At 39.6% G+C, this 57,671-nt stretch carries 42 protein-coding genes and 2 tRNA genes; 18 read left to right on the top strand and 26 right to left on the bottom strand.

What is annotated here, in order from left to right:
• The first annotated feature begins 24 nt into the window (after nt 1-24).
• Both CS842_RS01615 and clpB read left to right on the top strand, forming a co-directional pair.
• Nucleotides 25-1,650, top strand: a complete 1,626-nt coding sequence (locus CS842_RS01615; protein ID WP_103327148.1) for an acyl-CoA carboxylase subunit beta — start codon at nt 25-27, stop codon at nt 1,648-1,650.
• Nucleotides 1,651-1,782: 132 nt separating this feature from the next.
• Nucleotides 1,783-4,386, top strand: coding sequence for an ATP-dependent chaperone ClpB (clpB, locus tag CS842_RS01620; protein ID WP_103327150.1), 2,604 nt, complete (start codon nt 1,783-1,785; stop codon nt 4,384-4,386).
• Between the two features lie 838 nt (nt 4,387-5,224).
• Here the strand turns inward: clpB and CS842_RS01625 are convergent.
• The 16 genes from CS842_RS01625 to holA all read right to left on the bottom strand — a co-directional run bounded on the left by CS842_RS01625 (nt 5,225) and on the right by holA (nt 27,787).
• Nucleotides 5,225-5,298: transfer RNA gene (locus CS842_RS01625), tRNA-Asp, on the bottom strand.
• Between the two features lie 69 nt (nt 5,299-5,367).
• Complete coding sequence (trxA, locus tag CS842_RS01630; RefSeq protein ID WP_322746656.1) at nt 5,368-5,733, bottom strand: thioredoxin; 366 nt, start codon at nt 5,731-5,733, stop codon at nt 5,368-5,370.
• Between the two features lie 26 nt (nt 5,734-5,759).
• A complete protein-coding gene (locus tag CS842_RS01635; RefSeq protein WP_103327154.1) occupies nt 5,760-6,830 on the bottom strand; it encodes a M20 family metallo-hydrolase in 1,071 nt (356 codons plus the stop codon).
• Nucleotides 6,821-7,594, bottom strand: a complete 774-nt coding sequence (argB, locus tag CS842_RS01640) for an acetylglutamate kinase (protein WP_103327156.1) — start codon at nt 7,592-7,594, stop codon at nt 6,821-6,823. Before argB ends, CS842_RS01635 begins: the two co-directional genes overlap by 10 nt.
• Nucleotides 7,578-8,543: an N-acetylornithine carbamoyltransferase gene (locus CS842_RS01645; RefSeq protein ID WP_103327158.1), complete on the bottom strand. Its 966-nt coding sequence runs from the start codon at nt 8,541-8,543 to the stop codon at nt 7,578-7,580. The genes argB and CS842_RS01645 overlap by 17 nt, the downstream gene beginning before the upstream one ends.
• Nucleotides 8,540-11,773, bottom strand: a complete 3,234-nt coding sequence (gene carB, locus CS842_RS01650; RefSeq protein ID WP_103327159.1) for a carbamoyl-phosphate synthase (glutamine-hydrolyzing) large subunit — start codon at nt 11,771-11,773, stop codon at nt 8,540-8,542. The genes CS842_RS01645 and carB overlap by 4 nt, the downstream gene beginning before the upstream one ends.
• On the bottom strand, nt 11,773-12,861 hold the full coding sequence (carA, locus tag CS842_RS01655) for a glutamine-hydrolyzing carbamoyl-phosphate synthase small subunit (protein ID WP_103327161.1): 1,089 nt from the start codon (nt 12,859-12,861) through the stop codon (nt 11,773-11,775). The genes carB and carA overlap by 1 nt, the downstream gene beginning before the upstream one ends.
• Complete coding sequence (locus tag CS842_RS01660; RefSeq protein ID WP_103328002.1) at nt 12,854-13,996, bottom strand: aspartate aminotransferase family protein; 1,143 nt, start codon at nt 13,994-13,996, stop codon at nt 12,854-12,856. The genes carA and CS842_RS01660 overlap by 8 nt, the downstream gene beginning before the upstream one ends.
• 10 nt (nt 13,997-14,006) lie before the next feature.
• Nucleotides 14,007-14,978 (bottom strand): N-acetyl-gamma-glutamyl-phosphate reductase, encoded by a 972-nt coding sequence (argC, locus tag CS842_RS01665; protein WP_103327163.1) that lies wholly within the window; start codon nt 14,976-14,978, stop codon nt 14,007-14,009.
• Nucleotides 14,971-16,716, bottom strand: a complete 1,746-nt coding sequence (locus CS842_RS01670) for an argininosuccinate synthase domain-containing protein (RefSeq protein ID WP_103327165.1) — start codon at nt 16,714-16,716, stop codon at nt 14,971-14,973. Before CS842_RS01670 ends, argC begins: the two co-directional genes overlap by 8 nt.
• Nucleotides 16,717-16,843: 127 nt before the next feature.
• The gene (dnaE, locus tag CS842_RS01675; RefSeq protein ID WP_103327167.1) at nt 16,844-21,190 is read right to left on the bottom strand and encodes a DNA polymerase III subunit alpha; all 4,347 of its coding nucleotides are present in this window, start codon (nt 21,188-21,190) and stop codon (nt 16,844-16,846) included.
• A gap of 18 nt (nt 21,191-21,208) precedes the next feature.
• Nucleotides 21,209-22,402, bottom strand: coding sequence for an acetate/propionate family kinase (locus tag CS842_RS01680; protein ID WP_103327169.1), 1,194 nt, complete (start codon nt 22,400-22,402; stop codon nt 21,209-21,211).
• Nucleotides 22,399-24,483 (bottom strand): phosphate acetyltransferase, encoded by a 2,085-nt coding sequence (gene pta / locus CS842_RS01685; RefSeq protein WP_103327171.1) that lies wholly within the window; start codon nt 24,481-24,483, stop codon nt 22,399-22,401. Before pta ends, CS842_RS01680 begins: the two co-directional genes overlap by 4 nt.
• A gap of 30 nt (nt 24,484-24,513) precedes the next feature.
• The gene (gene rocD / locus CS842_RS01690) at nt 24,514-25,755 is read right to left on the bottom strand and encodes an ornithine--oxo-acid transaminase (protein ID WP_103327173.1); all 1,242 of its coding nucleotides are present in this window, start codon (nt 25,753-25,755) and stop codon (nt 24,514-24,516) included.
• Nucleotides 25,756-25,769: 14 nt separating this feature from the next.
• On the bottom strand, nt 25,770-26,714 hold the full coding sequence (trxB, locus tag CS842_RS01695; protein ID WP_103327175.1) for a thioredoxin-disulfide reductase: 945 nt from the start codon (nt 26,712-26,714) through the stop codon (nt 25,770-25,772).
• 68 nt (nt 26,715-26,782) lie between these two features.
• Nucleotides 26,783-27,787 (bottom strand): DNA polymerase III subunit delta, encoded by a 1,005-nt coding sequence (holA, locus tag CS842_RS01700; protein ID WP_103327178.1) that lies wholly within the window; start codon nt 27,785-27,787, stop codon nt 26,783-26,785.
• 22 nt (nt 27,788-27,809) lie between these two features.
• Here holA and CS842_RS01705 point away from each other — a divergent pair, with 22 nt between their 5' ends.
• Nucleotides 27,810-28,265 carry a type I restriction enzyme HsdR N-terminal domain-containing protein gene (locus CS842_RS01705; protein ID WP_103327180.1) on the top strand — a complete coding sequence of 152 codons (456 nt, stop codon included), beginning with the start codon at nt 27,810-27,812 and terminating at the stop codon, nt 28,263-28,265.
• Here the strand turns inward: CS842_RS01705 and CS842_RS01710 are convergent.
• The 6 genes from CS842_RS01710 to CS842_RS01735 form a co-directional block, all read right to left on the bottom strand.
• Nucleotides 28,204-29,121: an ATPase gene (locus CS842_RS01710; RefSeq protein WP_195909826.1), complete on the bottom strand. Its 918-nt coding sequence runs from the start codon at nt 29,119-29,121 to the stop codon at nt 28,204-28,206. The genes CS842_RS01705 and CS842_RS01710 overlap by 62 nt on opposite strands.
• Before the next feature lie 76 nt (nt 29,122-29,197).
• Nucleotides 29,198-30,202, bottom strand: coding sequence for a type I glyceraldehyde-3-phosphate dehydrogenase (gap, locus tag CS842_RS01715; RefSeq protein ID WP_103327183.1), 1,005 nt, complete (start codon nt 30,200-30,202; stop codon nt 29,198-29,200).
• 22 nt (nt 30,203-30,224) lie between these two features.
• Nucleotides 30,225-31,202, bottom strand: coding sequence for a 6-phosphofructokinase (pfkA, locus tag CS842_RS01720; protein WP_103328003.1), 978 nt, complete (start codon nt 31,200-31,202; stop codon nt 30,225-30,227).
• Between the two features lie 88 nt (nt 31,203-31,290).
• Complete coding sequence (gene cydB / locus CS842_RS01725; protein WP_103327186.1) at nt 31,291-32,334, bottom strand: cytochrome d ubiquinol oxidase subunit II; 1,044 nt, start codon at nt 32,332-32,334, stop codon at nt 31,291-31,293.
• Nucleotides 32,335-32,341: 7 nt separating this feature from the next.
• A complete protein-coding gene (locus tag CS842_RS01730) occupies nt 32,342-33,718 on the bottom strand; it encodes a cytochrome ubiquinol oxidase subunit I (RefSeq protein ID WP_103327187.1) in 1,377 nt (458 codons plus the stop codon).
• A 157-nt stretch (nt 33,719-33,875) separates the two neighbouring features.
• On the bottom strand, nt 33,876-34,079 hold the full coding sequence (locus CS842_RS01735) for a Rha family transcriptional regulator (protein ID WP_103327190.1): 204 nt from the start codon (nt 34,077-34,079) through the stop codon (nt 33,876-33,878).
• Nucleotides 34,080-34,990: 911 nt separating this feature from the next.
• On the opposite strand from CS842_RS01735, the gene CS842_RS01740 reads away from it, so the two are divergent.
• A complete protein-coding gene (locus CS842_RS01740; protein ID WP_103328004.1) occupies nt 34,991-36,148 on the top strand; it encodes an acyl-CoA dehydrogenase family protein in 1,158 nt (385 codons plus the stop codon).
• Between the two features lie 8 nt (nt 36,149-36,156).
• Here the strand turns inward: CS842_RS01740 and prfA are convergent, their stop codons facing one another.
• The 3 genes from prfA to CS842_RS07765 form a co-directional block, all read right to left on the bottom strand.
• The gene (gene prfA / locus CS842_RS01745) at nt 36,157-37,245 is read right to left on the bottom strand and encodes a peptide chain release factor 1 (protein ID WP_103327193.1); all 1,089 of its coding nucleotides are present in this window, start codon (nt 37,243-37,245) and stop codon (nt 36,157-36,159) included.
• Between the two features lie 115 nt (nt 37,246-37,360).
• On the bottom strand, nt 37,361-39,547 hold the full coding sequence (locus CS842_RS01750; RefSeq protein ID WP_103327195.1) for a glutamine synthetase III family protein: 2,187 nt from the start codon (nt 39,545-39,547) through the stop codon (nt 37,361-37,363).
• A 132-nt stretch (nt 39,548-39,679) separates the two neighbouring features.
• Nucleotides 39,680-40,093, bottom strand: a complete 414-nt coding sequence (locus CS842_RS07765) for a DUF4293 family protein (protein WP_103327198.1) — start codon at nt 40,091-40,093, stop codon at nt 39,680-39,682.
• A gap of 163 nt (nt 40,094-40,256) precedes the next feature.
• Here CS842_RS07765 and rho point away from each other — a divergent pair, with 163 nt between their 5' ends.
• From rho to trpA, 9 genes are all read left to right on the top strand, one after another.
• A complete protein-coding gene (gene rho, locus CS842_RS01760) occupies nt 40,257-41,855 on the top strand; it encodes a transcription termination factor Rho (RefSeq protein ID WP_103327200.1) in 1,599 nt (532 codons plus the stop codon).
• Nucleotides 41,856-42,046: 191 nt separating this feature from the next.
• A complete protein-coding gene (locus tag CS842_RS01765) occupies nt 42,047-43,414 on the top strand; it encodes an anthranilate synthase component I family protein (protein WP_241518415.1) in 1,368 nt (455 codons plus the stop codon).
• A gap of 5 nt (nt 43,415-43,419) precedes the next feature.
• Nucleotides 43,420-43,998 (top strand): anthranilate synthase component II, encoded by a 579-nt coding sequence (locus CS842_RS01770; RefSeq protein ID WP_103327202.1) that lies wholly within the window; start codon nt 43,420-43,422, stop codon nt 43,996-43,998.
• Between the two features lie 3 nt (nt 43,999-44,001).
• Nucleotides 44,002-44,988: an anthranilate phosphoribosyltransferase gene (gene trpD / locus CS842_RS01775; protein ID WP_103327203.1), complete on the top strand. Its 987-nt coding sequence runs from the start codon at nt 44,002-44,004 to the stop codon at nt 44,986-44,988.
• Nucleotides 44,989-45,007: 19 nt separating this feature from the next.
• Nucleotides 45,008-45,796, top strand: a complete 789-nt coding sequence (trpC, locus tag CS842_RS01780; protein ID WP_103327204.1) for an indole-3-glycerol phosphate synthase TrpC — start codon at nt 45,008-45,010, stop codon at nt 45,794-45,796.
• On the top strand, nt 45,793-46,224 hold the full coding sequence (locus CS842_RS01785) for an META domain-containing protein (protein ID WP_103327205.1): 432 nt from the start codon (nt 45,793-45,795) through the stop codon (nt 46,222-46,224). The genes trpC and CS842_RS01785 overlap by 4 nt, the downstream gene beginning before the upstream one ends.
• Nucleotides 46,199-46,825 carry a phosphoribosylanthranilate isomerase gene (trpF, locus tag CS842_RS01790; protein ID WP_103327206.1) on the top strand — a complete coding sequence of 209 codons (627 nt, stop codon included), beginning with the start codon at nt 46,199-46,201 and terminating at the stop codon, nt 46,823-46,825. Before CS842_RS01785 ends, trpF begins: the two co-directional genes overlap by 26 nt.
• Nucleotides 46,822-48,027, top strand: coding sequence for a tryptophan synthase subunit beta (trpB, locus tag CS842_RS01795; protein ID WP_103327207.1), 1,206 nt, complete (start codon nt 46,822-46,824; stop codon nt 48,025-48,027). The genes trpF and trpB overlap by 4 nt, the downstream gene beginning before the upstream one ends.
• Nucleotides 48,011-48,775 (top strand): tryptophan synthase subunit alpha, encoded by a 765-nt coding sequence (gene trpA, locus CS842_RS01800; protein WP_103327208.1) that lies wholly within the window; start codon nt 48,011-48,013, stop codon nt 48,773-48,775. The genes trpB and trpA overlap by 17 nt, the downstream gene beginning before the upstream one ends.
• Nucleotides 48,776-50,577: 1,802 nt before the next feature.
• Here the strand turns inward: trpA and CS842_RS01805 are convergent.
• A tRNA-Lys gene (locus CS842_RS01805) sits at nt 50,578-50,650 on the bottom strand.
• Nucleotides 50,651-50,755: 105 nt separating this feature from the next.
• Here CS842_RS01805 and CS842_RS01810 point away from each other — a divergent pair.
• The 5 genes from CS842_RS01810 to CS842_RS01830 all read left to right on the top strand — a co-directional run bounded on the left by CS842_RS01810 (nt 50,756) and on the right by CS842_RS01830 (nt 56,728).
• On the top strand, nt 50,756-51,280 hold the full coding sequence (locus CS842_RS01810; RefSeq protein ID WP_146037425.1) for a shikimate kinase: 525 nt from the start codon (nt 50,756-50,758) through the stop codon (nt 51,278-51,280).
• Nucleotides 51,281-51,295: 15 nt separating this feature from the next.
• Nucleotides 51,296-52,609, top strand: coding sequence for a tRNA lysidine(34) synthetase TilS (tilS, locus tag CS842_RS01815; RefSeq protein ID WP_103327210.1), 1,314 nt, complete (start codon nt 51,296-51,298; stop codon nt 52,607-52,609).
• A 32-nt stretch (nt 52,610-52,641) separates the two neighbouring features.
• Nucleotides 52,642-54,573 carry a protein-disulfide reductase DsbD family protein gene (locus tag CS842_RS01820; protein WP_195909827.1) on the top strand — a complete coding sequence of 644 codons (1,932 nt, stop codon included), beginning with the start codon at nt 52,642-52,644 and terminating at the stop codon, nt 54,571-54,573.
• Nucleotides 54,574-54,662: 89 nt separating this feature from the next.
• Nucleotides 54,663-55,736 (top strand): 3-phosphoserine/phosphohydroxythreonine transaminase, encoded by a 1,074-nt coding sequence (serC, locus tag CS842_RS01825; RefSeq protein WP_103327212.1) that lies wholly within the window; start codon nt 54,663-54,665, stop codon nt 55,734-55,736.
• Nucleotides 55,737-55,774: 38 nt separating this feature from the next.
• The gene (locus tag CS842_RS01830) at nt 55,775-56,728 is read left to right on the top strand and encodes a D-2-hydroxyacid dehydrogenase (protein ID WP_103328005.1); all 954 of its coding nucleotides are present in this window, start codon (nt 55,775-55,777) and stop codon (nt 56,726-56,728) included.
• Nucleotides 56,729-57,671: the final 943 nt, after the last annotated feature.

Below are 57,671 nucleotides of genomic sequence, written 5' to 3' on the forward strand. Positions count from 1 at the left end.
TAAAACATATATTTAAGATTATTAATGAATTCATTATTTAGAGAAAGAAAAACCAATTATAAATCCCTTATTTTAGAACTTAACAATCGTCTTAAAAAGGTTTATGAGGGCGGAGGGCAGGAGAAAGCTCAAAAGCAGCGAGCCAAAGGAAAGATGTCCGCCCGAGCTCGTACTGATTATTTGCTCGATAACAATAAACCTTCTATAGAAATAGGAGCCCTGTGCGCTTATGAAATGTATGCTCAACAAGGAGGTTGCCCCTCAGGGGGCGTTATTGTAAAGATGGGCTATGTAAGCGGGCGCCTTTGTCTGGTAGTAGCTAATGACGCTACCGTAAAAGCCGGTGCTTGGTTTCCTATGACCGCAAAAAAAAATCTGCGCGCACAGGAAATCGCTATGGAAAATCTATTACCCATCATCTATCTGGTGGACAGCGCCGGAGTTTACCTGCCCTTACAGGCAGATATCTTTGCCGATAAAGAACATTTCGGACGCATTTTTCGCAATAACGCCCGTATGAGCGCTCTTGGAATCTTGCAAATCGCAGCGGTTATGGGAAGCTGTGTCGCCGGCGGCGCTTATCTGCCTGTGATGAGCGATGAGTTGATTATCGTTGATAAGACGGCTAATATCTTTCTGGCAGGTTCTTACCTGGTTAAAGCCGCTATAGGGGAAACCATAGACAATGAAAGCCTTGGAGGCGCTACTACCCATTGTGAAATATCGGGAGTAGCCGACTATAAGACCAAAGATGACAAAGAGGCTCTTGATAAGATTAGAAATCTTATGGAAAAAACAGGAGCCCGAGAAAAAGCGGGCTTTGACAGAGCAGTTCCCTTGCCTCCGCTTAAACCTGCAGAAGAGATCTACGGTATCTTGCCTGAAAGTCGTGTAGAACCTTATGATATGCGTGAAATTATTGAACGTTTGGTGGATAATAGCGCATATGAAGAATATAAGGCCTTGTATGGTAAAACTCTCATCTGCTCTTATGCGCGTATAGAGGGATGGGCTGTAGGTATTATAGCTAATCAGCGCAAACTGGTCAAAAATAAAAAAGGAGAAATACAATTTGGCGGAGTGATCTATTCCGATTCAGCTGACAAAGCAGCACGCTTTATTGCCAATTGCAATCAGAAAAAAATTCCCCTTGTTTTTTTACAAGATGTTACGGGTTTTATGGTAGGTTCACGTGCTGAACAAGGCGGTATTATTAAAGACGGCGCTAAAATGGTCAACGCTGTAGCCAATTCGGTAGTTCCTAAGTTTACAATAATGATAGGAAATTCCTATGGAGCAGGTAATTACGCTATGTGCGGAAAAGCCTATGATCCACGTTTGATCTTTTCATGGCCTTCTTCGAAACTGGCTGTTATGGGAGAAGCGCAAGCTACTCAGGTGCTTTTACAAATGCAAAACGCTCATGGAAAATCAAGGTCTTTTAATAACAAAATATCTGATGAAAAACAATTGAAGGATATTCAACAGGCTTATCAAAAGCAAACTTCTCCTTACTACGCCGCTGCCCGATTGTGGAGCGATGCCATCATTGACCCTCTGCAAACACGCCTATGGATTAGCATAGGCATTGAAGCAGCTCAACATTCACCCATTACAGAGCGCTTTACTATGGGAGTGGTTCAAACTTAGTGATAAGATATTTTATAAGCACTTTTGATCTATTATGACATTTTGTCATATTATTTTCTCAAATACACCTCTGGAATTGGTTTTGACTGTTTTTTATCGCAATATGTTGATTAACAAAAACAGATAATTCTTATGAATCTCAATAAACTCACGATAAAATCGCAAGAAGCCTTGCAAAGAGCTCAGAGCATTGCCCAGCGGCTAAGTCATCAAACGATTGAAAATGCGCATCTCTTTAAAGGCATTTTAGATACAGATAATAATCTGACTCCTTTTTTATTAAAAAAACTTCAGGTAAATCCTAAAAATATCGAGCAAGGGCTTGATCGCTTGCTAAATAGTCTTCCCCGTGTAAGCGGAGATATCAGTCAGCATTTAAGCTCAAAAAGCCTGCAGACACTGAACCAGGCTCAGGTCTTATCGGAAAAAACCAAAGACGATTTCATCTCTGTGGAACATCTTTTGTGTGCGATTTTTCAGGCCGGCGATAACGTAGCTCAGCTCTTGAAAGATCAAGGCGTTACCGAGAAAAATTTTGAAAAACTTATAAAAGAGATCCGTCAAAAAAACGGTCCAATTCAATCACAAACTTCAGAGTTCACTTACAATGCCTTGGAAAAATATGCTAAAAATCTGAACAAATCAGCTCGGGAAAGCAAACTTGATCCAGTGATCGGACGCGATGAGGAGATTCGTCGTGTGTTACAAATCCTCTCGCGTCGCACTAAAAACAATCCCATTCTTATCGGAGAGCCCGGGGTTGGAAAAACTGCTATCGCTGAAGGTTTAGCCCATCGCATTATCAATGGAGATATACCTGAAAATCTGAAAGACAAACAGGTTTTTTCCCTGGATATGGGGGCTTTGATCGCGGGCGCGAAATATAAAGGAGAATTTGAGGAACGTTTAAAATCTGTAATCAAGGAAGTTACTCAGTCTGTAGGTAATGTCATACTTTTCATTGATGAGATTCATACTTTGGTAGGCGCCGGCTCAGGGGAAGGCGCCATGGACGCGGCTAATATTCTTAAGCCCGCTCTGGCTCGTGGAGAATTGCGTGCTATAGGAGCCACTACTTTGAGTGAATATCAGAAATATTTTGAAAAAGATAAAGCTTTAGAACGTAGATTCCAGCAAGTATATGTAGATGAGCCGGACGCCGAATCAGCCATTTCTATTCTCAGAGGGATTCGGGAAAGATATGAAACACATCATAAAGTACGTATTAAAGACGAGGCGATCATTGCTGCCGTGGAGCTCTCGCAACGTTATATCAGCGATCGTTTTCTTCCTGATAAAGCTATAGATCTTATGGATGAGGCTGCTTCTAAACTTCGTATGGAAATCAACTCTAAACCTGAAATCCTTGATATCCTGGATCGTAAAATCATGCAACTCGAGATTCAAATAGAGGCGATTAAACGTGAAAATGACGAAAAGCAGATGGTTTTTCTTAAGGAAGACTTAGCGCAACTCAATGAAGAACGCAAAGAGCTCAATGCGCAATGGCAACATGAAAAAGAGCTTGTAGAGGGTATTCAGAAGACCAAAGAAACAATCGAAGGTTTTAAAATAGAGGCCGAGCAAGCCGAACGCTCCGGAGATTATGGAAAAGTGGCTGAGCTAAGGTATGGTAGAATAAAAGAAGAAGAAAAAAGAGTAAATAACCTTGAAGAGCAGTTGCGTCAAAAAAATCAGGGGAAAAAGATGATTCAAGAAGAAGTTACACGTGAAGAAATCGCTGAAGTCGTCTCTCATTGGACTGGTATCCCTGTAAGCAGTATGCTGCAGAGCGAGCGAGAAAAGCTCCTGAATTTAGAGGACGAATTGCATAAAAGAGTAATAGGTCAGCAAACGGCTATAGAAGCCGTTTGCGATGCTATTCGACGCGCACGCGCAGGACTTCAGGATAAAAAACGCCCTATAGGTTCTTTTCTTTTTTTGGGCACCACCGGTGTGGGAAAAACAGAGCTTGCCAAAGCTCTGGCGGAATATCTTTTTGATGATGAAAATAATATGATACGCATCGATATGAGTGAGTATCAAGAGCGTCACACGGTGAGTCGTCTCATCGGCGCACCTCCAGGTTATGTAGGTTACGAGGAGGGTGGGCAACTTACCGAGGCCGTGCGACGTCGACCCTATTGCGTAATTTTGCTCGATGAAATTGAAAAAGCGCATGGCGATGCTTTCAATATACTTTTACAAGTGCTCGATGATGGACGGCTCACAGATAACAAAGGAAGAAGAGTAAATTTTAAGAATTCTATCATTATTATGACCTCTAATATAGGGTCTGAAATGATCCATGAGCACTTTGAGAGTATAGATTATCAAAAGGATGATAAAAAATTAGAAGTAATAAAGAAAGATCTTTTAGCACTGCTTAAGAAAACCATACGTCCGGAATTTATTAACCGTATAGATGAAATCATTCTTTTCAGTCCGCTCACTAAAGAAGAAATTTCTGATATCGTGCGCTTGCAACTCAAATCACTTACGAAACTTCTAGCGCAAAAAGACATCACAATGGAAACGAGTGTAGAAGCTATAAAATATCTGAGTGAAAAAGGTTACGATCCTTATTTTGGCGCACGTCCTCTTAAGCGTGTTATTCAACATAAGGTACTTAATGAACTCTCTAAAGAAATGCTGGCCGGGAAGATTTCCGACGGAAGCGTTTTATTAACCGATTATTTTAAAGAAAAAGGAATTGTCTTTCGAAAGCCTTCCTGATATTTAAAGCGAAGTAAAAATCCCTGATATGGGATTTTTACTAAAAACTATCCGATTAAGTAATTTCACTTAAAAGAAAGGATATTTTGTGAAATATTATACTTTCGTTAATTATAATTGTATTTTTAATATGATTCTATTTATAAACATTATGACGAATATGATGAAAAGGTTTTTAAAAAGTGTTAAATTACTTAACGACGGGATTTTCGTAAGAAGAGATCCCAAATATAGATTTGTTACCACCTATCCCGTAGGATAGATACGGGTATATAATCGTCAAAGATTAAATAAATAAAGAAGTCCGAAAACTGAAATAACAGAGGTTCGTAAGGATTAAAACTCATCGTTTTAGGATTACATAAACATTTTAAAAAAATTATAAAATATATTTTATAATAATCATAAAGATTATTATTTTCTATCGAATTTATATAAAATTTAATTTTTTCATTAAAAAAGTAGCGCTCTTATTTTTACCTATTTCTTCTCTATTCCTCGGCAAGACTACAAATCTCTATATCGTGATTTGAAGCATTCTTTTAATAATTCCAACAATTCCTAAACGCTTGTCTTCTAATTATATTTCTAAGGTTTTGAGAAAAGTACTTGTCCCTGACAATATTCGATCCGGTAAGGATAACAAAAGTATGTCTGTAAAATCTATATCATTGATTTGATCGAAAGTACTGTGCTTTTCCTTCCATTTTAAATTTTCTTTAGTATATGCAAACGGCAAAGCAGCAGTGCGTTGATAATAGCCATTCTTGTGAAAATCACTTGATTTGAATAAAAGAGTTTTACATCTGTCTAAACAATAAAAGGATACTATCTATAGCGGTCCGGACGGGACTCGAACCCGCGACCCCGTGCGTGACAGGCACGTATTCTAACCAGCTGAACTACCGGACCTTTTTGAGGGTGCGAATATACAATGTTTCGCTAAATTTTCAAGAGAAAATAAAAGTTTTTTGAAAATATCTAGACCATCAGCTTATCAAGCTGCTTTTTTAGATCCTTTTTTGAAGCCGCGCCCACCTTTCGATCTTTTTCTTCTCCGCCTTTGAAAAAAATCAAAGTAGGAATGCTTCGGATGCCATAGGTGGAAGATGTTTCGGGATTGTCATCTACATTTACCTTAACTATCAAAGCTTTTCCATCATATTCTTTTGAAATTTCGTCTATAACAGGCGACAAAGCTCTGCATGGACCACACCAAGGCGCCCAAAAATCAACCAAAACGGGTTTATCTGATTTAAGAACAAGTGATTCAAAGTCTTTATCTGTTACTTCTTTTGCCATAATTATTGATTTAATTCTTTGCCGTTCAGATTTAAGACAAAACACGTGCCATTAAAAAGAAGATGAAATCTTTAAAAGGAAAAATATTTCAATAAGTTTATGTAAATATCTATACCGCTCATGATTTCCGAGTATAATACAAATTCATTAGGGGTATGAGAGCGCGAACTCTCCCCCACTCCCATTTTAATGGTGTCAAAGCTCATGAGACTTTGATCAGAGAGCGTCGGAGAGCCATAAGTTTTTCTTCCTATCGACAGGGCTTTTTGCACAATAGGATGCGCTTTAGAAATTCTCGAGGAATTTAAGTGATAAGAGCGCGGCATAATTTCAGATTGTATATTCTTTCGAATATAATCCACTACTTCTTCATTGCGATATAACTCATTAGTTCGAATGTCCACTACATACCTACACGTATCAGGCACTACATTGTGCTGAATGCCTGCCTGTATTTGAGTGACGGTGAGTTTCATGGGACCCAATAGTTCAGATATCTTCTCAAAGCGAGAGTTCCGTATCCAGGCGATATCTTCCAAGGCGATATAGAGCGCATTCAGACCCTCTTCTCTGGCGGCATGACCTGTTTTTCCATAAGCGTAACAATCCAATACGATAACGCCTTTTTCAGCTATGGCCACATGCATGCCCGTAGGTTCCCCTACGATACCTAAATCAATTTTTCCAAGTTCAGAAAACAGGGATTTGATTCCCCTTTCCCCTGATATTTCTTCTTCAGCCGTGAGGGAAAGAATCAACTTATAAGACAATTCAGGCAATTGCTGCAGGTAAATAAAAGCGACCATAAGGGCTACAACAGAAGCACCTGCATCGTTAGATCCCAGTCCTGTAATACGATCTTCTTCAATCAAAGCTTTAAAAGGATCATTTAGCCAATTCTCACCCGGCTTAACCGTATCATGATGGGAGTTCAGCAGAATCTTTCGAGCTCCTTTGGGATGATTATAGCTCTCGGTCCATATGTTATTGTATTTGCGCTTAACCTGAATATTGTATTCAGATAAAAAGCTCATTAAAAGCTCGGCGGTTTTGTGCTCTTCTCTGGATAAGGAAGGTGTTTGAATGAGTTGTTTCAGCCACTCTATCGAGCGAGTTTTGAGTTGCGATAGATCTACAGGCATAAGATAGTTTTCTCTTTCGGGTGATTTAGAAAAGTCGGATGACCTATACTTACTTGATAAACTCCTTTATTTAAGGCCTCAAAAGCGTTTTGCAATTTTGGAATCATCCCCTGGCTGATAACTTTCCCTTGCTTGAGTCTTTGAAATTCTGAAAAAACTATTTTTTTAAAATAAGAATTTTCCTCCTTAGGATTTTTTAATACTCCTTTTTTCTCAAAACAATAATGCAGACACACTTTCTCTTTTTCAGCTAAGGCAATTGCCAGAGTGCAAGCGACAGTATCGGCGTTGGTATTTAACAAAGTGCCCTTTCCATCATGAGTGATAGCGCAAAACACCGGTATGAAGTCTGAGTTTGTGAGCTCTTTAAGAGCCGCTTTGTTAACGCTGTTCTCATTAAGATCACCTACGCATCCGTAATTTATAACTTTCGATACTCTTTGGGTAGCGCATATCAAATTAGCATCAGCTCCGGAAAGACCCAGGGCATTACAGCCCATCGCTTGTAGCTTTGCCACTAGGGTCTTATTGATAAGACCTGCGTAGGTCATCACTACAATATCAAGGGTCTGGGCATCGGTAATACGACGCCCTTCTATTATTTTCGGCTGTATTCCTATCTTTTCCGAGAGTCTGCTCGCAGCGCTCCCTCCACCGTGTATGAGAATTTTATTACCCTTTAAAGCGTAAAAACTCTCAAGGGCTACGCTCAATAGATGACTATCATCGATAATTTGACCACCTATCTTAACGATATGCAGCATGGCATTTATTAATTAGCATCCTTTTAAAAACTGCCTGAGCGGCGAATATACGATTCTGAGCCTGTTGCAAAACTACAGAAGTGTCAGCATCCAAAACTGCATCTTCCACCACTATATTTCTCCTTACAGGAAGGCAATGCATAAATTTGGCATGATTTGTAAGCGCCATTTTTTTAGAGGTGATCATCCAGCGACTATCTTTGCAGAGGATTTGCCCATAATCGTTATAAGCGCTCCAGTTTTTCGCGTAAATAAAATCCGCCTCTCTGAAAGCTTCCTCTTGATCATAAGTAATGTGAAGATCTTTAGCGAATTCTTTATCCAGTTCATAACCCTTGGGATGAGTTATGATAAGATCCGTATTTCTGAGCTTAGAAATCCATTCCAAAAAAGAATTGGGAACCGAATGCGGCAAAGCCTTTGGATGAGGCGCCCAACTCAATACTACTTTGATTGGCTTTTGAGAAGGACGCAACTCTTCAATAGTCATGGCATCGGCCAAAGATTGCAAAGGATGGCGAGTAGCGCTCTCTAAACTTACCACGGGCACGCGAGAGTAACGCTCTATTTTTTTAAACAAGACCTCCTGGTAATCGTTCTGCTTGTTTTTAAGTCCGGGAAAGGTGCGCACGCCCAAAATATCGCAATAAAGACCTATCACTTCGATAGCTTCTTTGATATGCTCCTGGGTATTTTCCATCATCGTACCGTCGCTCATCTCAATTTTCCAGGAATCATGATCGATATTTAAAACCCAAAGATCACAGCCTAAATGAAAAGCAGCTTTCTGACTGCTCAGGCGCGTGCGCAAGCTCGGATTAAAAAATACCAGACCGATCGTTTTATTATTTCCAATAAACTGACCATAGGGATCTTTTTTAAGCAAAAGGGCTTCTTTTACCAAATCAGGCACATCGGGTACATCCGCTACGCTAAAGAATCGTTTCATTCGTTTAAATTTTCTAAAAAATAATCTTTCCACTCCGTTATGGCCAAATTCTCAGAAGCCCCCTCGCAAAAAGCGCGTACAAAAGCGCGAGCCAAACGCGCATTGGTTAAAAGCGGTATATTAAAATCCACCGCCGCTCGCCGAATGGTGTAATCGTTATCCAGTTCAGACTTGCTCAGATTTTTCGGAATATTGATGATCAAATCTAATTTCCTCTGACGGATATAATCCAACACATTCGGAGAACATTCTCTATCGGGCCAATTTAAATAAACAGAAGGCACATTATGCTTCTTAAGAAACTCATGAGTGCCTTCTGTAGCAAAGAGACAATAATCTTTAGCAGATAAAAGTTTAACTGCTTCTAAAAGATCGAGTTTCGAAGATAAAGGTCCGCCTGAGATTAATATATTTTTCTCAGGTAGGACATAACCCACTGCTAACATGGATTTGATAAGGGCTTCGTCGAAGTTTTTTCCCATGGTACCTACCTCACCGGTAGAGGCCATATCCACACCAAGAACCGGATCGGCGCCTTGAAGTCTTGAAAAAGAAAATTGTGAGGCTTTAATACCTATATGATTTAAGGTAAAAAAATCCGATTCACGTTGTTCATAGGGTATTTTTCCTAACATTACCTCAGTGGCGAGTTGAATCATATTAAATCCCGATACCTTAGAAACAAAAGGAAAACTTCTTGAGGCTCGAAGATTGCATTCAATTACCTGAAGGCGGTTGTTTTTTGAAAGAAATTGAATGTTAAAAGGACCTGAGATTTCAAAATGTTTGGCGATCTTACGCGCGGTGCGCTCTACTTGCTTTAAAGTAGAGAGATAAATATTTTGGGGAGGATATACTAAAGTGGCATCCCCTGAATGCACACCAGCAAACTCCACATGTTCCGAGATCGCGTGATAGAGAATCTCTCCCTGATAAGCTACAGCATCGAGTTCGATTTCCTTGGCATTTTCAATAAATTCACTCACCACTACCGGATGCTCTAGAGAAAGCGCCACTGCTTCTTTCAGATAGTGCGCCAGCTCTTCCGAATGAGACACTACATTCATAGCTGCGCCTGATAAGACATAAGAGGGTCGAATCAATACAGGATAACCTACTTGATCTATAAAATCACAGATGGCATCTATTGTTGAGAGCTCTCTCCAGCGCGGCTGTCGTATTCTAAGCTCATCTAATACTTTAGAAAACTTATAACGATCCTCCACGCCATCTATGGAAAGCGCTGAGCTTCCCAGGAGCCTTTGGTCATTTTTATGCAATTTCAGCGCTAAACTATTAGGAATCTGCCCTCCCATAGACACAATGGTTCCCTTGGGATCTTCGAGCTCGAGAATATCCAAAACGCGCTCCAAGCTGATTTCCTCAAAATACAGGCGATCGCATTCATCAAAGTCCGTACTGACGGTTTCAGGATTGCAATTGATCATTACCGATCGATAATCTTCTTTGCGTAGCGTTTTTAAAGCATTTACGCAACACCAGTCAAACTCTACGCTGCTTCCTATCCGGTATACCCCTGACCCTAAAACCACTACTGACTGACCATCCTTCTCATAGTTAATATCATGACGTGAGGCGTGATAAGTCATATATAAATAATTGGTTTTCGCTGGATATTCAGCAGCCAGAGTATCGATCTGACGAACGTACGGGAGTATACCCAGGGCCTTTCTTTGTAGACGAAGAAGATGGGCCATGGATTTTGAATTATCTTGGGAATTAAGGATTTGGGCGATCTGCAGATCTGAGAAACCTTGCTTTTTGGCCAGATACAATAGTTCTCTGGGTATTTGAGCGGAAGTTGTGTATTGACTTAAAAGCTCTTTGGTTTGATGAATATTGCGCAATTTGCAAAGAAACCAGGGATCGATTCGGGTTAATTCATAGAGCTTTTCTACCGTATAATGCTCATCAAAAGCTTCCTCTAAGGCTTCTATTCGCCGATCGGTAGGTTTTTGCAACCTCTCTTCTAGCATTTCTTTCTCTAAAGATTTCCTTCCTTTGAGATGCGTAAAGCCTTCCAGGCCGATATCGAGCATACGCAGACCTTTCTGAAGAGCTTCTTCAAAAGATCCTCCGATGGCCATGACCTCTCCTACGCTTTTCATGCTGCTGCCGATCTTATTCGATACTCCGTAGAATTTCTTCAGATCCCAACGCGGTAATTTGCAAACAACATAATCGAGTGCGGGTTCAAAAAAAGCCGAAGTAGTTTGATTAACAGTATTTTTCAACTCATGCAAGCCATAGCCAAGGGCCAACTTCGCCGCTATGAAGGCTAAAGGATAACCTGTGGCTTTCGAGGCCAGGGCGCTAGAGCGCGAAAGCCTCGCATTGATTTCAATCACCCGGTAATCTTCTGAATCTGTAGATAAGGCAAACTGCACATTGCACTCTCCCGTGATGCTGAAGCTTCTCGCAATGGCCATAGAAAGCCCGCGAAGCTTCTGATATTCGCTATTGGTAAGGGTTTGCGAGGGAGCTACTACTATACTCTCTCCGGTGTGTATGCCTATGGGATCGAAATTTTCCATATTGCAAACCGTAATACAGTTATCATAACAATCGCGCACTACCTCATATTCGATCTCTTTCCAGCCTTTTAAGGATTCTTCGATAAGAATTTGAGAAGAATGTACCAGGGCTTTTTCCGCCAGTTCTTTGAGTTCCTTTTGATTACCAGCAAATCCACTTCCGAGTCCCCCCAGGGCATAAGCGGCGCGGATAATTAAGGGAAATCCGATTTCTTGAGCTGCGACAAAAGCGTCTTGAATTGATCTTACCGCTCTGCTACGCGCGGTTTTTATCTGTAAACTATCGAGTCTGGCACGAAAAATATCACGGTCTTCACTAGCAATAATCGACTCTACAGAGGTGCCTAATACCTTAAGGCCATACTTTTTAAAAACGCCACTTTTAAAGAGTGCCACACCGCAGTTGAGCGCGCTCTGGCCACCAAAGGCAAGTAGTATGCCTTGAGGTTTTTCTTTTTGGATGACTTTCTCTATAAATTCAGGGAGAATAGGCAAAAAATAGATTTTATCAGCTACTCCCTCAGAGGTTTGCACCGTTGCGATATTGGGGTTCACTAAAACAGTTTCTATACCCTCCTCTTTGAGAGCTTTAAGGGCTTGGGTTCCCGAGTAATCGAATTCTCCGGCTTCGCCGATTTTCAGAGCGCCGGAGCCTATGATAATAACTTTTTTCATTAATGCGGAGTCTTAGCTTTATATTTTTCCATACGTTCTATAAACCAATCGAACAAAAATTCCGTATCCGCGGGACCTCCTGAAGCTTCGGGATGAAATTGAGCGGAGAAAAAAGGTTTAGACTCATGTAACAAGCCCTCGCAAGAACCATCGTTTAGATTCTTAAAGAGTACATTCCAGACCGGGGGCAGACTTTTTTCATTCAAGACATAGCTGTGATTTTGGGAAGTGATATAAGCCCGTTCGCTTCCTTTAAGTAAAACAGGTTGGTTATGGCTGCGGTGGCCATATTTTAACTTATACGTATCGCCCCCTGCGGCTAATCCCAGCAACTGATTGCCTAAGCAAATACCAAAAATGGGGCGATCCTCTGTAAGGGCGTACTGCACATGCTTAATAGTTTTTTGATAGGTCTTTGGATTACCAGGTCCATTAGAAAGAAAAAGACCATCGTAGATTTCACAAGTAAAATCGTAATCCCAGGGAACACGTGTTATCGTGCAATTTCTTCTAAGCAAACAGCGTAAAATATTGTTTTTCACCCCGCAATCCACAAGAAGCACTTTATACTTTCCATTTCCATAAACGGTTTTATCGACTATACACACTTGAGCTGCCAAATTCTCTATATTGGGATCATAAAAAGGGATATCGTTATTAACGATGATCTTTCCGAGCATCGTGCCTTGCTCACGAAGCTTTTGAGTGAGCGTGCGAGTGTCTATTCCATAGATTCCTGGGACATTGTTTTTTTTAAGCCAATGAGAAAGCTTATAAGCCATATTCCAGTGGTAAGGATCATGTGAATAATCCGAAATGATTAAAGCGTTGATATGAATTTTATTTGATTCATAAAATTCATCGATATTCTCAAGTTTTCGCTCTGAGGGTATTCCGTAATTGCCGATAAGGGGATAAGTGTATACCAAAAGCTGCCCTTTGTAAGAAGGATCGGTAAGACTTTCAGTATAACCTGTCATCGCCGTACTGAAAACCGCCTCCCCGGCGGCTGATAAGGGTGCTCCAAAATGATAACCGTTATACTCGGTCCCATCCTGAAGAAGAAAACGCGCTAGGGGATTATTCATGTTCAAAATAAACTAAAGCTTTTTTCAATTTTTTAATAAAATCTTCTGCCTGAACTCTCGAGAGGTTAAGGGGAGGTAAAAGACGTAAAATATGAGGATCCGTTGCGGTACCGACAAAAATTCTTTCTCTGCTTAACAGAATATTTTTTAGTGAGCTTATGGCAAACTCAAAGCGCAAGCCTAACATCAAACCGCGGCCGCTTATGGCTTTGATCTGGGGTATCTCTCGCAAGCCTTTTATAAGTATCTGACCAATTTTTTTGGAATTCTCTATAAGATGCTCTTTTTTTATGACCTGCAAAACGGCTAATCCGGCTACGCAAGCTAAGTAATTTCCGCCAAAAGTTGTGCCCAACATGCCATGAAAAGCCTTAAGATCAGGAGTAATCAAGACACCTCCCATAGGAAATCCATTGCCCATGCCCTTGGCTACGGTGATCAGATCCGGGCGGATGCCAGCTAGCTGATGAGCGAAAAAGTCTCCACTACGTCCATAACCGCTTTGAATCTCGTCCAGAATGAGGATCGTATCGTATTTACGGCAGCACTCTTTAAGAAAACGAAAGAACTCGATACCTGGATCAACGATGCCGGCCACTCCTTGAATTCCCTCTACAATAACTGCACATACATCGCCTTTTTTTAACTCCTTTTCAATTTTATCAAAGTCATGATGTTCTAAAAGAACCCGCTCATGCGCATCGTTAAAAGGGGTGATGATCCTGGGGCTATCCGTAATAGCCACCGCTCCGCTGGTACGTCCGTGAAAAGCTCCTTTAAAAGCGATGACTTTCTTTTTTTTATTATGAAAAGATGCGATCTTTAACGCATTTTCTACTGCTTCAGCTCCTGAGTTGCACAAAAACAAGTTGTAGGCTTCGTAGCCGGAAATCTTGCCCAATTCTTCAGCAAGCTCCTGCTGTTTAGGAATTTTAATAGCGTTGGAATAAAATCCGATATGCTCTATTTGCTCATTTAAAGCTTTAACATAGTGTGGATGACTGTGTCCTATAGAAATTACGGCATGTCCGCCGTAAAAATCAAGATACTCCTTTTCATCTTTGTCAAAAATCAGTGCACCCCGTCCTCTAATAAGTTCTATGGGCAAAGTGGGGTAAACGTCTAATAAATTCATTTTGTTAACTTTAAAACGCAAGGGGCTTGAGATATAAGGCAGTCATCTCATCGTAGCAGTACATAAGATTGAAATTCTGAACCGCTTGTCCTGAGGCACCTTTTAAGAGATTATCCAAGACACTGCTTACAATCAAACACCCTTTTTCTTTAGTTAAATGCAGCAAACATTTATTAGTGTTTACCACTTGCTTAAGCTCTAAAGGATCTTCAGAAAGATGTGTAAAAGGATGGGTTTTATAAAAATCTTCATAAAGTAATCTAGCTTCCTTAAGAGAAAGCTCACAGCGCGTATAGATCGTAGCTAGAATGCCACGAGTAAAATTACCCCGGTAAGGAACAAAAAAGAGTTCACTCGAAAAGCCTTCTTGTAAACTAAGTAAGCTCTCTCGGATTTCATCCAAATGCTGATGGGTAAAAAGCTTATAGGTAGAAGCGTTATGAGCACGCCGGCTGAAGTGCCCGGTCTCACTTAAATCTCGACCGGCGCCGGTCGAGCCTGTAAGCGCGCTGATGTGAATGTCCTCTTTAAGACATCCTGCTCTGGCCAGCGGCAATAAGGCTAGCTCTATGGCTGTGGCAAAACAGCCTGGATTCGCTATATTTTTTGCCTTTTTAATGACATCAATCTGTAACTCCGGCAGGCCATAAACGAAATTCCTCTCTGCACTACGAGCGTTTTTACAAAGCCTGAAATCATTGCTCAGGTCAATGATGTAAGCTGTTTTGGGAATCTTATCCAGCGCTTTTTTAGAATTCCCATGTCCTAAACAGAGAAAAACCAATTCTACGGTTGGATCCAACTGCTCTGTAAATCGCAACTCGATATCACCGATGAGATCTCTGTGAATGAAAGAGGCAGCTCTTCCAGCCTGCGTACTGCTCACCAAGCTTTGAATCTGTACATGGGGATGTTGCAATAAAAGACGCAGGAGCTCTCCCCCGGTATAGCCGGCGCCTCCGAGTATCCCTACTTTAATCACTATTAGGTGGAGTAAGTGAGTGATAAATCTTCATTTGATTGCCAAATATTTTTATAAATCCTTTAGCCTCTTCGGCACTCCAAGCCCGATTGGTTTCACCATATTGGGCAGCTTGCGAGCACATCATATCAAAAGCGGATTCAATACCTGTGAGTTCAAAACGAAAAGGATGCAAATGCACGCCTACCTGCCCGCTGACACGTTCTTGGGATTTTGTTAAAAAAGCTTCGATATCGCGCATTACCGGATCTAAATATTGCGCCTCGTGCAAAAGCATTCCGTACCAATTGCCTAGTTGTTCCTTCCAGTAAAGCTGCCATTTGCTGAGTACATGTTTTTCCAAAAGATGATGCGCTTTGAGGATGATCATAGCCGAGGCTGCCTCAAAACCAACACGTCCTTTGATGCCGATTAAGGTATCGCCCACATGAATATCACGCCCTATAGCGAATCGCGAAGCGATTTCCTCAAGCGCGACGATATTCTCCACCGGATCGGCTCTTTTTCCGTCAAGAGCAACGAATTCTCCTTTATTAAATTCAAGCTGAATTTTCCTGGGCTCTTTTTCCATCAAGACCCTTGGATAGGAAGCCTCGGGCAAAGCCCTATCGGAGCTAAGGGTTTCGGCTCCTCCGACACTGGTACCCCATAGCCCTTTGTTAATGGAATATCGCGCTCTTTCCCAAGAGATATCGACTCCCTGATCTTTAAGATAATCCATCTCTTCTTTTCGCGAGAGCTTCATATCCCTTATGGGACTAATAATAAGCTTATCGGGACATACTATCTGAAAGGCCAGATCAAAACGTACCTGATCGTTTCCTGCTCCTGTACTTCCATGTCCTATGGCTCGGGCATCGATATCATTAGCATGCTCAGCAATTTTAATTGCCTGAAAAATTCGCTCGGCACTCACTGATAAAGGATAAGTATTGTTTCGCAGTACATTACCAAAGATAAGGTACTTAATACAACGCTTGTAATAATCTTTTTTTGCCTCTATACTGCGATGAGATTTTGCCCCTACGGCATAGGCTTTTTGCTCAATATCGCGCAGCTCTTGCTGATTAAAACCACCTGTATTGACAATAGCGGTATGGACTTCATAGCCTTGATTTATAAGGTATTTTAAACAATAAGAAGTATCTAGGCCGCCGCTGTAAGCGAGTAAAATCTTGTCTCCGAAAAGCAGCTTATTCTTAGGCTTTTTTTCGTTAGGGTCATATAATAACCCACTACATAAACACATCTTTCTTTGATTTCGGGTAAGTATATCATAATTAGAGCAACTTTTACAGCCTTTCCAAAAATCTTCAGATTGGGTAAGATGCTTAAAATTTACGGTCTTAAAACCCAGCGCCATATTCATATTTAATACCGGAGCGCTGGTGGTAATGCTAAATATTTTAGCTTTTGGAAATTTTTCACGCGAGAGCCTGAAAATTTCAGATTTAATCAATTTAGCTATGCCATGCTGACGAAATTCAGGAAATACAATCATTCCTGAATTGGCAACAAACTCTTGTCCTTGAAAGGTCTCTATATAGCTAAATCCGGCGATTTGGCCATTACAAAGAGCAATGACGGCATTGCCGTCGACCATTTTTTTCTTGATATATTCAGGATCTCTTTTGGCAATGCCTGTTTTTCGAATCCTGGCAGACTCCTCGATTTGCCGACAAATAGATAAAGCTTGGCCTACATCGTCGGCATGAGCAATCCTGATTTCTATTTTCATCTTCAAAAAAAAGCGCTTGCTAATTTGACACTTGAGTATGTGTCTGTGTTTTTATACGTTAAAGAGTTCATAAGCACACTTTCTTTTATTACCGCGTGCAAATTTAAGAAATATTTAAAGGAAAAGCCTATTTAAGATGAAAGTCAAGACCGGGAATTTTTTCCAGATCCAAAAGTAAATTTCTTTCAAGGCGAACGCCATATCCCCGCGAGTGCATCCCCAAACAAAGCTTTTCTATATGATCCAATACCATTACCTTAAGCTTTCCAGGGCCTTTATATTTTGAAATCGTATACTCGATATGAGTAATCATTTCACTGCTTAACTCCTGAAGGTTGATTTCTAGATGAAGACCTTTATTAAGATGTTCAAGTACCTCGCAAAGCAATTGGATCTGCAGAAAATTTATACGAACTTCTCCACCTTTCCAACGATCGAGCGAAATTTTTAAATCCACAAAGGTATTAGGCACTAATAAGTGAGAAAATTTCATATAAGACTCCCCGAAGATTCGAAATTCACGCATTCCCTGATAATCTTCTAAAGTGAATACCCCATAGCGGTTTCCGCTTTTTAAGGCCGTTTTATTTTCGGCGCGCGTGATGATACCGTAAAGATGAAGTTCTTTGCCTATCCATTGTGCTTCATTACGACTAAACTCTTCTAAAGAAACCCCTTTTATAGCGAGCACTTCATGGCGATAATCATCCAAAGGATGTGCGCTGATATAAACGCCCACAACCTCCTTCTCTTTAGAGAGCTTTACAATACTCGGCCAGGGCGCACAATCAGAAAGCGAAGGCTTCATAAGAGCCGTTTCAATGGTTTCCCCGAAAAGTGAAGCCTGAGGGCACTTCTTATTTTCTTGATATCTTGCCCCAAAGCGAAGAATTTTTTCAAGAGTGGTTAAGCTGTTTTCCTCATGGAAATACTGCGCACGATGAATGTTTTTAAACTCGTCAAAAGCACCTGAGAGCGCAAGGGATTCCATCGCTTTTTTATTAGCCGTACGCAAATCCACACGTTTAACCAAATCAAAAATCGAAAGATAAGGACCATTTTTTGTGCGTTCACTTAAAATGGTCTCCACAGCTGCCTCTCCAACGCCTTTGACAGCTTCCATACCAAAACGAATAGCGCCTTGTTCATTCACTGAAAAAGTAGACTGACTTTCATTAATATCTGGACCTAGCACCGAAACGTTCATACGCCTACACTCTTCCATAAAGAAAGTAACCTCTTTAATATTGTTCATATTATTGCTCAATACAGCTGCCATGTACTCCGCGGGGTAATGAGCTTTGAGATAAGCCGTCTGAAAAGCCAGGTAAGCATAACAGGTGGAGTGAGATTTATTAAAAGCGTACGAAGCGAAAGCTTCCCAGTCATGCCAGATTTTCTCAAGAACTTTTTGAGGATATCCACGTTCAGTGGCACCTTCGATGAATTGATTCTTCATCTTATCGAGCACATGCTTCTGCTTTTTACCCATGGCTTTTCGAAGTATGTCGGCCTCACCTTTTCCAAAGCCAGCGAGTTTTTGCGCCAGCAACATAACCTGCTCTTGATAAACTGTAATGCCGTAGGTATTGCTTAGAAATTCCTCCATCTCAGGCAGATCATAGACAATGGGCTCCTCTCCATGCTTACGTGCAATAAAATTGGGAATATATTGCAAAGGACCCGGACGGTAAAGAGCGTTCATTGCGATAAGATCATCAAAGGTATCGGGTTTGAGCTGACGCATATAGCGTTGCATACCTGGTGATTCGTACTGAAAAACCGCTATGGTATCCCCTCTCTGAAAAAGAGCATAGGTTTTTTCATCATCTAAAGGAATTTGATCCGCCAGAAGTTTTATTCTATGCTGTTTCTCAATAAGTTCTATGGCATCTTTAATAATGGTAAGGGTTTTGAGTCCCAAAAAGTCCATCTTAAGCAAACCGGCGCTCTCGACCACGTTGTTATCAAATTGCGTAAGTAACAAATCTGAATCTTTCGAAATAGCCATAGGAATATGCTCGGTGATATCATAAGGTGTGATAATCACCCCACAGGCATGTACTCCGGTGTTGCGCACTGATCCTTCAAGTATGCTTGCCTGTTGCAAAACCACTCCTTCAGGACTTTCCTTTTTGGAGAGTTCCTGAAGTTTTAAAGCATTCTCAAGATCCTCCCCGCTAAGATTTTCATAAAGTTGAGCGTGACTAGCCGATAAGAGCTTTTTTAATGATAGATTGGGCATCATTTTAGCCAGCCGATCAGCCTCAGCCAACGGAAGGTCAAGCGCCCGAGCGGTATCACGTATAGCTGACTTAGCGGCCATACTACCATAGGTGATGATCTGTGCTACCTGATTACTCCCATATTTATCTACTACCCATTCTATGATGCGATCACGGCCACGGTCGTCAAAATCCATATCGATATCGGGCAAGGAGATGCGATCTGGGTTTAAGAAGCGCTCAAAAAGAAGATCGTATTTAATGGGATCAATATGCGTAATACCCGTACAATAAGCCACAAGAGAACCTGCTACCGATCCGCGGCCTGGCCCTGCAGATACGCCCATTTTTTCAGCCTGTGCCACGAAGTCCTGAACGATAAGAAAATAGCCCGGATAACCTGTTTTTTCTATAGTTTTTAGCTCGAAATCCAGACGTTCTTTCAAAGTCTCATCGATCGCTCCGTAACGCTTTTTAGCACCTTCACAGGCCAGATGGCGTAAATAAGCATTTTCCCCACGTTTTTTACCACCCTTAGCCTCCAAAGGATTTATGAAATTCTCGGGAATTTTAAATTCTGGCAAAAGAACTTCTCGATTGAGCGAGTAAGTATTGATTTTTCCAATCAACTCTTCCAGGTAATCAAAAGCCTTCGGAACATCGGAAAAACGCGCGAGCATCTCATCGGTACTTTTGAAATAGAATTCCTGATTACTAAATCCAAAACGATATCCCCTTCCACGTTCTAGTCCTATAGGAGTGGATTGTTTTTCACCATCGCGTACACAGAGTAATATATCATGGGCATTGGCATCTTTTTTCTCTAAATAGAAACTATTGTTCTGCGGAATGTACTTTACGCCATATTTTCGAGCGAATCTAAGCAAGACTTCATTTACATGATCCTCTTCTTCTAGGCCATGGCGAAGGAGTTCTACATAAAAATCCTCTTTAAAAAGTTTATGCCACCATTTAAAAACTTCTTCAGCTTGGCGCTCTCCCCCGTTGAGGATGGTATATGGAATTTCGGCGCTTAGATCACCTGTAAGAGCGATTAAATCTTCTTTGTAGGTTGCAACAAGATCTTTACCCACTCTTGGATAGCCCGCGTAGTATCCTTTGATATAGCCTTCCGAGCAAAGCCTAGCTAAGTTTTGATAGCCTTTTTTATTTTTTGCCAGCAACACTTGTTTATAACGCCGATCCGGCTGGTCCTTGGTAAACTTCTTTTGAAGATAGTCCTCTGATAGAAAAACCTCACAACCAACAACCCCCTTAAGGGGAGGTGTGAGATGATTTTCATTTGTATCGCTTTGCGCTCTACGTGCATTGGCAGTTTCTATGGCATTTAAGAAATAAAAAGCACCCATCATATTCCCTGAATCAGTCATACCTACCGCAGGCATATTCCATTGCAAAGCGCGCGCTACTAAGGAGGAAATATCAGTGGTGGCCGAGAGAATAGAAAAAGCTGTATGATTGTGCAAGTGCGCAAATTTCCTTTGTGAACCTCTTTTCTCTACTTCGGCTTTTTCAGACTTGAGCTCTTGAGATCTTTTTTGATGGTCGATAGTTTTTTCCTGCGTAATATTTATTCCTATAGGTTGGATCGGGGTGGTATGTCTTTTTTTGAATTTCTCAACGGCAGAGATATCCATACCAAATTTCTCTGGCGAAACAATACCTAAACGAAGGAGTTCAAGAAAGCAGCGTGCGGTAGCTTCTACATCGGCCGAGGCATTATGCGCTGCGGAAAAGGAAACGCCAAAGAGCTTTTGATGAAGCTCAGTAAGGGTGGGCCATTTGAATTTTCCACCTATTCCACCAGGAAGCGCGCAGTAATCAAGCGCTTCATCTTTGGTATCGATAAATTTTTTCTCGAGTAAAGTCGATGAGTGGCCACTGCGAAAGAACTCACATCCTACTATATTAATATCAAAACCTATGTTATGACCTATAAGGAAGTGACTTTTTGAAAGTGCCGTGTAAAAGATCTGCAATACCTTTTGCAAAGGATGTCCTTCTTTTTGCGCTCTTTCGGTAGTAATGCCATGGATTTTAATCGCGTTAAATGGGATATCGAAACCTTCAGGTTGAATAATGAAGTTTTTTGCTTCGATAAGCCCACCTGAAACTTCATGAAGCTGCCAAGCGAGCTGGACCATACGAGGCCAATTCTCTGTATCGTAAAAGGGTGCGTTATAGTTCTTTGGCAACCCGGTGGTTTCTGTATCAAAAATCAGATACATAACTGAAATAATGTATATTTATAGAAAAGTAGAGACTTCTCTGGCTATTTCCATTTCTTCATCGGTAGGAAGGGTCAATATTTTCGCGCGACTCTCAGAGGTTTGTAATTCTCTAAGGCCTTGTTCTTGAGTCTCATTTTTACTCTTATCAAGGATAAGACCCGTAAATTCCATATCAGCGCAGATCATAGCACGCACCAGAGTATCGTTTTCACCTACACCTCCTGTAAAGACAATCGCGTCAAGGCCATTCATAATAGCAGTATAGGCACCTATATATTTTTTAATGCGATAAGCGTACATTTCATAGGATAAACGGGCTTTGGGATCTTTATTTTCATAAGCTTGACTTATATCGCGCATATCGCTTTTTCCTGAAAGGGCCAGCATACCACTTTCCTTGTTGAGAATTTCAGAAAGATTTTCAATCTTATAGCCCTTGCCTAAGAGATAGAAAAGAACTGTGGGATCCAGATCTCCACTTCGTGTGCCCATAATTAAACCACTGTTGGGTCCAAAACCCATGCTGGTATCAACAGAAACTCCATTTTTAATGGCGGCCATACTGGCCCCGTTGCCAAGATGCAAAGTGATGATTTTCGCCTGTGGATTTTGCAGATGGGAAAGCGCCATGCGAGAGACATATTGATGACTGATACCATGAAATCCGTAAACACGCACATGTTGTTCTTTATAAAAGACTTCAGGCAAAGCATAACGATGAACTCTTTGCGATATACTATGGTGAAAAGCAGTATCAAAAACCGCAAACTCTCTTGCTCTAGGAAATACCTCCTGAGCCACTTCTATTCCCATAAGATTGGCAGGGTTATGCAAAGGCGCCAAGGGAAAGACCGCGCGGATTTCATCTTTTACTTCTTTGGTGATCTCTACAGTGGCGGTAAGGGTATTTCCGCCATGCACTACTCTGTGGCCGATAGCTGAAATTTCAGAAAGCTCTTTGATGACCCCTCCTCCCAGTAGAGGATCTGAAAGCAAATCGTAAATCTTTTCAAGAGCTTCGCGATGATCTCTTACCTGAAAAGGACTTTTAAGCTCTTGCCAGGATTTCTCTTTTATATACTGGTTAATATATCCTCCATCTATGCCGATGCGCCCTATAAGTCCCCTAGCGAGAACTTTTTTTTCAGGCATCTTAATGAGCTGATATTTAACAGAGGAGCTTCCAGAATTGATGATTAGTATCTTCATGAACGTGCTGCTTGTATAGATGTAATAATAATGGTATTGTAAATATCTTCAACAGTTGCACCGCGACTTAAATCGTTTACAGGTTTTTTAAGACCCTGTAAAACAGGGCCTATAGCCAGAGTTTTGGTCTCGCGCTGCACTGCCTTGTAGGTGTTATTACCTGTATTGAGATCTGGAAATATCAACACATTGGCCTGGCCAGCTACGGAAGAATCAGGCATTTTTTGCTTTCCCACAACAGGATCAACAGCTGCATCATATTGTATGGGGCCTTCTATAAGCAACTGGGGGGTTCTGCTTTTAACTATTTCAACCGCTTTTCTTACTTTGTCCACATGTTGGCCTGAACCGGAATTTCCTGAAGAATAGGAAAGCAAAGCGATTTTTGGGTCTATGCCAAAATTCTGAGCGGTTTTGGCAGAAGCAATGGTAATATCAGCTAGTTGTTCAGGATCAGGATCAGGCACTATAGCGCAATCCCCATAAACGAGTACACGATCGTTTAAAAGCATAAAGAAAACCGAAGAAATCGTCTTAACGCCCGGACTTGTTTTAATAAACTGAAGAGCTGGACGAATAGTATGCGCTGTGGTGTGTACAGCGCCCGAAACCATTCCATCAGCCAAACCTTTATAGACCATCATAGTACCAAAATAAGAGACATCCAGCATAAGATCGTAAGCCTGATCGTATTGCAGGCCTTTTTCCTTTCTTAACTGGAATAAAGTATTTGAAAAATCTTCATTACAAAGCGCGACAGAGGGATCTGTAAGCGAAATACGATCCTCATCCCAGGGAAGTCCGAGACGATTGAATTCACTAAGGATTTTTTTAGGAGAGCCTAAAAGGGTGATGTTTCCAAGTTTCTCACTGGTAAAAAGCGAAGCGGCACGCAAAATGCGCTCTTCCAGACCTTCTGGAAGAACGATATGTTTTTGCGCTTCCCTGCTCTTTTTTAGTAAATTGTACCGGAACATATGAAGCGTGATAGAAGAGGACTGGAAAGCGGCAATTTTTTTCTCGATCAAAGGACTGTTGACGTATTCTTCAAAAAGATTAATGCTCCGTTGTATCTTAATGATATTATCAGGATAAATTCGGGGCTTGATACTAGCCACTCTTTGCGTAGTTTCAAAAGTATCTGTGTCAACTGCTAAAATAGGAACAGCATGGAGGAAGCCTTTCATGAGTTTTAGTAGGTTCTCTTCAGGAAAAGTCCCGCCGGTAAGAAGGATACCTGCTACATGCGCATAAGTAACGGAAGCGTTGGCCAATATAGTAGCGCAAATTAAATCGGCTCGATCTCCGGAAGTAATCACCAGAGAATCCTCCTCAATTCGTGTAAGATAATGACTTAGCTGCATAGCCCCTATGATAGAGGTCATCGCTATTTTATTCAAATCCTCGGCTTTACCTGTGATAAGGCTTGCCTTAAGTTCGTTTTTTAACTCTCTAAGGGTAGGTTTGCTCAACAAAGGTTCAGGTGGAATAGTGACCAAAATTATTTCTGAAGGCAGTCTGTTTTTTAAATATTTATTGATTTCTTTAGTGGAAATATGCGTTTTATTCACTACTATCATAATCACGTTTCTCTCTATGCTCTCTTGTTCTATAAGCACATGATCAGCAAGTGCATCAGCTGTTTTTTTCTCACCGTTAACTACCAGAATCACAGGTAAATGAAGATTTTTGGCTACCGAATTATTAAGATCAAAGTCAAATGAACTACTCTCATTAAAGAAATCAGGTCCTTCTACTACCACAAAATCAAAACGCTCCTCGAGCTTTTTATACTTACTGAAAATTTGATCAAAAAGTCTGTTTTTTTTGCCTGCATTGTATAATGCAACGGCCTCATCACGTTTAAACCCATAAGCCTCTTCATATTGCATAATCAGCTGAAAATGATCTAATACCGTAGTGATATGATCATCTTTTTGGCTATGGCTGAACTGTTCAATAATAGGTCGAAAAAAAGCCACACGCACGGTTTTTTTCATGATCGCCTGCATAATCCCGAGGGTAACTAAGAATTTTCCGCTGTCGGGATCTGTAGTGAATATAAATACGGATTGATTCATAAAGAGTAAGAAATATCTACAGTTAGAATTTTAAAAAACTGCTTTTAAAAATAGATAAGCACATTCTATAAGTTGCGCTTTAGTAATAGTCAAAGGAGGCGCCAGATGTATAATATTGCTATGCATGGGCTTAGCCAAAAGACCTTTAAGTTTAAGATCAAGACAAATTTTCCACGCCAGTTCACTCTCTTCAGGAGAATTGACCACCAAAGCGTTCAAAAGACCTTTACCGCGAACACTTTTAATAATAGAATACTCCTGAATAAACTTTTGCATTTCTTCCCGAAAGAACTCGTCCAAAATTCTTGCATTTTCCGCTAGTTGTTCTTTTTCAATCACGTTAAGCGCAGTTAAGGCTACAGCGCATGCCAGCGAATTTCCTCCAAAAGTAGAGCCGTGTTGGCCAGGGCGAATCACTTCCATAATAGCATCATTGGCCAATACTTTGGCCAATGCTTCGGAAATAGGATATACCCCTCCTGATAAAGTCTTCCCAAGAATCAATACATCAACTTGTATGCCTTCGTAATCACAAGCCAGCATTTTTCCAGTATGCCCTATTCCGGTCTGTACCTCATCGGCGATGAGCAATACATTATCCGCTTTACATAAGCGTTGACATTCTTTTAGATAACCTGACTGAGGAACTATTACACCCGCTTCTCCTTGTATGGGTTCTAAAAGAAAACCCGCTACATTTGGATAGCGCCCTAATGCTTCTTCTAAGGCTCTCGAGTCATCATAGGGAATGCTTAAAAAACCGGGCATATAAGGACCATAATGCGCATAAGCTTGCGAATCGGATGAAAATGATATAATCCCCGAGGTACGACCGTGAAAATTATTTTTACACACAATAATAAGTGACTGATTACCACATATATTTTTTTTCTCGTAGCCCCATTTTCTACAGAGCTTTAAAGAGATCTCTACAGCCTCAGCACCGGTATTCATAGGAAGAACCTTATCAAATCCAAAATGCTCAGTAATGCGCTTTTCATAAACACTGATTTGATGGTTATAAAAATCCAGGGACGTAAGCGTAATCTTTTTAGCCTGTTCTTTTAGGGCGTTGATGATCTCAGGATGAGAATTCCATTGATTTACAGATGAATAAGATGATAAAAAATCATAATACCACTTACCCTCCACATCCCATACGAAAACACCTTCGCCTTTTTCCAGGACGACAGGCATAGGGTGGTAATTATAAGCTCCGTATTTTTCTTCCAGCGCTATATAATCCAAGGCGTTTGAAGTCTTTTGATTCATTTAAAATGATATAATTAATTAATACCCAAGAGGTATCTTTCAAGATCCAACGCTGCCATGCAGCCACTACCCGCTGAGGTGATGGCCTGTCGATAAATCGAATCTTGCACATCGCCTGCGGCAAAAACCCCTGGAATATTTGTTTTTGTGCTTGCTTTTTCAGTGATTATATAACCTGATGAATCTAAAGTAATTTGTCTCTTAAAGACATCGGTATTGGGATGGTGACCTATAGCTAAAAAAAGCCCGTCAACGGGCAATGTTTTTTCCTGCTGGTTTTGGTTATTAATCACCCGAATGGCCTCGACAAATTTTTCACCAAGTACTTCTTTAACTTCATGATGAAAATGGATCTCTAAATTAGAGATTCTCTCTGCGCGATGTTGCATCGCCTTTGAAGCCTTGAACTGGCCTTTGCGCACCAAAAGGTAAACCTTACTGCAAAGTTTCGAAAGATACATAGCCTCTTCAAGAGCCGTATCACCTCCTCCGATAACGGCCACTACTTTCCCCTTATAAAAAAAACCATCGCAAGTAGCGCAAGTGGATACTCCCGCTCCTTTTAATCGTTCTTCACTTTCCAAGCCAAGATATTTAGCGCTGGCGCCTGTAGCGATGATCACTCCTTTGGTCTGTATTTGCTCTTGATTTTCGGTGTACAATTTATGAACACCTCCTTTTTTACCGGAAAATTCAACACTCATAATGGTTTGTTCCTTGATAAGGGCGCCGAAACGCTCAGCCTGTTTTTTAAAATCTTCCATCAACTGCGGGCCGCTAACTCCCTGCGGATATCCTGGATAATTATCTACTTCAGTAGTTGTGGTAAGCTGTCCGCCGGGTTCGGGACCTACATACAATATAAGTTTAAGATCAGCACGCGCGGTGTATATGGCAGCAGAATAACCTGCGGGACCAGAACCTACAATGATACAATCAAAAATAGAATGTACTGACATAAAACAAGGTTTTCACGCAAAGGTATTCAATCTAAGGGCGAGACAGAAATCACAAGCCAATGCTAGATTTATATAAAAATCTTGTAGGTGAGCTCCTGCAAAATGCTATGCTCAGGTATATAAGGACAATCGATTCCTTTAACCTGTCTATCAGCCTCACGAAGGTAAGAAAAGACTTTTAAGCTTTTAGTCAACGAATAATGATAAGCGGCCTTTTCATAGTCTTTTATAAAATAGGGCGGTACATTTAATATTTTGGAAAGATTCGCCTGTTTATCAGGTACGCTAAGATGGTATTTTACCAGGTTTACAAAAAATCGATATATCGTATTGATCAAAAGAACTACGGGATATTCTTTTGGATTTTTTCCAAAATGCCAAGCGATCTCCTGAGCTCTGTGAAAATTTTTCTCAGCGATAGCTTTTTGCCACTCAAAAGGATTGAAACGCTTGCTTATGCCTGTATATTGCGCTATAACCTCAGTGGTGATTTCAGCGCCTTCGGACAAAACTAAATAAATTTTCTCCAGCTCACGGGCAAGAGTAGACAAGGAAGTCCCGGAATGTTCAGCTAACAGATGCCGCGCCTGCAGGCCTATACGACGTTTCATAGATCGCGCTTGATGCTCAATCCAATCAGGAATTTGATATTCAGGGTATTTTTTGCTTTCGAACAACACTCCTTCCTGCTGTATAAGCTTGCAGATTTTCTGGCGTCTATCGAGTACTTTATTCTTATAGCAAATCACCAATAAAGTGCTTTTAAGAGGCGCTTGGATATAACCAGACAGTTTTTCTATGGTCTTTGAGAGCAACTGAGCTTCTTTAATAATAAGAACTGTATAAGGGCTCATCATAGGGTAGCGTTTGGCTTGTGCTATAAGATTAGGTATATCGATTTCCCCAGCGTAGAGGATCGTTTGATTGAAAGCTTTTTCCTCTTGAGAGAGAACATTTTTTTCTATGAAATCACTGATCAGGTCGATATAATAGGACTCTTCGCCCATTAAAAAATAAATAGGTTTGTATTTTTTCTCTTTTAATCCGGTGAGGATTTGTTCAGGCGTTTCCATAAATTTTTAAGAGCTTTACCTTATGGTTGTATTAAATTTTTCGAATTACTCTTTTCGGTACCGAACTGAAAAAGGCAAAGCCTATATTTTTTGCCTTAGTCGAAAAAAGTTTCTCCGCTTAAGTCCCGAAGAATGGGTACGTCAACATGTTTTACACTACCTGATCACGGAAAAAAAATATCCTTTAGTGGCTATAAAAACCGAATTCCTACTCTTGTTCAACGGCTTAAAAAAGCGCGCCGATGTGGTTATTTATAGAAGAGAAAAACCGCTCATCCTTATAGAATGCAAAGCGCCTCATATTCCACTTACAAAAAAGGTTCTTGAACAAATAAGTCGATACAATTTTCAATTGAATTGTCCTTATTTAATGCTTACCAATGGTATACAACATGTTTTTTGCCAGATCGATGAGACTAACCAGAGGCTTTGCTTTCTTGAGACGCTCCCTGAGGCTCCGAATCTTTTAAGGGCTTGAGTTTTGGAATAATATGTATGGCGTGATAGCGCACGAGATTGTCTATAGGATTTTTAATAATTTCACCAATTTTAAGATGGTATTCCGAGGCTACAGCTGCCAGTGTATCTTCATAAAAATGCGCTATAGATCCGATAAAATTAAGTTCTACGCTTTTCGCTTGTGGATATACCAGCACTTGATTGATCATAAACTCATTAAGTGAGTCGTAGATAATTTTCTGAATAAAAGGTTCATGTTTGTAATCAATGACAAAACGACTGAAAGAGGCTAGATAAGCATTGGCAAATTTATTATCGTAAACGTTTTTATTGAGTTCTTTTAAGGTAAGGTTAAAACGCTCCTTAAAAGTCCGAGAAAGGCGTTTGGGCATCTTTTTTAAGAAATAAGACCTGATGATGCGTTTGCCCAAGTTACTTCCACTTCCCTCATCGCCTAATATAAAAGCCAAAGAAGGAGTTTCCTCATAAAGCTTTCGGCCATCAAAATAACAAGAGTTAGAGCCGGTGCCTAATATGCATACAATAGCGGGGCGATTACGATAAGCCGAATAAGCCGCCGCCAAAAGATCATGTTCAATACGAATTTTAGATTTTTTAAAAATTTGCGCTAAACCTTTTTCCAATACTTTATTATATTCAGAAGTAGAGCAACCCGCACCGTAAAAAAATATATGAGAAATCATTGAAGCTTGTTTCATAAGATCCTGGTTTTTACTGATTTCATCGGCGATATCTTCGCTGCTTACGAAATAAGGATTCATACCTATGGTCTTAGTTCTAAATTGCTCCATTCCTTCAGAATCTACGATCAACCAATCACTTTTGGTAGATCCGCTGTCAATGATGGCTATCATAAGTATAGAAAATAAAAATCATTCATTTATTAATAACATAAAATTCAGTAGGCGTTTTGCCTACTGAATTTTTAATTTATAGACTACTCATATGTTCTATAAAGTCCACCAGCTTATTTGAGTAAGCAGTTTCATTATCATACCAGGCTACGAGTTTTACAAAATTTGGACTGAGCATAATACTGGCATCAGCATCAAATATACAAGTGCGTTTATCACCTCGGAAGTCCATAGACACCACTGCCTCTTTAGTATAACCAATAATACCTTTGAATTCATTCTCAGAGGCAGACTTTATCACAGACTTAATCTCATCATAAGTAGTGTTTTGTTGTAGACGAACGGTTAAATCCACTACAGAAACATCTGCTGTGGGTACGCGAAAAGACATGCCGGTAAGCTTTCCGTTGAGCTCAGGAATCACCTTACCCACAGCCTTAGCTGCCCCGGTGGAAGAAGGAATGATGTTAAGCAAAGCTGAACGTCCTCCGCGCCAGTCTTTCATCGACGGACCATCCACTACTCTTTGCGTAGCGGTAGCGGCATGTATAGTGGTCATAAGCCCTTCAAGAATAACAAATTTATCGTTTAACACTTTAGCCAAAGGAGCTAAACAGTTGGTGGTGCAAGAGGCATTAGAAACAATATTTTGATCTTTTTTTAATTCTTTATGGTTCACTCCCATGACAAACATCGGTGTATCATCTTTGGAAGGCCCTGAAAGGATAACTTTCTTAGCCCCGGCTTTTAAATGTGCTCCAGCTAGTTCTTTGGTAAGAAAAATTCCTGTAGACTCCACGATATATTCGGCGCCTGTCTCGGACCACTTAAGATTAGAAGGGTCTTTTTCTGCCGTAATACGAATCTTTTTTCCATTGACCATCAAACGACTATTTTCCACTTTAATCTCTCCGTCAAATCCGCCATGCACAGAATCGTATTTAAGCATATAGGCCATATAATCCGGAGCTATCAAATCGTTAATGGCCACTATTTCGATATTTTTTCGGGCAAAAGCAGCGCTAAAAACAAGGCTTCCTATTCTTCCAAATCCGTTGATTCCAATTTTGATTGTTGACATATTTCTTTATTTTTTTAATGTTTTATACCGCTATGATATCTGCTATCTTGATAAGATCCTCGTTGATTTCATTCTTTTTTCGAATCGCCTCTTCAAAGAGAGTGAAGATAATTTTATTACCCCTGATACCTACCATAATATCTCGTTTTCCTTTTATAATTGACTCTACGGCGGCTACTCCAAGACGACTAGCCAATACGCGATCATAGCAACTGGGATTTCCCCCGCGTTGTACGTGTCCCAATATGGAAACGCGGATATCATAATCAGGATACTTCATCCCTGTGGCCTTAGCTAAATCGTATACTCCACCGAGTTTCTCTCCTTCCGCCACCACAATAATGCTGGAGGATTTTCCTTCTTTATTTCCACGTTCTATGGAGGTAAAAAGCTGATCGAGATTGTAATCTTTTTCAGGAATCAAAATATCGAGAGCCCCCGTAGCAATTCCGCTATTTAAAGCGATAAAACCAGCATCACGACCCATCACTTCCACAAAAAAAAGTCGGTTATGCGACGTAGCTGTATCTCTGATCTTATCGATGGCTTCTATAACTGTATTTAAAGCTGTGTCATAACCTACGGTAAAATCCGTTCCGTAAATATCATTATCTATAGTTCCGGGTATGCCGACAACAGGTATATCATATTCACTTCCGAATACCCTAGCGCCAGTAAAAGAGCCATCTCCTCCAATAATGATCAAGGCGTCGATCTGATGTTTTTTTAGATTTTCATAAGCTTTTTTTCGTCCCTGAGCAGTTTTGAATTCTTTTGAGCGGGCGGTTTTCAAAAAAGTTCCCCCGCGATTGATAATATTTTTAACATCTCTAGCGCCCAGTTCAAGCAAATCATTTTCAATAAGACCTTGATAACCTAATCGAATGCCTAAACATTCAAGCTCATGGTGCGTTGCTGCGCGCACTACGGAACGAATAGCAGCATTCATACCCGGAGCATCTCCCCCAGAGGTCATCACTCCTAATTTTTTTATTATCATATGATTTACATCCTTTGTCAAAATTCTCATGAGAGAATCTCTCGGATGACAAAACTAAGTATTTTATAACATTTATTAAGATCGGTGATCAATAACTTGTCTCATCTAACTTAACTTTCCCTTTGAAAGTATAAAAAACAAAAGCGGTGTAGCTCATTACCAGCGGAGCTCCTATAATGACAAAAACCGACATGATTTTCAGCGATCGAATCGAGGCTGTGGCATTATATATTGTAAGGTTGTAGGTTGGATCAATAGAAGAGCGAATGATCACAGGAAAGAGCTCAATAACAACGGTTAAAAAAAGAAGCACCATGGTAAAGGCAGAGAACACAAAAGCAGAAATAAATTTATTTCTGTTGATTTGTCTTGTAATATTGGCAATGCTCAGCACCATACATACCGGAATGAAAAACAACCATGGATTTGCTTGAATATTTCTACTCATACGTGGCACGTATAAAATTGTATAAAAACTCAGTAAAAGCACGCTGATAATAAAGAAAATGGTGGTGTCGCGCACAATGATTCGAAGTTTTTGATGTAAGTGCTCCTGAGTTTTCATCACCAAATAAATCGCTCCGTGCATCATAAATAAGCTCAGGGTGGTAATACCAACAAAAACGGAATAAGGATTAAAAAAGAAAAGCGGGTCACCATGAAAGTTACCATCGGCATCTATAGGAATACCCAAAAGTACGTTTCCCAGAAAAATACCTAACAATAAAGACATACATATGCTCGATAGGCAATAAGAGATATCCCACATCTTTCGCCACCAAGCCATAGGTTCCTTACTTCGAAATTCTATAGAGACCGCCCTGAAGATCAACATTACGAGAAATATCATAAAAGGCTCATAAAAAGAGGTCAGCAAGGCAGCGTATACTTTTGGGAAAGCAGCAAAAAGAGAGCCACCTCCGATAACCAGCCATACTTCATTTCCATCCCATACCGGACCTATGGCATTGAGCGCTATGCGACGACTGTTTTTTTTTTTGAGAAAAAGATGCACTGCGCCGGCACCCAGATCGAAACCATCCAATATAGCATAGCCGGCAAATAAACCGAATATCACCAAAAACCACCAGCTCGGATAATCCAAATTGAAAAATTGCTCGAGTATCATCATCGCTTTGTTATTTCAAAATTTGTGTGCCCATTGATTTATGTAGCGGGCTATGATCTATATCACCCCTAGAATAGGGTCCATGCTGAATTTTTTTATGCAAAAGGTAAATAAAGAGTACAAATAAAAGCGTGTATACAAGGGTAAACATAATCAGTGAGAAAAGCACCTGATGCGCTTTTACTGATTGGGATAAAGCATCGGAGGTGCGCAACAAACCATATACTACCCAAGGCTGACGACCTGTTTCGGCGGTAAACCATCCTGCCTGGTTGGCTAATTGAGGAAGAAGCACGCTCCACACAAAAATTTGTAACAACCAGGGCTTGTCAAAAAATACTCCTTTCCAGAGTAAAAAATAAGAGTACAAGGTAAGAAAAATCATAAAAACACCTATGATTAACATCAGGTGGTAAGTTTGAAAAACCAAATTGGGCGCGCCGGGCCGATCTTCCCGGGGAAAAGCTTGTAGTCCTTTTACAGGATGAGAAAAATCCTGGTGAAGTAAAAAGCTTAGGCCACCGGGAATTTTTAATCCTTTCACTTGCTCTTTGTATGCATCTACATAACCGAAAAGATATAAATCGGCCGGCGCCATGGCCGGATAATGCCCTTCCATAGCGGCTAATTTCGTCGGCTGGTACTTCGCCACGATTCCTGCCGATTGATGACCTGAAAAGAATTGGCTTACGCAAGAAAAAGTAGCTACGAGCAAAGCCAAGCGGAAGGTGCGACGGGAAAAATCCACATATCGATTCTTAAGAATATAATAAGCGCTGATACTCAAAACTAAAAAAGATCCGGAGATAAAAGCGCCCAGCCAAACGTGCAAAATACGCTCTAGAGAAGAGGGATTGAGTGCCATGGCCCAAAAATCCGTGATCTCCGCTCTCGCTCGCAATCCTTGACCTACTACTTTAAAGCCTGTGGGAGTTTGTTGCCAGGAATTGGCTACCACAATCCATATAGCCGAGAACATTGAACCAAGTGTCACCATAACGGTAGAAAAAAAGTGCATGCGCGCACTTACCTTATTCCATCCGAATAAAAGGACTCCCAAAAAACCTGATTCCAAAGCAAAGGCGAAAATTCCCTCAGCGGCCAGGGCGCTTCCGAAAACATCACCCACATATTTCGAGTAGGTAGCCCAGTTGGTACCGAATTCAAACTCCATAACGATACCTGTAGCCACGCCGATACCGAAGATCAAGGAAAAGATCTTGGTATAAAAGCGAGTCATCTTTTCATATATGGGATTTTTGGTTTTCAAATACATCCCTTCCATCATGACCATAACCAAACCGAGTCCGATACTTAAAGGCGGATAGATGTAATGAAATGAAATAGTAAAAGAAAATTGTATACGCGAGAGCAGTTCTACGTCCATAGGTTTTTAGGTATAATGAACTTATTAACAAATTTATAAAAAATTTAATATGATATTTATGGTAAATAAATAAATGCAACGCGACAGAAATAGAAAGCTTCCTTCTCGCTTTCTAAGGCCATCTTAAGAATATCCATTTTGAAGAGAGAGGCGGAGCTCATAGATCGCAAGGGGATCGCTCCATCTTTCCGAAGGTTTCCAAAAAAGCTTCCTTAAAGAGCGAGGCTTTCTTTCCCGTGAAACTCATGGCAAAAAAAAGAAAAACCCGCGTGATAGTATATTGGGGTTTTTTCTCGCCCTTGTTGTCGGTATAATCAACGGGCTCAAAATTGAGACGGTTAAATCCTTCGCTGCAAAGGATGTTTTTATGTTCTTTTTAAACCTTCGACGAATAAGCCTTGAGCTTGTTCAGGTCTTTCCCTATTAGCTTGGTAACAGCGCTTTTTTATCTTTTCTATGCCGGACTGCACTATAAGAGAACATCGACATCCCTGATCGCACTTTTTTGATATTTATCATTATATTGGAAGAATATTAACCTAATTATTATGGATTACATGATTATTTAACTTATATAATATATATAATATCTTATGAAGGAGTACGTAACCAAACAATTATTGCCTTTATCTATATACTTTTTGGGCGGTTTCCTTCTAAGAAAGCGCCCTTTTCAAAGTGGAAGTTTTAGGGCCTGGTATTTAATAAAAACATTTTGGGAAACCTCAGAAACACTAAGTCCAGTCTCGTTCCTTTGGAAAAAACATATCCTCCAACCTTACCTCTTAATTTATGCGTTGACGGCTTTTCGTCAGAGACGGCAGTTTAAAAATTCATAAAAAACAAGAGTTGTTCCCTATAAGGTGGTTTTCCAGGTATCTCTTCCCTGCTAAATCAAAAAAACAATTCCCCCAGCAAATTAATAAAAAAGCTACAAAGTAATCTACGCACTTAACTTAAAACAAGGGTTTATTTTGTGATGTGCAGATCAACTAGAGGATCCTCTTTTTAGTATAAAAACAAGCCTGAACAGCTGACCTATGATGAGCTTAGGATTAAAAAATCTTTTTGTTCGTTAAAAAAACAAGAAATAAAATGCCAATCAGCGATATTTATCTTAATTTATCGAGTAGAGAATGATTGAAAAAATCCTTGCACAATATTGATTTTTTACATAAATCTCTTAAAAGATCAAGGATCTTTTAGATATATCATATAAAAAGAGTTCATAAAGAATTGGTTTATATTTGATTTTTAAAATCCAATCCAATGATGAATTTTAATCCATCTGAGTCTGAGAAAAAATTTACCGACTCTGTAAAGAATTTTGCTCAGGAAAATATTGCGCCTTATTACCAGGAATGGGATGAAAAGGAAGCTTTTCCAAGGACGCTTTTTGAGCAAATGGGCAAAAAAGGCTATACAGGCGCATTGGTTCCTGAACAATATCAAGGCAGTGCTCTTTCTTATTTTCAGTATGTCAGCCTTATTTCAGAGATCGCCCAAAAGGATCCTTCCATAGCCCTTTCAGTAGCTGCCCATAATTCACTATGCAGCAATCATATTCTATCATTTGGAAGCGATGAGCAAAAAAATCGCTGGTTGCCTCAACTCGCTTCAGGTCAATACATGGGCGCCTGGGCCCTTACCGAGCACAATACCGGATCCGATGCTAAAAATATGCATACCACAGCTTATAAAGACGGCAACGAATGGGTACTGAACGGTCAGAAAAATTTCATCACGCAAGGCATCAGCAGCGATGTGCTGGTTGTTATCGCGCGCACAGGAGAAAAAAGAGATCATCATGGCATGAGCGCTTTTATACTCGAGAGGAATACTCCGGGTTTTTCATCAGGGATGAAAATAAAAAAACTCGGCATGCACGCCTCTGAAACAGCTGAGTTGTTCTTTAACAATTGCCGTCTTCCCGAGAATCATTGCTTGGGAAAAGTCGGAGAAGGTTTCATGCAAGCGATGAAAATTCTCGACGACGGTCGAATTTCCATAGGCGCCGTAGCGCTGGGCATTGCCAAAGGAGCCTTTGAAAACGCTTTGCGATACGCTCAGAAAAGAGAGCAATTTAGTAAGCCCATCGCAAGTTTTCAAGCCATCTCTTTTAAACTAGCGCAAATGGCCACAAAAATCGAAGCTGCTGAACTCTTAATACACAAAGCCTGCCATCAAAAACAAAAAGGATGCTCGACAAATCTTGAGAGCGCCATGTGTAAATACTACGCCTCGGAAGTTGCTGTAGAAATCGCCAATGAAGCGGTTCAGACTTTAGGAGGTTATGGCTATACTAGAGATTACCCGGTAGAGAAATTCTATCGAGATGCCAAGCTCTGCACCATAGGCGAGGGTACTAGCGAGATTCTGCAATTGGTGATCTGTAAAAATCTCTTGAAAAAAATTGCCAAGAAATCTTAAAAAAAAACTTACTCTTGCTCTTTTAGACGTTCGGCGTTTTCAACCATCCTAAGCGCATCGATCATCTCCTGAATTCTCCCGTTCATAAATTCATCGAGCGAGTAGATCGACTTATTAATCCGATGATCCGTAACCCTTCCCTGCGGATAATTATAAGTGCGGATTTTAGCCGAACGATCTCCCGTGGAGACTAGAGACTTCCTTTCACTGGCGCGCTCCTGAGCCTTTTTTTCGAGCTCTACCTGATAAATACGCGCGCGAAGCACACTCAGAGCTTTCTCATAGTTTTTATGCTGCGAGCGCTCTTCCTGGCACTCTACCACCACACCTGTGGGAAGATGCGTTAAGCGAATGGCCGATTCGGTTTTATTTACATGCTGTCCCCCCGACCCACTCGAGCGAAAAGTATCACGTTTAATATCGGCGGGATTGATGTCCACCTCAACGGCCTGAACCTCAGGTAAAACCGCTACGGTGATGGCTGATGTATGCACGCGGCCTTGCGACTCGGTCTCGGGGACGCGTTGTACGCGGTGTACACCCGATTCGAATTTTAAAATACCATAGACGCCTTCCTCGCCCCTCACATCGAGAATGACTTCTTTATAGCCTTTTACAGTCGATTCCTGAGCGTTAAGAATTTGATAACTCCAGCCACGTTCTTTAAAATACATACTGTACATGCGTAAGATATTTTCCACGAAAATACAAGCTTCATCTCCTCCCGTGCCTACGCGTAATTCCACAATGACATTCTTATCATCTTCGGAGTCTTTTGGAATCAGCATATACTGGATTTGAGATTCCATTTGCTGAATTTCGGGTAAGAGTCGGTCTTTTTCTTCTTGTGCCATTCCCCTTAACTCTAAACTTTCAGAGCTTTGAGAGAGAATCTCTTGCGTCTCTTTTAAAGCATCATGTTTTTCCTTATAAAGTTGATAGAGGTATACAATTTTTTCAAGCTCTTTATATTGGCGAGAGAGTAGAGCATAATGCTTTTTATCGGTGATAACTTCCGGCTGAATAATCAGATCGGCGATCTCATCAAATCGCTGCCGGAGCTCACCGAGTTTTTCCATCAGGGAACTTTTCTTCATGCTTTTTGCTTGATTTAGGGCAAAGATAAACAAGATTTTCCCTGAAGACTCTTAAGTTAGCGATATATAAAAAGACATGTTACCAAAACACATCACGTTAATATTATCAGTCATATTACCTTATAAAAAGTAACTCTCGATATTTTGGAAAAGGCCATAAAGCATCTTCGGTAATCATTTCCAAGGCGTCGGATTCGGAACGAATTTTCTCGAGAAGAGGTCTGATATGTTCGGAAAAGGCTTTAGCTTTTTCGCTTATTTTAGAGTGCGCTAGAGCTTTTTTCCTTTCCTCATCAAGTTTACCGAGCAAATCGCCTATTTCAGAAAAACGACCGGATAAAACTGCGATTAAATCACTTTGATTCTTAGCAAGAGGTTTAAAGTCTTTTCCGTAAATTTCCTTAAGCCCCTTGACGTTCTCAATAAGCTGCGTTTGATAACGAAGAGCTGCCGGAAGCACATAATTACGTACCATATCGGCGAGAACTTCAGCTTCTATGGTAAAGAGCTTTACGTATTTTTCAAATTTAATCTCCGAACGTGCCTTAAGTTCACGTTCAGAAAGCACTCCGTTTTTTTCAAAAAGATGAATATACTCTTTCCGAATTTCATGCTCGAGAGCCACCGGAGTAGTGGTATGATTACTCAAACCTTTTTTTTGAGCCTCTTTTATCCAATTCGCGCTATAGCCGTCTCCTTCAAAAATAATCTTTTTCGAAGACTCAATGTACTCTCTCAAGACGTTTAAAATGGCATCGTCTTTTTTCATAGCCTTGTTTTCGATAAGTTGATCTACATCTTTTTTAAAATCTATAAGTTGCTGCGCTACGATGGTATTAAGCGCGATCATAGGTTCGGCACAATGGGCTGAGGCTCCAACGGCCCTGAACTCAAATTTATTACCTGTAAAAGCAAAGGGTGAAGTTCGGTTTCGATCCGTATTGTCAAGAAGAATAGGGGGAATTTTACCAATGATATGAAGTTTAAGTTCTGTCTTTTCATCGGCTGAGAGTTTTCCCTTGGTTATCTTTTCAAGATCATCGACTACCTTTTTAAGATGGTCCCCCACAAATACCGATATTATCGCCGGAGGAGCTTCGTTGGCACCCAAGCGATGGTCATTTCCTAAAGAAGCAATACTGGCACGTAGTAAATCCGCGTAATCATGTACTGCTTTAATAGTATTAATAAAAAATGTGAGGAACTGAAGATTTTTCTTAGGATTTTTTCCTGGAGCCAAAAGGTTTTCACCCGAGTCGGTAGCTAAAGACCAATTATTGTGTTTTCCTGAGCCATTTACCCCCGCGAAAGGTTTTTCATGCAGAAGTACTTTAAAATGATGCCTGCGCGCCAGGCGATCCATCGCATCCATTAATAAGGAATTGTGATCCACCGCGAGATTCACCTCTTCAAAAATAGGCGCGAGTTCAAATTGATTTGGTGCCACTTCATTATGACGGGTAGCTACCGGAATAGCCAAACGAATGCATTCCACCTCGAGCTCTTTTATGAAATCCATCGCGCGCTGTGGGATAGAACCAAAATAATGATCCTCAAGTTGTTGCCCCTTGGCCGGCGCGTGACCAAGTAAAGTACGGCCGGAAAACACAAGGTCCGGACGTTGATGAAAGAGCGCCTCATCGATGAGAAAATACTCCTGCTCCCAGCCAAGAGTGGCGTTTACATTTCGAATGTCTTTATTAAAATACTTGACCACCTGAGTAGCGGCTGTATTTACAGCACTCAGTGCTCGCAAAAGCGGTGTTTTATAATCGAGAGCCTCTCCGGTGTAGGAGACAAAAATCGTCGGAATACATAAAGTAGTTCCTATTAAAAAAGCCGGTGAAGAAGGATCCCAGGCAGTATACCCGCGAGCTTCAAAAGTGTTTCTTATGCCTCCCGAAGGGAAACTCGAGGCGTCAGGTTCCTGCTGTATGAGCATAGCGCCGTGAAAGCGCTCTATGGCCCTACCGGCAGGCATAGGAGAAATAAAGGCATCATGTTTTTCCGCAGTGGCGCCTGTAAGGGGCTGAAACCAGTGAGTATAATGGGTAGCTCCACATGAGAGCGCCCAATCTTTCATGGCAATTGCGATCTGATCTGCAATTTCACGAGACATTTTTTCTCCTTTACAAGCGGCTCCCTGCCATTTGATAAAGGCTTCTTTGGTAAGGTACTCTTGCATGAGATGCTCAGAAAAGACATTATTTCCGTATAATTCAGACAGATGCGCCGGAACTTCAAAAGGCTTTAGCTCTCTATTAAGCGCGATATCCAGCGCCTTAAATCTTGAATTTGACATGTGATACACCCCCTTATTTTAAGGGTTAAAGATAAATAATATACCTTAACTATAATAAATATAGAGATATCACCTCTTAAAATAAGGAGGTATGAAAAAAATTATAAATATCTGCTAATCATAAAAGACCCATCAGCGAATTCGATCTACAGATTTTATCAAAGACTCGTCTTTTCGTATAAATTTACTAGCCAGAAGAAGAAAAACGATAAGAACTATAGAAATACAGATATTTATCATATAACCATAACTAGGATTTGATAGAGATTTTTGAGATAAAAAATATAAAAAAACAAATATAAATACTATATTAAGCAATATATTAAATCGGTTTATTTTTAGCTGTGGTATACGTTTTTTAAAAAATACCAGACTTAAAAGAGAAAATACTCCTGAGAGAGTAAAAAAACGCCCCGGAAAATGATTTTGAACCCAGGATATTTGAAATATTTCCGGATCTACGGGTTGTAAAAAATTATAAGCAGCTGAAAAAGAGGCTATAATAAATGAAAAAAATAAGTGTAGAGTTTGAATTCGATATATCATAACACTAAATATTGAACCAATATAAAAAGATTTTTCCTCTGAGTATAAATTAATTTGTATTATTGCCTTTTTATAACGCTTGCCCCGCAGATATCACCTCGAACTTCTCAATACGGAAATACTTTTAAGGTAAGACCAAAAAACACGATTATTTTAAAATTTTATGCTTGACATCACCGAGTTAAAAGATAAAAAACTTGTTCAACTACAAGAAATCGCGCGCTCTTTGCGGCTGAAAAAATGGACCCAATTAAGGAAAAGCGAATTATTGGAAAAAATTGCCACCTCAAAGGGTACCCATAAAAAAGAAGAACTTCCTAAGCATGATGAACCTAAACCATTGTCTTTTGAAGCTAAACAAATTTCCAGGAAAACAAATTTTGATCAGAAAAAAACTCATTCTGAAAGTCAATTCTTACGAAATCAAAAAAATCGCTTTTCCCAGAATTATCAAGGTACTCATAGTAACAGAGAGTCTACATATCAAAATGGAAAAAGTCAAGATGAAGCTTATAAAACACATAAAAAATACAACGGACAGCCCTCTCAGTGGAAAAAAAATGAAGTGACAGATATCTCTAAAAGCTCCGGAGTGAGTTCTCATTTTCAGCAAAAGCAGAATAGATACAGAGCTTCCGATTACGAATTTGAAGGTATCGTAGCGAGCGAAGGTGTACTTGAGATCATGCCGGAAAATTATGGCTTTCTGAGGTCTTCGGATTTTAATTACCTCTCATCACCGGATGATGTATATATTTCACAATCACAAATTCGGCTTTTTGGACTGAAAACCGGCGATACGATAAAGGGAGAAATACGGCCGCCCAAGGAAGGGGAAAAATATTTTCCACTGATCAAAATTATTGAAATCAACGGCAGGGATCCTTCCTATGTTCGGGATCGGGCTTCATTTGAACATCTCACACCTTTATTTCCTGAGGAAAAATTTAAACTCTCTGATAAAAGCGCTACGCTCTCCACACGTATTCTCGATCTTTTCGCACCGATAGGAAAAGGGCAACGGGGCATGATAGTAGCACCTCCCAAGGTGGGTAAAACAATGCTTTTGAAAGATATCGCCAATGCTATTGCGGCTAATCATCCTGAGGTGTATCTGATTATTTTATTGATTGACGAACGCCCTGAAGAGGTAACCGATATGCAACGAAGCGTAAAAGGGGAAGTGGTGGCCTCCACCTTCGATGAATCGGCTGAAAGACATGTGAAAGTAGCTAATATTGTACTTCAAAAAGCCAAACGCATGGTGGAATGCGGCCATGATGTAGTGATTCTTCTTGACTCGATTACCCGACTGGCACGCGCTTACAATACCGTAGTTCCGGCCTCTGGAAAAGTACTCTCTGGAGGAGTGGACGCCAATGCTCTACATAAGCCTAAAAGATTTTTCGGCGCTGCCAGAAATATCGAAGGCGGAGGTTCACTCTCTATCATCGCCACAGCAATGATAGAAACAGGTTCAAAAATGGATGAAGTGATTTTTGAGGAGTTCAAAGGCACAGGAAATATGGAGCTGCAGCTCGACAGGAAAATAGCTAATAAAAGACTCTATCCGGCTATAGATTTGGTTTCTTCAAGCACACGAAGAGACGATTTGTTGTTAGACGCCACTACGCTTCAGAGGATGTGGATACTTCGAAAGCATCTCTCGGACATGAACACGGTAGAGGCCATGGAATTTTTAAAAAGCCGCATATCCAGAACCCATAGCAATGAAGAGTTTCTTATTTCTATGAACAGCTAATGATCAACAAAATTTTACGTCTTAAAAAATTTTAATGGTTTTTTTAATAAATTTGATTTATGAAAACCATCAAAAAAAATACCTTCTGGCGTTATCTATCTAAACCGGTATACTCGTAAGGAGGCCGCTATCATTCATAAAATCAGAAAAGCTTGTCCACTATGTTTACTTTCAAAAGCTTTCAAAAAAGTATGCTGGCCGACATCACGACACCTGTAGAACTTTACTTAAGGTTAAGAGATGTTTTTCCTAATACCCTTCTCCTGGAGTGCTCTGATTATCACGCAAAAGAAAACCATTCTTCTATCTTGTGTGTAGATCCCCTGGCCGAAATCATCGTAGATGGTCAATACGCTAAAAATCGATATCCAGATCAAAGCGAAGAAAAAGTAAGACTAGAAAAAGGCATAAATGCCTATAAACTTCTGGAAAATTTTATAGGAAAATTTCAATCAGAGCAGAATACCCTTCCTTATTCAGGAATATATGGTTATTGCGCTTATGAGAGTATTCCTGAATTTGAAGATATACATTTTAAGGCGTCGACTCCCAAAGAAGCTCAGGTACCTAAGCTCCGTTTCGGATTTTTTAAAAACCTGATCGTCTTTGATCATTTTCACAATAAGCTCACTATTATCGCCCATACGTTTTCAGACCAGCAAGATCCTCAGATGGATGAGCTCATCCATCTGATTTACAATAAAAGGGGGAAAACATTTCCTTTTCAACGCACCGGAGAGAGCTCGTCAAATCTCACAGATGAAGAGTATAAAAATCTGGTCTCTAAAGGAATAAAGGCCTGTGCGCTGGGAGAAGTTTTTCAGATCGTGCTCTCGAGGAAATACGCTCAAAAGTTCAAAGGAGATGAGTTCAACGTTTACCGGGCACTACGCTCTGTCAACCCTTCGCCTTATCTGTTTTATTTCGATTATACCGACTATAAAATATTCGGATCTTCACCTGAATCTCAGCTTATTATTAAAGGGGATAAGGCTTATATTTATCCTATAGCAGGCACGGTGCCTCGTTCGGGAAATGATGAAAAAGACAAGGTTTCAGCAGAACTTCTGGCGAAAGATCCCAAAGAAAATTCCGAACATGTCATGCTGGTAGACTTAGCCCGAAATGATCTAAGCCGAAATTCCACGGAGGTCAAAGTAGAGCACTATAAGGAAATTCAATATTTTTCACATGTCTTGCATATGGTCTCTAAAGTTTCCGGAAAACTGCAAAAGAATGACTCCTCCATAAAGATATTCGGAGAGAGTTTCCCGGCAGGGACCCTATCAGGGGCACCAAAGTACAGAGCTATGGAACTCATCGATTCTTTGGAAAATCAATCCCGCGGAATATATGGAGGCGCTCTTGGTTTTTTTGGACTTAACGGGCAAGCGGTTACAGCTATTATCATTCGCTCTTTCCTGAGTAAAAATAATACGCTTTTCTTACAAGCGGGCGCGGGTGTGGTAGTTGATTCCAAAGAAGAAAATGAGCTCGATGAGGTCAACAGCAAGCTTAAAGCCCTTAAAAAAGCTATTATTTTAGCTGAAAATATCTAAACAAGATGAGGAAAGCAAAAATACTGGTACTCGACAACTACGACTCATTTACTTACAATTTAGTACACTTACTTAAAGAACTTACAAAAAATCCCGTAGAGGTCTTTCGCAATGATCGTATTTCTTTAAAAGAGGTGGACGCTTATGATAAAATAGTTCTTTCTCCTGGACCTGGTGTTCCCGAGGAAGCGAATATTCTTAAGCCATTGATTGAACGTTATGCCCCTTCTAAAAGCTTATTCGGCGTTTGCTTAGGTCAACAAGCCATCGCAGAAGTCTTTGGAGGTGAGCTGCTCAATACTCAAAAAGTATACCATGGGGTTTCCAGTAAGATAAAGATCATTGACACAAAGGAAAAAATATTCAGAGATCTGCCTGAGAGTATTGAAGTAGGACGCTATCATTCCTGGGTGGTCTCAAAAGAGAGTTTTCCTAAAGAGCTCATCATAACCGCCAAAGGACCCGAAGGTGAAATCATGGCCCTACGTCATAAAAGCTATGATGTGACAGGAGTGCAGTTCCATCCTGAGTCGATATTAACCCCGCAGGGCAAGAAGATCATGCACAACTGGTTAAATATTTGATAAATGACAGAGATTCTCAACCGTCTCCTTGAGCAAAAATCCCTTAGCTTCCACGAAGCTAAGGCTTTACTGACGGATATTGCCACAAATAAATTTTCTCCCTTTCAAATTGCGGCTTTAGCCGGTATTTACAATATGCGATCGCCTGATCTGCAAGAGATCAGAGGTTTTCGCGAGGCCTTACTAGAGATATGTATACATGTGGATTTGAGCGATTTTAACGCCATAGATATCGTGGGCACCGGAGGAGATGGGAAAAATACGTTTAATATTTCCACACTCGCTTGTTTTATCGTGGCGGGAGCTGGTGAAAAAGTGATCAAACACGGTAATTACGGCGTCTCCTCGGTTACCGGTTCTTCCAATCTATTAGAATCGCTCGGCTATGTATTTACCCATGAAAAAGAACATTTACAAAGACAAGTTGAAAAAGCCGGAATATGCTTTTTACACGATCCTCTATTCCATCCTTCGCTTAAAAACGTGGCCTCCGTTCGAAGAGGCATCGGTACAAGGACTTTCTTTAACATGCTGGGGCCTTTGTTGAATCCCGGTGAGCCAAAGCATCATTTTCTCGGGGTAAATCATCTCGAACTCGCCCGGCTCTACCATTATCTTTACCAAAGTGAAAATAAAAATTATGCTATCGTTCACAGCCTTGACGGCTATGATGAAATCTCTTTAACAGGTCCTTTTAAATGTTATGAACCAAAAGGTGAGCATCTTTATTCTCCCGAGGGATTGGGACGTGTGAAAATCAGCCACGCCGCTATTGCAGGTGGAAAAAACAATGATGAAAATAAGCGTATATTCCTAGATATTCTGTCAGGTAAAGGAAGCGTAGCGCAAAATGAAGTAGCGCTTACCAATGCGGCTTTTGCATTAAGCCTGATCAATCAGAAGCCTTTCAAAGAGAGTTATCTACGAGCTAAGGAAAGTTTGGAAAGCCAGCGAGCTAAAGAAAGCCTCGATAAACTCTTAAGTATTTGATAAAATTTTTTCTATCAAGATGAATACACTGGAAAAAATTATCGCCACTAAGAAAAAAAAAATCGCTGAAGATCGACAAAAGTACCCGGTTCAGACTCTTGAAAAGAGTCCTTATTTTCAAAGAAGATGTTATTCTTTATGCAGAAAACTTAAAGAAAGCACCACGGGGATTATCGCTGAATTTAAAAGAGCCTCTCCCTCAAAAGGAATTATTAATGACAAAGTCTCAGTGGAAGAAGTGGCTAAAGGCTATGAACAAGCAGGAGCTTCAGGGATGTCCGTACTTACCGACAGAACTTATTTCAACGGGCAAGATCAAGATCTTATCGGCGCTCGCCGAAGCGTTTGCCTTCCTCTTTTGCGTAAAGATTTTATCATTGATGAGTATCAGATTATCGCTGCCAAATCCCTTGGAGCAGACCTCATACTATTAATTGCCGAGGCGCTTTCAAAAAAGAAACTTGAGGAACTTGCTCATCTGGCCAGGGAATTGGGACTGGAGGTGCTTATGGAGCTACATTCAGAAAAAGAACTCGATAAGGTCAATGAAGATCTTAACCTGATCGGAATAAATAACAGAGACCTTAAAACCTTCTCGGTAGATATTGAACGCTCAGCTGAGCTTGTTAAAAAGCTTCCCGAGCGTTTTATAAAGATTTCGGAAAGCGGTCTCTCCGACCCTTCGAGGATTGTTTACTTACAACAGGAAGGTTTTAAGGGTTTTCTTATCGGAGAAAATTTTATGCAATCTGCAGATCCGGGTAAAAGTTGCGAAGAATTCATTAAAAAAATTAATGGTAAATTATGAAAAATCTGTTGCGATCATTGGTTATTATCCTTATTTTAACAAGCTGCGGGGGACTAAAAAATTTTCCCGTTTCCCCAGATCTTTATGAAAACAAATGGGTGCTAGAAATGGAAAATTCTCTTTCAAAAAAGAATGACATTTATTTGATTTTTGACAAAAAAAATTCCCGTTTCGGAGGATTTGGAGGATGCAGTTCTATAGGGGGAGAGTATTCTATGGTTAAGGGATTCATTCGATTCTCGAAAATATTTTCTACCCAAAAATCATGCGCTGAAAGCAAGGATACCGAATCCGCTCTTCTTTCTTTGCTTGAAGAGGCAAATCAAATACGAATGGAGAAAGATAAACTCTACCTCTATAAGGAAAAAATCTTATTGTTGAGTTTTAAAAAACAACCCTTTAATGAAGTCCCGTTCTCTAAAAATTAAAGTATGCGGTATGAAATTTTCCGACAATATCGCTGAAGTAGCCGTTCTCAATCCCGATTTTATGGGTTTACTGTTTTATCGCCTATCTCCTCGCTTTGTAGGAGATAACTTTATTACTCCAAATCTAAAAAATATAAAAAAAGTAGGGGTCTTTGTTGAGTCTTCTCAGGAAGAAATAAAATCGCGAAGCAAAAAACACGGCCTGGATTATCTACAGCTCCATGGAGGGCAAAGCTCTGAATTTTGTAGGAATCTTGTAAGTAAAGGCATGAAAATCATTAAAGTATTTAACGTAGATGAAAATTTTTCTTTCGAAAATATCGAAGATTACGCGGATAGTGCCAGCTATTTTCTTTTTGATACAAAATCCAAACGCTACGGAGGCAGCGGAAGGAAGTTTCCTTGGAAAAAACTCTCGGAATATTATCTTGACATCCCTTTTTTTTTAAGCGGAGGCATTGGGCCGGAAGATACCGAAGCTCTTCTTTCATTTTCTCATCCAAAGCTCTTTGGAGTGGATCTCAACAGCGGTTTTGAGAATGACCTGGGTTTAAAAAATTTCGCTAGACTTAAACATTTTATAGAAACAATACGCTCATGAATTCTCCCTTGATTGATGAGAAAGGATTTTACGGCGATTTTGGTGGAGCTTTTGTACCTGAGATGCTATGGCCCAACATTGAGGAATTGCAAGAGTGTTATCAGAGAATCATCGCTGAAAAAGATTTTCAGGCAGATTTTAAAATTCTGCTTAGAGATTATGTAGGACGCCCTACTCCCTTGTTCTTTTGTGAAAAACTCTCCCGAAAATATAATGCGAGAATCTATCTTAAACGCGAAGATCTTAATCATACGGGAGCGCATAAGATTAACAATACCATAGGACAAGCCTTAATGGCCAAAAGACTCGGAAAAAGAAAGATTATTGCCGAAACCGGCGCCGGTCAACACGGAGTAGCCACGGCAACGGTTTGCGCTTTGCTGGATCTGGAGTGCACCGTATTTATGGGAGCTTTCGATATGCAGAGGCAAAAACCAAATGTGGCACGCATGAAAATGTTAAACGCTAAAGTGATCCCGGTTATCAGCGGAAACAAAACCCTTAAAGATGCTGTTAATGAGACCTTGCGCTATTGGATCAACCATCCCGAGACTTATTATTTGATCGGATCGGTGGTAGGACCGCATCCTTATCCAAAAATGGTAGCGTATTTTCAATCGGTCATCAGTGAAGAGATTCGTAAGCAAGTCTTTAAAAAAGAGGGTCGCACAGCGCCCGATTACATTATCGCTTGTGTTGGTGGAGGAAGCAATGCCGCCGGGGCCTTTTATCACTTTTTGAAAGATCTTTCGGTACAACTCATCGCCGTAGAAGCAGCGGGTTTAGGAACACATACTGACCAAACGGCTGCTACCACTGTCAAAGGTTCTAAAGGAGTACTTCATGGAAGCATGACATTAGTGATGCAAGATAAAGACGGACAAATTATAGAGCCTTATTCGATATCGGCCGGTCTGGACTATCCAGGCATCGGACCGATGCACGCTCATTTGTTTCAAAACCGACGCGCTCAATTTTTAAACGTTACGGATAAAGAAGCTTTGCAGGCAACTTATGAACTCACTCAACTCGAAGGGATCATACCCGCGCTTGAGAGCGCACACGCGCTTGCGGCTTTAGCAAAGCTCTCTTTTAAAAAAGAGGAAGTAGTTGTAGTCAATCTCTCGGGAAGAGGAGACAAAGACATGGAAAGCTATATCAAAACCATCGATCAATTCTCCAAGGATGAAGGCTATAGATAAACTCTTTAAAGAAAAGAAAGATATTCTCAGTATCTATTTCACTGCGGGTTACCCAACACTAGAGAGCACGCAGGAGATTATAAAAACTCTGGAAAAAAACCGCACGGATCTTATAGAAGTAGGATTGCCTTACTCAGATCCCATAGCCGACGGTCCTGTCATTCAAAAAAGCAGTCAAAAAGCCCTGGAAAATAGCATGTGTATTTCTTTATTGTTTTCACAGCTTAAAGCCATTAAAAAGGAAATACACGTACCGTTGATCCTTATGGGCTATTACAATCAATTCTTAAGATTCGGTGAAGAAGCCTTCTTAAAGAAATGCAAAGAAGTGGGACTCTCAGGCATCATCCTTGCAGATCTTCCCGCGGAGATCTATCAGGATAAATACCGAGGTTTATTTGAAAAATATGAACTTGCCTTCATTTTCTTGGTAACTCCAAAGAGTTCCGATGCACGGATTCTCAAGCTGAGCAAGCTGAGTAAAGTTTTTTTATATGTGATTTCGTCCACGGCCACTACGGGAGTTAAAGATCGTTTTGAAAAAGAACAACTGGATTTTTTTAAACGCATTCAAAAGTTAAATCTAAAAATTCCCACTCTCATAGGATTTGGTATCTCCAACAGAGATTCATTTTCTATGGCTTGTCAGTATGCTCAAGGCGGAATTATCGGAAGCGCTTTTATTAATGCTCTAAATGAAAAGGACATAAAAGGAAGTGTTCAGAACTTTATAGAATCTATCGTGTGATATTCCTTTATAAATAATGCGTCTTGATACTTCGTTATATTTGAGCTGACAAGAAATGAACCGCTTTACGGGGTGTGGGGAACTGCAGTCAAAGTTAAACTCGACATAAACTCGGATAGAATGAATGATGCCACCTACAACCTTCATGCTCTGCAGAGCTTTCCTCCTAGAGGAATCGAATTTTATTTTAGACGCGCGAGTTGCTAAGTTTTAAAAAAAGCTTAATTTAAAATTTCACTCCCAAAATTTAATTTTTTTCTAGCAAAAAAATGATAAATACCCTTTTCGTCGGTATCTTTGAAAGATAAGTAAATTTTGTTGAAACAAATTCAAAATGATAATTTAAATGAACTTTTTATATCATAGTATATAACATCAGAAAAAGTTTTCTCTTTATTAAGAGTTATGATAATATAATATAAAAAGTATCCGCAGTCTATATTGATTTTGCTTACATATCAAATATGATATTACTTAAATTACTCCAGTGAAGTTTAGCGCTTACAAAGCTCAAAAAATCATGACTTATCATGAAAAAACATGAATCTTTTTAGAAATATGCAATGTAAAAACGATGAAAGGATTACTTTTTAAGTTAGGTAAGCGATTTAAAAACGTCAAGAAGCGCACGCTCACTTATAGGCGTTCTTATCAAGAAGAACCCCCATTTGATCCTGAATAAGCTTTCCTGTTTTCTTAAAGAGCAGATCATCTTGTAGTTTGGAACTGGCTTTAAGATGCTTGTTATATCTAATTGTGTTTCACAATACAAAAATCTTTTTTTTATTTCTGTTTTTAATAGAAAATGTTCATTCTCATATTAAAAATCGTTTTAATCAAACCCTCAGGGTAAAAAATAGGGAATTTATTTTTTAAATACCCTAAAAAAGTCAACATACTTCTGATGAAATAATTAGGTTACATCCAAGTAAAAGAGATCCGCTTTTTGCTCTGTTATCTCCTGGATTTTTTTGATCATTCTCTTAAAATTATTTCTGTTATAATTCATTAAGACAAAGGACATATTTTACATCATATGGGTATATGTAAGATTAAAATCATTGTATTTAATTAACCGATTATAAAATTCAAATAACCATAAATAATAAAAAAGACTCACTTAAAGTTCTTAAGAAACATCAAAATTAGATTATTCTTTTTTAAAGAAAAAGTCTATAAGAGTTGTGGCTATATTTATTACTCAAAGCATAATGTTAACCTTGTCGTTAAGCGTATTTTCAGATCCTGATCATCATGATTTAATTCCGGATATAACTTTATCCGAAGCTTTCATTGTATTTAACTCTTTGTCCATATTGCTCTCTATTTTTTCATCAATCAATTCAAGAAAGGCCGGTTGTGTTTTTTCATAAAAATTGATTTACTGAGCTTTTCTTAATTTTTTTAATGACTTCCAAAAGATCTTAAAGAGAGTTTTCTCAATTAAGTTTCTTCCGTTTTGAACCCTACTTTTGTTTTTTTTTTTTTTTGATAGTCTTGTATTTAAGGATTAGAAAATAAATAAAATCTTCCCTCTTAAGGCAGAGGTAACGCTCTTTATAGATAAGCGGTAAGCGCATTTTAAGTTTTGGTGAGCGCTTTTATAATGAATTTCCTCAAAATCCAGACCCCGCATCTTTTTAAAACTTCTTTCTGTAAATGCAAGAGACTCTTTTCGGTAAGCCATGATTAACTACTTAATCAACTTCTTTTCCAGATTCCGGAGTGTATTTTTTATAATCGAAGAAAGCTAAAAAGAAGAGAATGGATAATTGATATACAATATATTAAAAAATATTGTGTGACCTGGCTGGGGCTCGAACCCAGGACCCTTACATTAAAAGTGTAATGCTCTACCAACTGAGCTACCAGGTCTTTTCCACCATACGCTGGCAAATATACAATCATTTTTTTGTTTGGCAAATCTTCTTCTTAGAAATCAAAAAAAATTCTTTATTTTAGCTACTTTAGAGAAGGATTTTGCGAGTCATTTTGATAGGATATATGGGTAGTGGAAAAACTACCACAGGTAGGCTCCTCGCCTTATATTCAAAAGTAAAATTTTATGACCTGGACGAGTATATAAGTATTCGAGAGCAACAAAGCGTTCAAGATATTTTCTTAACAGAGGGTGAAGATTATTTTAGAAAAGCAGAAGCTTGTTCTTTACGGTCCCTTTTGAAATTAGAAAAAGGATATGTCATTTCTGCCGGAGGCGGAACGCCTTGTTATAAGGATAATCTTTCATTGATGAAGCGTTTAGCGCGGACAGTTTATTTACGATTGTCACCTGAATTAATTTTTCAAAGGCTTCGAACTCAAAAAAGCAAGCGTCCGCTTATTGCCGATTTATCAGATAAGGAACTTCATGGGTTTATTTTTCAAAACCTGGCTCAGCGAATGAGTTTTTATGAACAAGCGCATTATAAAGTGGATGTGATTGATAAACTGCCTTCAGAAATCGCCCGTTGTATTCAACAACAACTATTACAATCCGTTTCTTAAAGAAAGCACTCGTTTATGAAGATCAAGCCATCTTTTTTTTTAGATCATTTAAACGAAATTCTTCCCTCACATACTAAGCATGTGCTAGTAGCTGTAAGTGGTGGAATGGATAGCATGGTCTTGTTAGATCTTTTACAACGCACTTCGCTTTCATTAAGTGTAGCGCATGTAAATTTTCAATTACGCGCCGATGAAGCAGATGCTGATGAAGTTTTTGTTCAAAACTTTTGTAGCTATCAAAAAATTCCTTTTTATAGCCGACACTTTGATACTCTAAATTATGTGAAAATTCATAAATGTTCTATACAAATGGGCGCGCGCGCCTTGCGTTATAAATGGTTTGCTGATCTCTTAGAGGAACTAAAACTCGATTACATCGCTTTAGGTCATCACCTGGATGATACCTTAGAAACTTTTTTTATTAATTGGATACGCGGTACAGGTTTGAAAGGTCTGCTGGGTATCCCCACCTATACAAAGTCTTTTTTTCGACCTTTGTTACCATTTACGCGAGGGCAACTTTTTGAATATGCGCAAAGTCGTAATCTTCAATGGCGTGAAGATCCTAGTAATCGAGAAGATAAATATTTGCGAAATGTCATACGACATCGTATAGTCCCCCTACTCTCTGATCTTTCACCTGATCTTTATAAAAATTTTTCAACTATTCTGCTGAACTTAAACGATGACTATGCTCTTTCCGAGCAAGCGGTTCAAAGTGCCCTGAAAGAATTGACCCTAAGTAAAAAGAAAACATCTTTTCAATTGGAAATTGATTTGTTTAAACTTAGGAAGTTAAATCCCTTAAAGCCTTATCTTTTTCGATTATTTTCACCTTATGGATTTACTAACTGGCATGATCTTAAGAGACTTTTGTATGCGCAATCTGGCAAGCAACTTTTTTCACACTCTTATCGAATAGTTAATGATCGAAACCGCTGGTTGCTCATTCAGAGAAGGTTTGATAAGAAAAGAACATATGAAATACATGCTCCTAAAATCATCAAAGAGCCTTTACCCTTGTCTTTTACGATAAGCAGCTTCAGATATAAAACGGCTCTTATTTCTATAGATTTCGAAAAGATTCTTTTTCCGCTTCAGTTGAGAACCTGGCGTCCAGGGGACTATTTTTATCCTTTGGGGATGCAGCAAAAAAAAAAACTCAGCAAATTTTTTAAAGATGAGAAATTCAGCTTGCTTAAAAAAGAAAACACCTGGTTGTTGGTCAATGCAGACGGAGCTATTATCTGGATTGTCAATCACAGGCTTGACGATCGCTTTAAAATCAGATCTACAACTCACGATATATTAAATATAAACCCGCTATAATGTTTAAATTATACACAATTTTTTTTATACTCGTGTATTTCTCGAGTTTAACGGCACAAATTTTTTATCCGGTTCAATGGACCTCTGGGCAGAAAAAAATCTCCAATGATGAATATGAATTTTTGGTGAAAGCTCGTATAGAAAAAGACTGGCACATTTATTCCACACACATGAAAACCAGAGATATAGGAATTCCGGTTTCAGTAAATTTTAGAGAGGATAAAACATGTTACGAAAAAATCGGATCGCTACAAGAAATAGGCCAGTTAAAGCAAGAAGATATGAACGGATTAGGTGGTCGTTCTCAATTTTTTAACGATAAGGTTCTTTATAAACAACGTGTTCGTTCGCTTTCTTCAGAGCTCTTTGAAATAAAGGTTTTATTAGAATTTCAGGCATGTAGTTCTGTCAACTGCCTTGCTCCAGATAAGCGGGAATTTACTTTTTATATCAATGGAACACAAAAGGCATTAAAGGAGCCTATTTCAAATGCTACAGAAAGAAAAAATGAAACCTCAGCTTCTGAGCAGAAAGAGCAAAAAGCCCGCTTATGGATTAATATTATTTTTTTAGGTTTTTTGGGCGGCTTAGCCGCTGTATTTATGCCCTGTGTTTTCCCTATGATTCCACTAACAGTAGGTTTTTTTAGCAACCAAAGTCACATTAGCTCTGAGAGCGTTAAGAAAGCTCTGTTGTACGGGATTTCCATTGTGGTGATTTACGTCTTTTTGGGTGTCTTTATGAGTTTTATTTTCGGCGTATCGGCACTTAACGAGCTCTCTACCAATCCATGGATTAATTTATTACTTTTCGCGTTATTTCTTTTATTTGCGCTTTCTTTTTTTGGTCTTTTTGAAATTACCCTCCCTGGCTCCTGGGCCAATGCAGCGGATAAAAAAGCTAACAGAGGAGGACTCTCAGGACTTTTCTTTATGGCCTTTGTTTTGGTACTCGTCTCGTTCTCCTGCACCGCACCTATTATAGGTACACTTTTAGTGGAAGCAGCTACGCAAGGCTCGCTTCTAACTCCCGTTATGGGCATGCTTGGTTTTTCTTTAGGTTTATCTTTTCCCTTTGTGTTATTTGCTATTTTTCCAAGTGGTCTGAAAGCTTTACCTCGCTCAGGAAAATGGTTGCAGACATTGAAAATCACCTTTGCATTCGTTGAGTTGGCTTTAGCTATGAAGTTTCTATCTAATGCAGATTTGGTATGGCAAGGCCACGTTATAGAACGTGAAATCTTTTTGGTTTTTTGGATCGTTATCTTTTTACTTTTGGGATTATATCTTCTGGGAATTTTTCGTCTTTCTTCATATGATTCCAGAAACCTTGTAGGTTTTCCAGCGCTTTTTATATCGATTTTTTCATTGAGTTTTTCATTGTATATGCTCCCGGGACTTTTCGGGGCGCCTTTACAACTGTTGAGCGGATTTATTCCTCCACGCACTTACAGCGAACATTATAATAATACCGCTTCGGTTTCTTCAACTCCCTTTCCTTCGGACGCCCAAAAAGGTCCTCATAATATTCCTGTATTTCACGATTATGATAAAGGCCGTAGCTATGCTATGGCGAAATTAAAGCCTATCCTGCTTGATTTTACAGGATACGCTTGCGCTAACTGCCGAAAAATTGAAGAGCGCGTATGGGCGGATCCACACGTTAAACATCTTTTATCAGAAGAGCTTGTTGTTATCTCATTATATGTAGATGATAGAAAAGAATTGCCTATCGCTGAGCGTTATTTTTCAAATTATTTGAACAAGAAGATAAGCACTTATGGCCAAAAATGGACGGATTTTCAGGTAAAGCATTTTAAAGCGAACGCACAACCTTACTGTATCATAATAGATTACGAAAAACAGAAAATGATGGATCCTATCGGGGTAGAATACGATATGGATAAATATATCAAATGGTTGGAATCTGGTATTCAGTATTTTTCTTCGTGCAATCCTTCTTAAAAAAGAATCTTTATTATTTTCTTAAGGCAAAATCTATACATTTGTTGCAGTAGTGTATGTTTTGAGATTTTATTACACTTGTATCCCTTATGAAAAAGCATAATTTTAGCGCAGGTCCTTGTGTATTACCTCGTGAGGTAATTGAATCTTCTGCTCATGCGCTTCTTGATTTCAATAACTCCGGTCTTTCCTTAATAGAAATTTCTCATCGAAGCAAAGATTTTGTCGAAGTAATGGAGCGTGCAAGGTCATTAGTTAAAAAAATCATGAAAATTAATGATACTTACGAAGTTCTTTTTTTGCAGGGTGGGGCCAGCTTACAATTTGTGATGGTACCCAACAATCTTCTTTCCAAGAAAAGCGGCTGGGCAGCCTATTTAGACACAGGCACATGGGCATCAAATGCCATAAAGGAAGCTCAGCGTTTTGGGAAGGTGCAAATAGTGGCTTCCTCCAGAGACAAAAATTACACTTATATTCCAAAATCGTTTTCTTCTTTAAAAGAAGCAGATTATTTTCATTGCACTTCAAATAACACCATTTACGGAACCCAGATGAAGGTTTTTCCAAAGCTTAATCTGCCTTTAGTTTGCGATATGTCTTCCGATATTTTCAGTCGAAATATAAATTTTTCCGACTTTGATTTGATCTATGCCGGCGCGCAAAAAAATATGGGTCCGGCCGGTACTACTCTTGTAGTTGTAAAAAAAGAATTGTTAGGAAAAACAGAACGTAATATCCCGAACTATCTGAATTATCAGTTGCATATCGATAAAAAAAGCATGTTGAATACACCTTCGGTTTTCGCTGTATATACTTCGATGCTTACCCTTGAATGGATTGAAAATAAGGGAGGATTATCAGTGATCAAGCAGCTTAATGAGGAAAAAGCCCAAATTCTTTACGAGGAAATCGATCGAAATCCCCTTCTTCAAGGTGTTGTTTCTTTAGAAGATCGATCGAATATGAATGCTACTTTCATACTGCGCAGACCCGAGCTCTCTTGTGATTTTGATCAGATATGGCAGGAAGCTGGTATTGTAGGCCTTAAAGGCCATCGCTCTGTAGGTGGTTACCGTGCCAGTATGTACAATGCGCTCTCTATAGAAAGTGTGAGGACCCTGACCGAAACCATGAAGGAGTTTGCGCGCCGATTCACTTAAACTTTAAACTTTAAACTTTAAAAATTAAAAAACAGTTGATAAAAATCCTAGCTAATGATGGTCTTTCTCCTAAAGGAGCTAATCTCCTAAAAAAAGCTTCTTTTGAACTTTTTCAGGATAATATTTCACAAAATGAACTGTCTGAGTTCATTAACCGTCAGCAGATTGAGGTATTATTAGTTCGCAGCACCACCAAAGTGCAAGCTGCGTTAATAGATGCTTGCCTTTCTTTAAAGCTCATCGGTCGTGGAGGTGTTGGTATGGATAATATCGATGTGGAATATGTTCAAAAAAAAGGAATTAAGGTAATCAATACCCCTAATGCTTCCTCACATTCGGTGGCTGAGCTGGTCTTTGCCCATATTATGAGTATGGCGCGCTATCTTCACGACTCTAATCGAAGCATGCCCTTGCAGGGCGATACGCATTTTGAGGCTTTGAAGAAGGTTTATTCAAGCGGTTGCGAGCTTAGGGGCAAAACGCTAGGAGTATTAGGAGCAGGTCGTATAGGATTGGAGGTGATCAAAGTTGCCTTAGCTCTTGGAATGAAAGTCAAAGTTTTTGACATGATTCCGGAAGATCGACAAGTAACAATTGATTTTTTTGACGGACGGAAAATTTCCTTTAATGTACCTGTAGTTTCTAAAGAAGAAGTCCTGAAATCTTCGGATTTTATAACTTTACATGTACCTAGACAAAAGAATATGATCCTGGGTAAGGAGGAGTTTAAGATGATGAAAAAAGGTTCGGGAATTGTCAATACTTCCAGAGGAGGACTGATCGATGAAAAGTCTTTGCTAACAGCTTTGAACAGACGAAAGATCGCTTATGCCGCTTTTGATGTTTATAATGAAGAGCCTAAACCTTCAGTAGAGTTACTCATGCATCCGGCCGTATCACTAAGCCCTCATATAGGTGGATCTACAAGAGAATCTCAAGAGCGTATCGGTCTGGAATTAGCTGAACAAATCATTTCCTTTTATCGTAAATAAGGCTCTTTCATGGCTATATTTTTACCATTCAAGGGGGATATTCTGGATAAGGAATATGTAGAAGCTATAGCATCAAAATTTTGATGATTATTCAAAGGAATAGACGGTATTTCTGCTCGAGAAAAAATCTTTCTTGATTCTGCAAATCATAAAGCTTACCTTGATTAAAATTCAGGGTTTTAAAATCGATAAAGGTATAAAATTCCAAAAAGGAAAAAGACACTTAAATCACTTAAATTTTACACAAAAAGATTTTTACTGAAAGAGCTTAAAGAAAGCGAGCCGATCAAATATTTTTTGTGGACATTGCCAGAATGATGTCTTTGTAGGATTTACTCGATGACTTGATTAAGAAACATTAACATAGCGTAAAAAACGCAAACAACTTCTTGTATATTACTTATATAAAGGTAGCTTTAGAATCTTAAGTTTTACCCACAAAGCTTCTTCGGAAGAAGCGAAAAGCGTTTACTTAAGCGATAAAAAGATAAACAAAATATTTACATTAGATCTCTCTTTTTGTAGCGGAAAGTATCAATAACACTGAAAACTAGTTCCATAGTGGGTCTTAGAACGGACCTGATGAAAGTGACTTTCTAAAGAATTTACAAAAATATTAAAACAAACTATACAGTACAAATCCTAAAAGAGAGGAGATATAGGTAATCGTATTACTTTAAAGGTCGTCCCGGAGAAAAGAGCCAGCTTACCTGGAAAGGTAGTAGACCATAAGTTCAACTTCTATTTTAAGAAGATCTTCCGGTTCGCGTGTATTATGAAAAAATACACAGGGGATTCTTATGAATCGTAAAACAGTACGAAAAGTAAGAAGCATAGAAACCATTTAAAAATTTGGAAAAACCGGATCACGGGAGATTTTTGTAGCTTTAAAAAATTCATTTTGTGATAGATTACAATTTTTTATGGAGGTTTTATAATATTA

Source organism: Bacteroidetes bacterium endosymbiont of Geopemphigus sp. (assembly GCF_002904345.1).
In the GTDB taxonomy this organism is placed as follows: Bacteria; Bacteroidota; Bacteroidia; order Flavobacteriales; family Blattabacteriaceae; genus GSPS2-BC2016.

Excerpts from the sequence above, each read along its gene's own strand:
- CS842_RS01615 (WP_103327148.1), top strand. The coding sequence starts at position 25 with ATGAATTCATTATTTAGAGAAAGAAAAACCAATTATAAATCCCTTATT.
- clpB (WP_103327150.1), top strand. The coding sequence starts at position 1,783 with ATGAATCTCAATAAACTCACGATAAAATCGCAAGAAGCCTTGCAAAGA.
- CS842_RS01635 (WP_103327154.1), bottom strand. The coding sequence starts at position 6,830 with ATGCCTGTAGATCTATCGCAACTCAAAACTCGCTCGATAGAGTGGCTG.
- argB (WP_103327156.1), bottom strand. The coding sequence starts at position 7,594 with ATGCTGCATATCGTTAAGATAGGTGGTCAAATTATCGATGATAGTCAT.
- CS842_RS01645 (WP_103327158.1), bottom strand. The coding sequence starts at position 8,543 with ATGAAACGATTCTTTAGCGTAGCGGATGTACCCGATGTGCCTGATTTG.
- carB (WP_103327159.1), bottom strand. The coding sequence starts at position 11,773 with ATGAAAAAAGTTATTATCATAGGCTCCGGCGCTCTGAAAATCGGCGAA.
- carA (WP_103327161.1), bottom strand. The coding sequence starts at position 12,861 with ATGAATAATCCCCTAGCGCGTTTTCTTCTTCAGGATGGGACCGAGTAT.
- CS842_RS01660 (WP_103328002.1), bottom strand. The coding sequence starts at position 13,996 with ATGAATTTATTAGACGTTTACCCCACTTTGCCCATAGAACTTATTAGA.
- CS842_RS01670 (WP_103327165.1), bottom strand. The coding sequence starts at position 16,716 with ATGAAAATAGAAATCAGGATTGCTCATGCCGACGATGTAGGCCAAGCT.
- dnaE (WP_103327167.1), bottom strand. The coding sequence starts at position 21,190 with ATGTATCTGATTTTTGATACAGAAACCACCGGGTTGCCAAAGAACTAT.
- CS842_RS01680 (WP_103327169.1), bottom strand. The coding sequence starts at position 22,402 with ATGAAGATACTAATCATCAATTCTGGAAGCTCCTCTGTTAAATATCAG.
- pta (WP_103327171.1), bottom strand. The coding sequence starts at position 24,483 with ATGAATCAATCCGTATTTATATTCACTACAGATCCCGACAGCGGAAAA.
- rocD (WP_103327173.1), bottom strand. The coding sequence starts at position 25,755 with ATGAATCAAAAGACTTCAAACGCCTTGGATTATATAGCGCTGGAAGAA.
- trxB (WP_103327175.1), bottom strand. The coding sequence starts at position 26,714 with ATGTCAGTACATTCTATTTTTGATTGTATCATTGTAGGTTCTGGTCCC.
- holA (WP_103327178.1), bottom strand. The coding sequence starts at position 27,787 with ATGGAAACGCCTGAACAAATCCTCACCGGATTAAAAGAGAAAAAATAC.
- CS842_RS01705 (WP_103327180.1), top strand. The coding sequence starts at position 27,810 with ATGGTTGTATTAAATTTTTCGAATTACTCTTTTCGGTACCGAACTGAA.
- CS842_RS01710 (WP_195909826.1), bottom strand. The coding sequence starts at position 29,121 with ATGATAGCCATCATTGACAGCGGATCTACCAAAAGTGATTGGTTGATC.
- gap (WP_103327183.1), bottom strand. The coding sequence starts at position 30,202 with ATGTCAACAATCAAAATTGGAATCAACGGATTTGGAAGAATAGGAAGC.
- pfkA (WP_103328003.1), bottom strand. The coding sequence starts at position 31,202 with ATGATAATAAAAAAATTAGGAGTGATGACCTCTGGGGGAGATGCTCCG.
- cydB (WP_103327186.1), bottom strand. The coding sequence starts at position 32,334 with ATGATGATACTCGAGCAATTTTTCAATTTGGATTATCCGAGCTGGTGG.
- CS842_RS01730 (WP_103327187.1), bottom strand. The coding sequence starts at position 33,718 with ATGGACGTAGAACTGCTCTCGCGTATACAATTTTCTTTTACTATTTCA.
- CS842_RS01740 (WP_103328004.1), top strand. The coding sequence starts at position 34,991 with ATGAATTTTAATCCATCTGAGTCTGAGAAAAAATTTACCGACTCTGTA.
- prfA (WP_103327193.1), bottom strand. The coding sequence starts at position 37,245 with ATGAAGAAAAGTTCCCTGATGGAAAAACTCGGTGAGCTCCGGCAGCGA.
- CS842_RS01750 (WP_103327195.1), bottom strand. The coding sequence starts at position 39,547 with ATGTCAAATTCAAGATTTAAGGCGCTGGATATCGCGCTTAATAGAGAG.
- CS842_RS07765 (WP_103327198.1), bottom strand. The coding sequence starts at position 40,093 with ATGATATATCGAATTCAAACTCTACACTTATTTTTTTCATTTATTATA.
- rho (WP_103327200.1), top strand. The coding sequence starts at position 40,257 with ATGCTTGACATCACCGAGTTAAAAGATAAAAAACTTGTTCAACTACAA.
- CS842_RS01765 (WP_241518415.1), top strand. The coding sequence starts at position 42,047 with ATGCTGGCCGACATCACGACACCTGTAGAACTTTACTTAAGGTTAAGA.
- CS842_RS01770 (WP_103327202.1), top strand. The coding sequence starts at position 43,420 with ATGAGGAAAGCAAAAATACTGGTACTCGACAACTACGACTCATTTACT.
- trpD (WP_103327203.1), top strand. The coding sequence starts at position 44,002 with ATGACAGAGATTCTCAACCGTCTCCTTGAGCAAAAATCCCTTAGCTTC.
- trpC (WP_103327204.1), top strand. The coding sequence starts at position 45,008 with ATGAATACACTGGAAAAAATTATCGCCACTAAGAAAAAAAAAATCGCT.
- CS842_RS01785 (WP_103327205.1), top strand. The coding sequence starts at position 45,793 with ATGAAAAATCTGTTGCGATCATTGGTTATTATCCTTATTTTAACAAGC.
- trpF (WP_103327206.1), top strand. The coding sequence starts at position 46,199 with ATGAAGTCCCGTTCTCTAAAAATTAAAGTATGCGGTATGAAATTTTCC.
- trpB (WP_103327207.1), top strand. The coding sequence starts at position 46,822 with ATGAATTCTCCCTTGATTGATGAGAAAGGATTTTACGGCGATTTTGGT.
- trpA (WP_103327208.1), top strand. The coding sequence starts at position 48,011 with ATGAAGGCTATAGATAAACTCTTTAAAGAAAAGAAAGATATTCTCAGT.
- tilS (WP_103327210.1), top strand. The coding sequence starts at position 51,296 with ATGAAGATCAAGCCATCTTTTTTTTTAGATCATTTAAACGAAATTCTT.
- serC (WP_103327212.1), top strand. The coding sequence starts at position 54,663 with ATGAAAAAGCATAATTTTAGCGCAGGTCCTTGTGTATTACCTCGTGAG.